General features: G+C 52.0%; 58 protein-coding genes and 1 tRNA gene (2 of these 59 only partly in view). 42 read left to right on the top strand and 17 right to left on the bottom strand.

Annotation, left to right across the window (positions count from 1 at the left end; genetic code table 11):
• The 3 genes from rsgA to mscM form a co-directional block, all read left to right on the top strand.
• Positions 1-564, top strand: the 3' portion of a protein-coding gene (rsgA, locus tag AC07P6_RS27800; protein ID WP_181483932.1) for a small ribosomal subunit biogenesis GTPase RsgA. The gene continues 495 nt to the left of window position 1, outside the view; the window shows 564 of its 1,059 coding nt (coding positions 496-1,059); its start codon lies off the left edge, out of view; its stop codon occupies positions 562-564.
• A 94-nt stretch (positions 565-658) separates the two neighbouring features.
• On the top strand, positions 659-1,621 hold the full coding sequence (gene asd, locus AC07P6_RS27805) for an archaetidylserine decarboxylase (RefSeq protein ID WP_304255314.1): 963 nt from the start codon (positions 659-661) through the stop codon (positions 1,619-1,621).
• Positions 1,622-1,642: 21 nt separating this feature from the next.
• A complete protein-coding gene (mscM, locus tag AC07P6_RS27810; protein WP_182235718.1) occupies positions 1,643-4,969 on the top strand; it encodes a miniconductance mechanosensitive channel MscM in 3,327 nt (1,108 codons plus the stop codon).
• Positions 4,970-5,005: 36 nt separating this feature from the next.
• Here mscM and yjeM read toward each other — a convergent pair whose 3' ends face one another.
• Positions 5,006-6,508: a glutamate/gamma-aminobutyrate family transporter YjeM gene (gene yjeM / locus AC07P6_RS27815; RefSeq protein ID WP_478315154.1), complete on the bottom strand. Its 1,503-nt coding sequence runs from the start codon at positions 6,506-6,508 to the stop codon at positions 5,006-5,008.
• Positions 6,509-6,659: 151 nt separating this feature from the next.
• Positions 6,660-7,637: an elongation factor P--(R)-beta-lysine ligase gene (epmA, locus tag AC07P6_RS27820; RefSeq protein ID WP_142514463.1), complete on the bottom strand. Its 978-nt coding sequence runs from the start codon at positions 7,635-7,637 to the stop codon at positions 6,660-6,662.
• 276 nt (positions 7,638-7,913) lie between these two features.
• Between epmA and frdA the strand changes: the two genes are divergently transcribed.
• The 5 genes from frdA (at position 7,914) to AC07P6_RS27845 (ending at position 11,879) form a co-directional block, all read left to right on the top strand.
• Complete coding sequence (gene frdA / locus AC07P6_RS27825; RefSeq protein WP_478315155.1) at positions 7,914-9,704, top strand: fumarate reductase (quinol) flavoprotein subunit; 1,791 nt, start codon at positions 7,914-7,916, stop codon at positions 9,702-9,704.
• Positions 9,697-10,431, top strand: a complete 735-nt coding sequence (locus tag AC07P6_RS27830) for a succinate dehydrogenase/fumarate reductase iron-sulfur subunit (RefSeq protein WP_181483938.1) — start codon at positions 9,697-9,699, stop codon at positions 10,429-10,431. Before frdA ends, AC07P6_RS27830 begins: the two co-directional genes overlap by 8 nt.
• 10 nt (positions 10,432-10,441) lie before the next feature.
• Entirely contained in the window at positions 10,442-10,837 is a 396-nt protein-coding gene (gene frdC / locus AC07P6_RS27835; protein ID WP_112216222.1) for a fumarate reductase subunit FrdC, read from the top strand.
• A 10-nt stretch (positions 10,838-10,847) separates the two neighbouring features.
• A complete protein-coding gene (frdD, locus tag AC07P6_RS27840) occupies positions 10,848-11,207 on the top strand; it encodes a fumarate reductase subunit FrdD (protein WP_182235716.1) in 360 nt (119 codons plus the stop codon).
• Between the two features lie 141 nt (positions 11,208-11,348).
• Positions 11,349-11,879: a lipocalin family protein gene (locus AC07P6_RS27845; RefSeq protein ID WP_274586802.1), complete on the top strand. Its 531-nt coding sequence runs from the start codon at positions 11,349-11,351 to the stop codon at positions 11,877-11,879.
• Here AC07P6_RS27845 and sugE read toward each other — a convergent pair.
• The 4 genes from sugE to efp all read right to left on the bottom strand — a co-directional run bounded on the left by sugE (position 11,876) and on the right by efp (position 13,410).
• Entirely contained in the window at positions 11,876-12,193 is a 318-nt protein-coding gene (gene sugE / locus AC07P6_RS27850) for a quaternary ammonium compound efflux SMR transporter SugE (RefSeq protein ID WP_434660517.1), read from the bottom strand. The genes AC07P6_RS27845 and sugE overlap by 4 nt on opposite strands.
• A gap of 139 nt (positions 12,194-12,332) precedes the next feature.
• Positions 12,333-12,479, bottom strand: coding sequence for a lipoprotein toxin entericidin B (gene ecnB / locus AC07P6_RS27855; protein WP_004097935.1), 147 nt, complete (start codon positions 12,477-12,479; stop codon positions 12,333-12,335).
• A 162-nt stretch (positions 12,480-12,641) separates the two neighbouring features.
• Complete coding sequence (locus tag AC07P6_RS27860) at positions 12,642-12,773, bottom strand: entericidin A/B family lipoprotein (RefSeq protein WP_434660519.1); 132 nt, start codon at positions 12,771-12,773, stop codon at positions 12,642-12,644.
• A 70-nt stretch (positions 12,774-12,843) separates the two neighbouring features.
• A complete protein-coding gene (gene efp / locus AC07P6_RS27865) occupies positions 12,844-13,410 on the bottom strand; it encodes an elongation factor P (protein ID WP_110274494.1) in 567 nt (188 codons plus the stop codon).
• Positions 13,411-13,452: 42 nt separating this feature from the next.
• Between efp and epmB the strand changes: the two genes are divergently transcribed.
• Positions 13,453-14,481: an EF-P beta-lysylation protein EpmB gene (gene epmB, locus AC07P6_RS27870; RefSeq protein WP_478315156.1), complete on the top strand. Its 1,029-nt coding sequence runs from the start codon at positions 13,453-13,455 to the stop codon at positions 14,479-14,481.
• Positions 14,482-14,648: 167 nt separating this feature from the next.
• Here epmB and AC07P6_RS27875 read toward each other — a convergent pair whose 3' ends face one another.
• Positions 14,649-15,203 carry a winged helix-turn-helix domain-containing protein gene (locus tag AC07P6_RS27875; RefSeq protein ID WP_478315157.1) on the bottom strand — a complete coding sequence of 185 codons (555 nt, stop codon included), beginning with the start codon at positions 15,201-15,203 and terminating at the stop codon, positions 14,649-14,651.
• A gap of 492 nt (positions 15,204-15,695) precedes the next feature.
• Here AC07P6_RS27875 and AC07P6_RS27880 point away from each other — a divergent pair, with 492 nt between their 5' ends.
• From AC07P6_RS27880 to yjeJ, 8 genes are all read left to right on the top strand, one after another.
• Complete coding sequence (locus AC07P6_RS27880; RefSeq protein WP_478315158.1) at positions 15,696-16,256, top strand: fimbrial protein; 561 nt, start codon at positions 15,696-15,698, stop codon at positions 16,254-16,256.
• 53 nt (positions 16,257-16,309) lie between these two features.
• Positions 16,310-17,002 (top strand): fimbrial biogenesis chaperone, encoded by a 693-nt coding sequence (locus AC07P6_RS27885; protein ID WP_478315159.1) that lies wholly within the window; start codon positions 16,310-16,312, stop codon positions 17,000-17,002.
• Positions 17,003-17,037: 35 nt separating this feature from the next.
• Complete coding sequence (locus tag AC07P6_RS27890) at positions 17,038-19,581, top strand: fimbria/pilus outer membrane usher protein (protein WP_478315160.1); 2,544 nt, start codon at positions 17,038-17,040, stop codon at positions 19,579-19,581.
• A 17-nt stretch (positions 19,582-19,598) separates the two neighbouring features.
• Positions 19,599-20,621: a fimbrial protein gene (locus AC07P6_RS27895; protein ID WP_478315161.1), complete on the top strand. Its 1,023-nt coding sequence runs from the start codon at positions 19,599-19,601 to the stop codon at positions 20,619-20,621.
• 337 nt (positions 20,622-20,958) lie between these two features.
• On the top strand, positions 20,959-21,324 hold the full coding sequence (locus tag AC07P6_RS27900; RefSeq protein ID WP_478315162.1) for a hypothetical protein: 366 nt from the start codon (positions 20,959-20,961) through the stop codon (positions 21,322-21,324).
• Positions 21,325-21,457: 133 nt separating this feature from the next.
• On the top strand, positions 21,458-22,744 hold the full coding sequence (locus AC07P6_RS27905; RefSeq protein ID WP_478315163.1) for an HlyD family secretion protein: 1,287 nt from the start codon (positions 21,458-21,460) through the stop codon (positions 22,742-22,744).
• Positions 22,737-24,863, top strand: coding sequence for a peptidase domain-containing ABC transporter (locus AC07P6_RS27910; RefSeq protein WP_478315164.1), 2,127 nt, complete (start codon positions 22,737-22,739; stop codon positions 24,861-24,863). The genes AC07P6_RS27905 and AC07P6_RS27910 overlap by 8 nt, the downstream gene beginning before the upstream one ends.
• Positions 24,864-24,879: 16 nt before the next feature.
• Positions 24,880-25,746 carry a YjeJ family protein gene (gene yjeJ / locus AC07P6_RS27915; RefSeq protein ID WP_478315165.1) on the top strand — a complete coding sequence of 289 codons (867 nt, stop codon included), beginning with the start codon at positions 24,880-24,882 and terminating at the stop codon, positions 25,744-25,746.
• 100 nt (positions 25,747-25,846) lie between these two features.
• On the opposite strand, the gene AC07P6_RS27920 is transcribed toward yjeJ, so the two are convergent.
• The 3 genes from AC07P6_RS27920 to AC07P6_RS27930 all read right to left on the bottom strand — a co-directional run bounded on the left by AC07P6_RS27920 (position 25,847) and on the right by AC07P6_RS27930 (position 28,319).
• Positions 25,847-26,200: a DUF4156 domain-containing protein gene (locus tag AC07P6_RS27920; protein ID WP_139529761.1), complete on the bottom strand. Its 354-nt coding sequence runs from the start codon at positions 26,198-26,200 to the stop codon at positions 25,847-25,849.
• Positions 26,201-26,334: 134 nt separating this feature from the next.
• The gene (groL, locus tag AC07P6_RS27925) at positions 26,335-27,981 is read right to left on the bottom strand and encodes a chaperonin GroEL (RefSeq protein WP_182235703.1); all 1,647 of its coding nucleotides are present in this window, start codon (positions 27,979-27,981) and stop codon (positions 26,335-26,337) included.
• 44 nt (positions 27,982-28,025) lie between these two features.
• Complete coding sequence (locus AC07P6_RS27930) at positions 28,026-28,319, bottom strand: co-chaperone GroES (RefSeq protein ID WP_003855929.1); 294 nt, start codon at positions 28,317-28,319, stop codon at positions 28,026-28,028.
• Between the two features lie 233 nt (positions 28,320-28,552).
• On the opposite strand from AC07P6_RS27930, the gene yjeH reads away from it, so the two are divergent.
• Positions 28,553-29,803: an L-methionine/branched-chain amino acid transporter gene (yjeH, locus tag AC07P6_RS27935; protein ID WP_478315166.1), complete on the top strand. Its 1,251-nt coding sequence runs from the start codon at positions 28,553-28,555 to the stop codon at positions 29,801-29,803.
• Between the two features lie 187 nt (positions 29,804-29,990).
• On the opposite strand, the gene AC07P6_RS27940 is transcribed toward yjeH, so the two are convergent.
• Together AC07P6_RS27940 and AC07P6_RS27945 are read right to left on the bottom strand one after the other, a co-directional pair.
• Positions 29,991-30,461 (bottom strand): hypothetical protein, encoded by a 471-nt coding sequence (locus AC07P6_RS27940; RefSeq protein WP_304255273.1) that lies wholly within the window; start codon positions 30,459-30,461, stop codon positions 29,991-29,993.
• A 38-nt stretch (positions 30,462-30,499) separates the two neighbouring features.
• Positions 30,500-30,970: an FxsA family protein gene (locus AC07P6_RS27945; protein ID WP_304255271.1), complete on the bottom strand. Its 471-nt coding sequence runs from the start codon at positions 30,968-30,970 to the stop codon at positions 30,500-30,502.
• A gap of 338 nt (positions 30,971-31,308) precedes the next feature.
• On the opposite strand from AC07P6_RS27945, the gene aspA reads away from it, so the two are divergent.
• The 7 genes from aspA (at position 31,309) to AC07P6_RS27980 (ending at position 39,279) form a co-directional block, all read left to right on the top strand.
• Positions 31,309-32,745, top strand: coding sequence for an aspartate ammonia-lyase (gene aspA, locus AC07P6_RS27950; RefSeq protein WP_110274510.1), 1,437 nt, complete (start codon positions 31,309-31,311; stop codon positions 32,743-32,745).
• 118 nt (positions 32,746-32,863) lie between these two features.
• Positions 32,864-34,165 carry an anaerobic C4-dicarboxylate transporter gene (locus AC07P6_RS27955; protein WP_110274511.1) on the top strand — a complete coding sequence of 434 codons (1,302 nt, stop codon included), beginning with the start codon at positions 32,864-32,866 and terminating at the stop codon, positions 34,163-34,165.
• 93 nt (positions 34,166-34,258) lie between these two features.
• Positions 34,259-34,582 carry a divalent cation tolerance protein CutA gene (gene cutA, locus AC07P6_RS27960; RefSeq protein WP_112216238.1) on the top strand — a complete coding sequence of 108 codons (324 nt, stop codon included), beginning with the start codon at positions 34,259-34,261 and terminating at the stop codon, positions 34,580-34,582.
• Positions 34,558-36,321 (top strand): protein-disulfide reductase DsbD, encoded by a 1,764-nt coding sequence (locus AC07P6_RS27965; RefSeq protein WP_478315167.1) that lies wholly within the window; start codon positions 34,558-34,560, stop codon positions 36,319-36,321. Before cutA ends, AC07P6_RS27965 begins: the two co-directional genes overlap by 25 nt.
• 35 nt (positions 36,322-36,356) lie before the next feature.
• The gene (locus AC07P6_RS27970; RefSeq protein ID WP_110274600.1) at positions 36,357-36,932 is read left to right on the top strand and encodes a transcriptional regulator; all 576 of its coding nucleotides are present in this window, start codon (positions 36,357-36,359) and stop codon (positions 36,930-36,932) included.
• 68 nt (positions 36,933-37,000) lie between these two features.
• Positions 37,001-39,088, top strand: a complete 2,088-nt coding sequence (locus AC07P6_RS27975; protein WP_478315168.1) for a DUF1176 domain-containing protein — start codon at positions 37,001-37,003, stop codon at positions 39,086-39,088.
• Positions 39,089-39,203: 115 nt separating this feature from the next.
• Positions 39,204-39,279: transfer RNA gene (locus tag AC07P6_RS27980), tRNA-Phe, on the top strand.
• A gap of 46 nt (positions 39,280-39,325) precedes the next feature.
• Here AC07P6_RS27980 and AC07P6_RS27985 read toward each other — a convergent pair.
• Complete coding sequence (locus AC07P6_RS27985; RefSeq protein ID WP_182235697.1) at positions 39,326-39,913, bottom strand: NAD(P)H-dependent oxidoreductase; 588 nt, start codon at positions 39,911-39,913, stop codon at positions 39,326-39,328.
• A 114-nt stretch (positions 39,914-40,027) separates the two neighbouring features.
• Here AC07P6_RS27985 and AC07P6_RS27990 point away from each other — a divergent pair, with 114 nt between their 5' ends.
• On the top strand, positions 40,028-40,624 hold the full coding sequence (locus AC07P6_RS27990) for a TetR/AcrR family transcriptional regulator (RefSeq protein WP_434660541.1): 597 nt from the start codon (positions 40,028-40,030) through the stop codon (positions 40,622-40,624).
• Positions 40,625-40,656: 32 nt separating this feature from the next.
• Here AC07P6_RS27990 and AC07P6_RS27995 read toward each other — a convergent pair whose 3' ends face one another.
• The gene (locus AC07P6_RS27995) at positions 40,657-41,445 is read right to left on the bottom strand and encodes a DsbA family protein (RefSeq protein WP_478315169.1); all 789 of its coding nucleotides are present in this window, start codon (positions 41,443-41,445) and stop codon (positions 40,657-40,659) included.
• Positions 41,446-41,667: 222 nt separating this feature from the next.
• Here AC07P6_RS27995 and AC07P6_RS28000 point away from each other — a divergent pair, with 222 nt between their 5' ends.
• The 3 genes from AC07P6_RS28000 to cbpM all read left to right on the top strand — a co-directional run bounded on the left by AC07P6_RS28000 (position 41,668) and on the right by cbpM (position 43,718).
• On the top strand, positions 41,668-42,348 hold the full coding sequence (locus AC07P6_RS28000) for a TerC family protein (RefSeq protein WP_478315170.1): 681 nt from the start codon (positions 41,668-41,670) through the stop codon (positions 42,346-42,348).
• A 144-nt stretch (positions 42,349-42,492) separates the two neighbouring features.
• Positions 42,493-43,413 carry a curved DNA-binding protein gene (gene cbpA, locus AC07P6_RS28005; RefSeq protein WP_478315171.1) on the top strand — a complete coding sequence of 307 codons (921 nt, stop codon included), beginning with the start codon at positions 42,493-42,495 and terminating at the stop codon, positions 43,411-43,413.
• Positions 43,413-43,718 (top strand): chaperone modulator CbpM, encoded by a 306-nt coding sequence (cbpM, locus tag AC07P6_RS28010; RefSeq protein WP_139540885.1) that lies wholly within the window; start codon positions 43,413-43,415, stop codon positions 43,716-43,718. Before cbpA ends, cbpM begins: the two co-directional genes overlap by 1 nt.
• A gap of 265 nt (positions 43,719-43,983) precedes the next feature.
• On the opposite strand, the gene AC07P6_RS28015 is transcribed toward cbpM, so the two are convergent.
• Together AC07P6_RS28015 and melA are read right to left on the bottom strand one after the other, a co-directional pair.
• A complete protein-coding gene (locus AC07P6_RS28015) occupies positions 43,984-44,178 on the bottom strand; it encodes a hypothetical protein (RefSeq protein WP_478315172.1) in 195 nt (64 codons plus the stop codon).
• Entirely contained in the window at positions 44,171-45,517 is a 1,347-nt protein-coding gene (melA, locus tag AC07P6_RS28020; protein WP_182235692.1) for an alpha-glucosidase/alpha-galactosidase, read from the bottom strand. The genes AC07P6_RS28015 and melA overlap by 8 nt, the downstream gene beginning before the upstream one ends.
• Positions 45,518-45,754: 237 nt before the next feature.
• On the opposite strand from melA, the gene melR reads away from it, so the two are divergent.
• Positions 45,755-46,696 carry a transcriptional regulator MelR gene (melR, locus tag AC07P6_RS28025; protein WP_478315173.1) on the top strand — a complete coding sequence of 314 codons (942 nt, stop codon included), beginning with the start codon at positions 45,755-45,757 and terminating at the stop codon, positions 46,694-46,696.
• Positions 46,697-46,747: 51 nt separating this feature from the next.
• Here the strand turns inward: melR and proP are convergent, their stop codons facing one another.
• A complete protein-coding gene (gene proP / locus AC07P6_RS28030) occupies positions 46,748-48,250 on the bottom strand; it encodes a glycine betaine/L-proline transporter ProP (RefSeq protein ID WP_478315174.1) in 1,503 nt (500 codons plus the stop codon).
• A 539-nt stretch (positions 48,251-48,789) separates the two neighbouring features.
• Between proP and AC07P6_RS28035 the strand changes: the two genes are divergently transcribed.
• The 12 genes from AC07P6_RS28035 to phnP form a co-directional block, all read left to right on the top strand.
• Positions 48,790-49,125, top strand: coding sequence for a zinc ribbon domain-containing protein YjdM (locus AC07P6_RS28035; RefSeq protein ID WP_110274523.1), 336 nt, complete (start codon positions 48,790-48,792; stop codon positions 49,123-49,125).
• A 213-nt stretch (positions 49,126-49,338) separates the two neighbouring features.
• Complete coding sequence (yjdN, locus tag AC07P6_RS28040; RefSeq protein WP_478315175.1) at positions 49,339-49,773, top strand: VOC family metalloprotein YjdN; 435 nt, start codon at positions 49,339-49,341, stop codon at positions 49,771-49,773.
• 313 nt (positions 49,774-50,086) lie between these two features.
• A complete protein-coding gene (gene phnF / locus AC07P6_RS28045) occupies positions 50,087-50,812 on the top strand; it encodes a phosphonate metabolism transcriptional regulator PhnF (protein ID WP_478315176.1) in 726 nt (241 codons plus the stop codon).
• The gene (gene phnG / locus AC07P6_RS28050; RefSeq protein ID WP_110274526.1) at positions 50,813-51,265 is read left to right on the top strand and encodes a phosphonate C-P lyase system protein PhnG; all 453 of its coding nucleotides are present in this window, start codon (positions 50,813-50,815) and stop codon (positions 51,263-51,265) included.
• Entirely contained in the window at positions 51,262-51,846 is a 585-nt protein-coding gene (gene phnH / locus AC07P6_RS28055) for a phosphonate C-P lyase system protein PhnH (protein ID WP_478315177.1), read from the top strand. Before phnG ends, phnH begins: the two co-directional genes overlap by 4 nt.
• Positions 51,846-52,910: a carbon-phosphorus lyase complex subunit gene (locus AC07P6_RS28060; protein ID WP_478315178.1), complete on the top strand. Its 1,065-nt coding sequence runs from the start codon at positions 51,846-51,848 to the stop codon at positions 52,908-52,910. Before phnH ends, AC07P6_RS28060 begins: the two co-directional genes overlap by 1 nt.
• On the top strand, positions 52,903-53,751 hold the full coding sequence (locus AC07P6_RS28065) for an alpha-D-ribose 1-methylphosphonate 5-phosphate C-P-lyase PhnJ (protein WP_478315179.1): 849 nt from the start codon (positions 52,903-52,905) through the stop codon (positions 53,749-53,751). Before AC07P6_RS28060 ends, AC07P6_RS28065 begins: the two co-directional genes overlap by 8 nt.
• Positions 53,748-54,506, top strand: coding sequence for a phosphonate C-P lyase system protein PhnK (gene phnK, locus AC07P6_RS28070; protein ID WP_478315180.1), 759 nt, complete (start codon positions 53,748-53,750; stop codon positions 54,504-54,506). Before AC07P6_RS28065 ends, phnK begins: the two co-directional genes overlap by 4 nt.
• Positions 54,507-54,613: 107 nt before the next feature.
• Positions 54,614-55,294, top strand: a complete 681-nt coding sequence (phnL, locus tag AC07P6_RS28075; RefSeq protein ID WP_478315181.1) for a phosphonate C-P lyase system protein PhnL — start codon at positions 54,614-54,616, stop codon at positions 55,292-55,294.
• Entirely contained in the window at positions 55,291-56,427 is a 1,137-nt protein-coding gene (phnM, locus tag AC07P6_RS28080; protein ID WP_478315182.1) for an alpha-D-ribose 1-methylphosphonate 5-triphosphate diphosphatase, read from the top strand. Before phnL ends, phnM begins: the two co-directional genes overlap by 4 nt.
• The gene (gene phnN / locus AC07P6_RS28085; protein ID WP_478315183.1) at positions 56,427-56,990 is read left to right on the top strand and encodes a ribose 1,5-bisphosphokinase; all 564 of its coding nucleotides are present in this window, start codon (positions 56,427-56,429) and stop codon (positions 56,988-56,990) included. Before phnM ends, phnN begins: the two co-directional genes overlap by 1 nt.
• Before the next feature lie 18 nt (positions 56,991-57,008).
• Positions 57,009-57,241: the start of a phosphonate metabolism protein PhnP gene (gene phnP, locus AC07P6_RS28090; protein ID WP_478315184.1), read on the top strand. 526 nt of this gene lie beyond the right edge of the window; the window shows 233 of its 759 coding nt (coding positions 1-233); it begins with the start codon at positions 57,009-57,011; the stop codon falls past the right edge of the window.

The raw sequence follows: 57,241 nt of genomic DNA on the forward strand, positions 1-57,241 counted from the left end.
GATGAAGACGCCATGGCCTTTGTCAACGAGCAAATGGATGTTTACCGCAAGATAGGTTACCGCGTACTGATGGTCTCCAGCCGTACTCAGGATGGTCTGAAGCCGCTTGAAGAAGCGCTCACTGACCGAATCAGCATCTTTGCCGGGCAGTCCGGGGTGGGTAAATCCAGTTTACTGAATGCTCTCCTGGGCCTGCAGGAAGAAATCCTCACCAATGACGTCTCTGACAACTCAGGGCTGGGCCAGCACACCACCACTGCCGCGCGCCTTTATCACTTCCCGCACGGCGGCGATGTGATTGATTCCCCAGGCGTACGCGAGTTCGGCCTGTGGCATCTCGACGCGGAACAAATTACTCACGGCTTTGTCGAATTCCATGACTATTTAGGCCGCTGCAAATATCGCGACTGCAAACACGATACCGACCCAGGCTGCGCAATTCGCGAAGCGGTAGAGAATGGCGCAATTGCAGAGAGCCGGTTTGAAAACTATCACCGCATTCTGGAAAGCATGGCGCAGGTACAAGTAAAAACGCGTAAAAGCTTTTCATCAACCGATGACTGACATTTAAGCTGAGCATCGTTAGAATCGCCCCCTTTTTTCAGACCCTCGCTAATGCGGGTGGTCAGGAACGACAAATAATGGCCTGGAGGCTACCTTGTTAAACGATCTTAAACTTTCGCTGCAATACATTCTGCCTAAACTGTGGCTCACCCGCCTCGCAGGCTGGGGTGCACGCAAGCGAGCAGGTTGGCTGACAAAACTGGTCATCGATCTGTTCGTGAAATACTACAAGGTCGATATGAAAGAGGCGCAAAAGTCGGATACCGCTAGCTACCGCACCTTTAACGACTTCTTCGTTCGCCCGCTGCGCGATGACGTGCGCCCATTAAACACCGACCCGAGCGTGCTGGTGATGCCTGCTGATGGCGTAATCAGCCAGTTGGGCGCCATTGAAGAAGATAAAATTCTGCAGGCCAAAGGCCACAACTACAGCCTTGAAGCTCTGTTGGCCGGTAACTATCAGATGGCTGCCCTGTTCCGTAACGGGAGCTTTGTCACCACTTATCTTTCACCGCGCGATTACCACCGCGTTCACATGCCGTGTAACGGTATTCTGCGCGAGATGATCTATGTGCCAGGCGATCTGTTCTCAGTAAACCATCTGACCGCGCAAAACGTGCCAAATCTTTTTGCCCGCAACGAGCGCGTCATCTGTCTGTTTGACACTGAGTTTGGGCCAATGGCGCAAATTCTGGTGGGTGCCACTATCGTCGGCAGTATCGAAACCGTCTGGTCCGGGACCGTGACTCCACCCCGCGAAGGTATCATCAAACGCTGGACCTGGCCTGCCGGTGACAACGAAGGATCTGTCGCACTGCTTAAAGGCCAGGAGATGGGTCGCTTCAAGCTTGGCTCCACGGTGATTAACCTGTTTGCCCCAGGCCAGGTGAAGCTGGTTGAGCAATTGCAAAGCCTGTCGGTGACCAAAATTGGCCAACCGCTGGCGATCGCGCCTGAAGCCGTCACTCCCGTTGAGCCTGCACCGCCGTCGGAAGAAGAAGTCCGCGCCGAACACGCAGCCAGCCCGCTGGTTAGCGATAAACAAGACGAAGGTTAATTCCTGAAAAAAGGTTACGCCGTGCGCCTGATATACACTTTCCTGTTGGCCTTGAGCCTCAGTTTTGGGGCGTACGCAGCAACCGCCCCGGATGCAAAACAGATAGCGCAGGAACTGGAGCAGGCGAAGGCGGCAAAACCCGCCCAGCCTGAAACCGTTGAGGTTCTGCAATCTGCCCTGAACGCGCTTGAGGAACGTAATGCCTCCCTTGAGCGCGCTCGTCAGTACCAGGACGTTATCGATAACTTCCCCAAGCTGTCGCAAAACCTGCGCGCGCAGCTCAATAATCTGAGCGATGAGCCGCGCGAGGTTTCAACCACCCTCTCCTCTGATGCCCTGAACCAGGAGATTCTCCAGGTCAGCAGTCAGCTACTGGAAGCCAGTCGTAAGGCGCAGCAGGAGCAGGATCGCGCCAGAGATATCGCCGACTCGCTCAACCAGTTGCCGCAGCAGCAGACCGACGCCCGCCGTCAGTTAAACGATGTTGAACGTCGGGTTGGTGCGCAAAACAGCAATACGCCGCTGGCGCAAGCGCAGAATCTCGGACTACAAGCGGAATCTGCACGTCTGAAAGCGCTGGTTGATGAACTGGACCTGGCGCAGCTTTCCGCAAATAACCGCCAGGAGCTTTCGCGCATGCGCTCCGAGCTGGCGCAGAAACAGAGTGAACAGCTCGACGCCTGGCTACAGGCGCTACGCAACCAGCTTAACAACCAACGGCAGCGCGAAGCGGAAAAAGCGCTGGAAAGCACCGAACTGCTGGCGGAAAACAGTGAAAACCTGCCGCCGGATATCGTGACCCAATTCAAGGTTAACCGCGAGCTTTCGCAGGCGTTGAATCAGCAGGCCCAGCGCATGGATCTGATTGCCTCGCAGCAGCGTCAGGCCACCAATCAAACACTGCAGGTGCGCCAGGCGTTGAACACCCTGCGCGAGCAGTCTCAATGGCTGGGTTCTTCTAATTTGCTCGGTGAAGCTTTGCGTGCCCAGGTCGCACGCCTGCCGGAAATACCGCGCCCGCAACAGTTAGATACGGAAATGGCGCAGCTGCGCGTGCAGCGCTTACGCTATGAAGATCAGCTCGGTAAACAGCCGCAGCTGAAGCAGATTCGTCAGGTGGACGGTGAACCGCTAACCAACGAGCAAAACCGCATTCTGCAAGCCCAGATGCGTACGCAAACTGAGCTGCTTAACTCATTGCTGCGCGGCGGTGATACGCTCATGCTCGAACTGACCAAGCTGAAAGTGGCTAACGGTCAGCTAGAGGATGCGCTTAAAGAGATAAACGAAGCCACCCATCGCTATCTGTTCTGGACCTCCGACGTTAGCCCGATTGGTTTTTCATGGCCGCTGGAGATAGTTCAGGATTTACGCCGCCTGATCTCACTCGACACCATGAGCCAGCTCGGCAAAGCCAGCATGATGATGCTGACCAGCAAAGAGACGATACTGCCGCTGTTCGGCGCGCTCATCCTGGTCGGGTTCAGTATCAGCTCACGCCGTCACTTCACTAGCTTCCTTGAGCGCTCCAGCGCGCGCGTCGGCAAGGTTACACAGGATCACTTCTGGCTCACGCTGCGCACGGTTTTCTGGTCGATACTGGTGGCCTCGCCGCTGCCGGTATTGTGGATGACGCTGGGCTACGGCCTGCAGGCGGCCTGGCCTTTCCCGCTGGCGGTAGCCATTGGCGATAGCGTCACCGCTACGGTACCGTTGCTGTGGGTAGTGATGATTTGCGCCACCTTCGCCCGCCCAAACGGCCTGTTTATCGCCCACTTCGGCTGGCCGCGCAGCCGCGTCAGCAAAGCAATGCGCTACTACCTGATGAGCATCGGATTGATTGTGCCGCTGATTATGGCGCTCATCACCTTTGATAATCTCAACGATCGCGAGTTTTCCGCCTCTCTCGGCCGCCTCTGCTTTATGCTGATTTGCGGCGCACTGGCGATGGTTACCCTGAGCCTGAAACGCGCCGGAATACCGCTGTATCTCGACAAAGAAGGCAGCGGCGACAATATGGTGAACCGGCTGCTATGGAATATGCTGCTCGGCGCGCCGCTAGTGGCAATGCTGGCGGCTGCGGTTGGCTATCTCGCTACCTCACAGGCGCTACTCGCCAGGCTGGAAACTTCGGTCGCCATTTGGTTCCTGTTGTTGGTGGTTTATCACATTATCCGCCGCTGGATGCTGATTCAGCGCCGCCGCCTGGCGTTCGATCGCGCGAAGCATCGACGGGCGGAAATCCTCGCCCAACGTGCCCGTGGCGAAGAAGAAGTGCAGCACACCAGCAGCCCGGAAGGCTCAATGGAAGCCGAGGTCAGCGAAATCGATCTCGACGCCATCAGTACCCAGTCTTTACGCCTGGTACGCTCCCTGCTGATGCTGATCGCACTGGTGTCGGTCATCGTGCTGTGGTCAGAAATCCACTCCGCATTCGGTTTCCTGGAAAACATCTCTCTGTGGGATGTCACCTCTACGGTGCAGGGTGTTGAGAGCCTGGAGCCGATTACCCTCGGTGCGGTGCTTATTGCCATCCTGGTGCTGATTATCACCACGCAGCTGGTGCGTAACCTGCCCGCATTGCTGGAGCTGGCAATTCTTCAGCACCTGGAACTGACGCCGGGCACCGGTTACGCCATCACCACTATTACCAAGTATCTGCTGATGCTGATTGGCGGCCTGGTCGGCTTCTCAATGATTGGGATTGAGTGGTCGAAGCTGCAATGGCTCATCGCCGCCCTCGGTGTCGGCCTCGGTTTTGGCTTACAAGAGATTTTCGCCAACTTTATCTCCGGCCTGATTATCCTGTTCGAAAAACCGATACGTATTGGCGATACGGTGACTATCCGCGATCTCACAGGGAGCGTGACGCGCATTAATACCCGCGCCACCACTATCAGCGACTGGGACCGCAAAGAGATTATTGTGCCGAACAAGGCGTTCATTACCGAACAGTTCATCAACTGGTCGCTGTCGGATTCGGTCACGCGCGTAGTGTTAACCGTTCCCGCTCCGGTGGACGCTAATACTGAAGAGGTCGCGCAGATCCTGTTGACCGCTGCGCACCGCTGCTCGTTAGTCATCGACACCCCAGCACCGGAAGCCTTCCTTGTTGACCTACAGCAGGGGATCCAGATTTTCGAGCTGCGTATTTTCGCCGCCGAAATGGGCCACCGCATGCCGTTGCGCCACGAGATGCACCAGCTGATTCTGGCAGGCTTCCGCGAACATGGTATCGACATGCCGTTCCCACCGTTCCAGATGCGTCTGGAAAGTATCGATGGCAGAAAGAGCAGCAGAGCGCTGACATCAGCAGGGAAATCCAGCCGTGCGCCTGGCGGTCTGTAAGAATGGCCTTGCCCGGCAGCGGGCAAGGCCAGCGCTTTAGCCTTCGGAAACCACAAACGATACCGCCGTACGTCGGCGGTAATTCTCATAAATTCCCAGCGCCAGCAGCGAAAAGAAAATCGGCCCGCCGACCATCCACAGCGCGTTGCTCCAGTCCCCTGCGTCCATCACCGGTTGAATCACGGTAAAGATATTCGCAAAAGCCACCACCAGCACGACAACGGCAGTCGCCAGCAGCGTCGATAGCCGATTTTTGAAAATCACAAAGGGGCGATCGAGATTCTGTTTAGCTTTAAAGAACGGAAACGCCAGCGTTAAAAACAGGTACGGCAGGGTCATTGAGACGTTCGCCATCAGCGTCAGTTTGTTATAAAACGCCGATGCAGTATCACCGCCGAAGGAAACCAGCAGAATAAACACGCTCACCAACAGGCACTGCCACCACATGGCATTAGCAGGCATCCCGTTAGCGTTAATCCGCGTCATCGATGAGGGCCAAAGCGCTTTTGGCGTGCCCTGAATAATCGCTTTCAGCGGTGAGTAGCTCAGGGTAAAGAAAGCGCCGGTATAGGCGAGGAACATCGACAGGCCGGTAATTCTGGCAAACCACAAGCCGGTCGCCGCAGCGATGGCAGGCGGCAAATGCATCGCATTGCCCAGCGTCGCGCCAAGGCTGGTCATCAACACGTAGGTGATATTACCAAGGTTAGTCGAGCGGTTGCTCAGCACCTGCTGCCAGTTGGCGCTTACGCCCCACAGCACAATCGCCAGCGAATAGCCGATAGAAATAACAATCGCGGCAATAATAATCCCTTTGGCGAAATTCTTTTCCGGCTTCTCGGTTTTATCCACCAGACCGCCAACCGCCTCAATACCGCCGTAGGCGAATATGGCAAAAACCACGAACGACAACATCGCCAGTCCAGATTGATATCCCGGATTTGGCGACACCGTAAAATCCAGCGGTTGGGCAAAATGGCCGCCGTTAAGCAGCAAAATAGCCGCACTCACCAGCAACAGCACCAAATTAAGGCCCATCACCGCAATCCCGCCGACGGCGGTAATTTTAGCGATTTTATTAATTCCCTTTACCGCGACAAAAGTCACCAACAGCATCCAGCACGCGGCAAGAATACCGACCGTTTGCGTGGAAGTAAGTCCGGCAATGGTCCAGGACTGCGTTTTATCGGCGCCGAATAAGAAAGTGGAAAACGGCACCCAGATTTTAGCCGCCGTACTAACCATCCAGACCACATAAGAGGAAAACCACATGAAGGTGCCGATAAACGCAAAACGCGGCCCGACGCTATGGTTCATCCATGAATAAATCCCGCCCTCTTCTTTGCGATAGGTCGACCCCATCTCGGCCATCATCAGCGCGAAAGGAATAAAGAAAAATAATGCGGAGAAAAGGTAAAACGGCATCGCGCTATAGCCCATCAGGTAGAACGCGGAAGGACTATTTGCGAAACCGAATACGGAGGTGAAGATCATTAATATCAGCCCGATCAGGCTCATCTTCTTAATTTGCTGGTGCATAAATCTATCCAAATGCGGGCGTCACAGGCAGGAACGCCAGGCCACAAAAAATTGAGCGCGGATAGTAGCAAAAGACCAAATCATTATTGTGGGTATAAGGGCTAAATGCCGGCTTCCCTCTTCATGGCGAAAAGGGAAGCGCAGGGGATAATCAGGCGCGGTCGACAGTAAAGGAGATAACGTCGCCGATGCTTTCAGCACCCAGCGCCAACATCACTACGCGGTCAACACCCAGCGCGACGCCTGAGCAATCTGGCAGTCCTGCCTCCAGGGCAGCCAGCAGGTTGCGATCGATCGGCTGCTGTGGCAAGCCACGAGCCGCACGCTTACGGTTATCCTGCTCAAAACGCTGTTGTTGTTCGCGCGCGTCCGTCAGTTCGTGAAAGCCGTTTGCCAGCTCTATGCCCTTGTAATAGACCTCAAAACGCTCCGCCACACGGTGATCTTCGGTGCTAATTTGCGCCAACGAGGCCTGGCTTGCCGGGAAGTGATAGATAAAGGTCGGACGATCTTTACCAATATGCGGCTCAACGCCCATGACAAAGAGCAACTGGAGCAGCGTGTCTCTGTCTTCTTCGGTATCAGCAATATTGCTCAGATCCAGCTTCGCCGCCACTTCACGCAGTTGCGTTTTATCCGCCGACAGTGGGTCGATTTCCAGGTGACGCTGGAAAGCTTGTTGATAAGAAAGGCTCTCCGCCGGCTGGCAGTCCAGCACCTGCTGCAACAGATCGTCGACTTCGTTAATCAACCGGTACATGTCATAGCATGGACGATACCACTCCAACATCGTAAATTCAGGGTTATGGTGACGCCCCATCTCTTCATTACGAAAGCTACGGCATAACTGAAACACTGGGCCGCAGCCGGCCGCCAGCAGGCGCTTCATGTGGTATTCCGGGCTGGTCATCAGATACAGGTTCAGTCCCTGAGAATGCCCCGGTCCTACGAAACGCGTTTCAAACGGGACCATATGGATATCCGTCACCGTCGCCTGACTCATGCAGGGCGTCTCCACCTCCAACACGCCGCGGTCGGTAAAGAAACGACGAATTGCCGTCATCACCGCTGCACGTTTTAACAGATTTGGAATGGACGCGCTCGGCTGCCAGGTTGCCGTTTCGCTCATGGTACTTTCTCCGATTTGAAACAAGGGCACGAAGTCTACTCGTAACTGGCAGGTGAAACAAATTTTGTGCGAATTCGCGAATCCATTACATATCGTTATATTTGTTGTTAACCGCAACGCATAAAAGAAATGAATAAACCGCCGCACAGATCGATAAAAAAATCGAACACGTCAATTTTCCCTGGTGACCCTACGGCTATACTCCTTAACCATAAAGGAGCAGTGATACATTTTCGCCAGCCCGGCGGCGAAATAAACAAAAACTGGAGGAATGTCGTGCAAACTTTTCAAGCCGATCTTGCCATAATTGGCGCTGGCGGAGCAGGTCTTCGCGCCGCAATTGCCGCCGCGCAAGCTAATCCAAATGCTAAAATCGCTCTAATTTCTAAAGTCTATCCTATGCGCAGCCACACCGTGGCCGCTGAAGGGGGTTCCGCTGCCGTCGCGCAGGATCATGATAGCTTTGAGTACCATTTTCACGACACCGTTGCCGGTGGCGACTGGTTGTGCGAACAGGATGTCGTTGACTACTTCGTCCACCAATGCCCGAAGGAAATGACCCAGCTCGAACAGTGGGGATGCCCCTGGAGCCGTCGCCCGGACGGCAGCGTCAACGTCCGACGCTTCGGCGGCATGAAAATCGAACGCACCTGGTTCGCTGCTGATAAAACCGGTTTCCATATACTGCACACCTTGTTCCAGACTTCCCTTCAGTTCCCGCAAATCCAACGCTTCGATGAACATTTCGTCCTCGATATTCTGGTCGATGATGGTCAGGCGCGTGGTTTGGTCGCGATGAATATGATGGAAGGCTCGCTGGTGCAGATCCGCGCCAACGCAGTCGTGCTGGCGACCGGTGGTGCGGGACGCGTTTATCGCTACAATACCAACGGCGGTATCGTCACTGGCGATGGTATGGGTATGGCGCTGAGCCACGGCGTACCGTTGCGTGACATGGAGTTCGTGCAATATCACCCGACCGGCCTGCCGGGTTCCGGCATCCTGATGACCGAAGGCTGTCGCGGTGAAGGCGGCATTCTGGTCAACAAGGACGGATACCGCTATCTCCAGGATTACGGTATGGGGCCGGAAACGCCGTTGGGCGAACCGAAAAACAAATACATGGAACTTGGCCCACGCGACAAAGTCTCCCAGGCTTTCTGGCACGAATGGCGTAAAGGCAACACCATTCCAACTTCGCGTGGCGATGTGGTTTATCTTGATCTGCGCCATTTGGGTGAGAAAAAGCTGCTTGAACGATTACCGTTCATTTGTGAACTGTCGAAAGCCTACGTCGGCGTCGACCCGGTGAAAGAGCCGATTCCAGTTCGCCCAACTGCACACTACACCATGGGCGGTATCGAAACCGATCAGCAATGTGAGACCCGAATCAAAGGACTGTTCGCCGTCGGCGAGTGTTCTTCTGTGGGCCTGCACGGCGCGAACCGTCTGGGCTCCAACTCGCTGGCAGAGCTGGTGGTCTTTGGCCGTATGGCAGGTGAGCAGGCCATCAAGCGCGCCGCTGAAGCCGGAGAAGCCAATAGCGCGGCGCTGGACGCGCAGGTCGTCGATATCGAAAAACGCCTGAAAGATCTTGTGAATCAGGAAGGTAACGAGAACTGGGCGAAGATCCGTGACGAAATGGGTCTGTCGATGGAGGAAGGCTGCGGCATCTACCGTACGCCAGAGCTAATGCAGAAAACCATCGATAAGCTGGCCGAACTGCAGGAACGCTTCAAGCGTGTACGCGTCACCGACACCTCCAGCGTGTTCAATACCGACCTGCTTTATACCATTGAGTTGGGTCATGGCCTGAACGTCGCTGAATGCATGGCGCACTCAGCCATCGCTCGTAAAGAGTCCCGCGGCGCGCATCAGCGTCTGGATGAAGGCTGCACCGAGCGTGACGATGTCAATTTCCTCAAACACACGCTCGCTTTTCGCGATGCCGATGGCACCACGCGCCTGGAGTATGGTGACGTAAAAATCACCACTCTACCACCAGCAAAACGTGTGTACGGTGCTGAAGCGGAAGCAGCCGAGAAGAAGGAGACGACGAATGGCTGATATGAAAAATATGAAAGTCGAAGTGGTGCGCTACAACCCGGAAGTGGACATTGCACCCCATAGCGCTTTCTATGAAGTTCCCTACGATGAGCAAACCTCGCTACTTGATGCCCTGGGCTACATCAAAGATAACCTTGCGCCTGACCTGAGCTACCGCTGGTCCTGCCGCATGGCGATTTGCGGCTCCTGCGGCATGATGGTGAACAAAGTGCCAAAGCTGGCCTGCAAAACCTTCCTGCGTGAATACACCAAAGGCATTAAGGTTGAGGCGCTGGGCAATTTCCCGGTTGAGCGCGACCTGGTAGTCGATATGACCCACTTTATTGAAAGCCTGGAAGCGATTAAGCCGTACATCATTGGTAACCCGCGCACAACTGACCAGGGGCCCAACAAGCAAACCCCGGCGCAAATGGCGAAGTATCACCAGTTCTCCGGCTGCATCAACTGCGGTCTGTGCTATGCCGCCTGCCCGCAGTTTGGTCTGAATCCAGAGTTTATCGGCCCGGCGGCGATCACCCTCGCCCATCGTTATAACGAAGACAGCCGCGACCACGGTAAAAAGGAACGTATGGCGCAGCTTAACGGCCAAAATGGCGTCTGGACATGCACCTTCGTGGGCTACTGCTCCGAAGTCTGCCCTAAACACGTCGACCCGGCGGCCGCGATACAGCAGGGTAAAGTAGAAAGCTCGAAAGACTTTCTTATCGCCACCCTGAAACCACGCTAAGGAGTGCAGTATGACGACTAAACGCAAACCCTACGTGCGGCCAATGCCGTCCACCTGGTGGAAAAAGCTGCCGTTTTATCGCTTCTATATGCTGCGTGAAGGAACAGCAGTACCCACGGTCTGGTTCAGCATTGTGCTGATTTACGGACTGTTCGCGCTGAAGCATGGCGCGGAGAGCTGGGCGGGCTATATTGGTTTTCTACAAAACCCGATAGTAGTCATCCTGAATTTGATTACGCTGGCGGCCGCATTGCTGCATACCAAAACCTGGTTTGAATTGGCGCCGAAAGCCGCCAATATTATCCTGAAGGGCGAAAAAATGGGGCCAGAGCCGGTTATCAAAGGGCTTTGGGTGGTGACCGCAGTGGTCAGCGTGGTGATTCTGTTTATCGCCCTGTTCTGGTAAGGAGACTGGCATGATTAACCCTAATCCAAAACGTTCCGATGAACCGGTATTCTGGGGACTGTTTGGCGCAGGCGGCATGTGGAGTGCGATTATCGCACCCGTAATGATACTGCTGGTCGGTATTTTACTGCCGTTGGGCCTCGCACCCGGTGACGCCTTCAGTTATGAACGCGTACTGGGCTTTGCCCACAGCTTTATTGGTCGCGCATTCATTTTCTTGATGATTGTTCTGCCGCTGTGGTGCGGACTCCACCGTATTCATCATGCGATGCATGATTTAAAAATTCACGTTCCCAACGGTAAGTGGGTATTTTACGGCCTGGCGGCGATTCTGACCGTCGTGACTCTGGTCGGTATCATATTCATTTAAAACCGAGAGTCGACTCCGCGTTCACCTCGACTCCGGCAAGCCCGGTAGCATTTTGTTACCGGGCTCTCTTCTCAAGAAAATTCTTCCGCACTTTTCCTGCCGAAATCTACACTTAGCTTAAAAGCTGGCAAGGAAAAAATTATGCGTCTGCTTCCCGTCATTGCGGTTGTTGCCGCTTCATTTCTGCTTGTTGCCTGTAGCACGCCCACGCCACCACAAGGCGTGACTGTTGTGAGCCCATTCGCCACACAGCGATATCTGGGGACCTGGTATGAGATTGCCCGCTTTGACCATAATTTTGAGCGTGGTTTAGAGAAAGTCACCGCAACTTACAGCCTGCGCGAAGACGGTGGACTGGATGTGGTTAATAAAGGATACAACCCCGATCGAGGCATATGGCAAAAAACTGATGGCGTGGCCTACTTTACCGGTGAACCCACACGCGCCGCGCTGAAGGTCTCATTTTTTGGCCCCTTCTATGGCGGCTATAACGTGATTGCGCTGGACAAGGATTACCGTTACGCGCTGGTTTGCGGCCCAGACCGCGATTATCTCTGGCTACTGGCACGCACGCCGAAAATCCCACCGGAAGTGAAACAGCAAATGCTGGATATCGCTACCCAGCAGGGCTTCGACGTGAGTAAATTGCTATGGGTCAATCAACACTATTAATGGGCGCTGATTTTCAAGCCAATAATGCCAATCACAATACACGCCAGGCTGGCAATGCGCATCGGGCTGGCGGATTCACCTAATAGCAGAATACCGGTTATCGCCGCACCAACGGCGCCAATTCCCGTCCACACCGCATAGGCTGTCCCTACGGGCAGGCTTTTCATCGCCCATGACAGCAAGGCCATGCTGACGACCATCGCAACAATGGTAATCACGCTTGGTACCAGGCGGCTAAAACCGTGGGTATATTTCAGGCCGACTGCCCACACAACTTCCAGCAGACCAGCAACAAATAACACTATCCAGGACATATGGCTCCTTGATGGGGCCGTCCCCAGATGTGAAACGCTTACGGGTCGTCCCGTAAGGTGGATGATAACTCGCTGAGATTATACACAACGAGGATGAGTCGAGAAAGAACGGTACGACCGCTGGCCGTACCGTCATGGTCTATTGCTGAGCTTTGGTTGCGGCACCTGAAATCGCGCTACCGCCTTCTGAAATGTCCTGACCCACACCGCGCGTAGTGTTGCATGCGGTCAATACAGAAGAGAGAGCCAAAACCGTAAAGAACGCTGCAATCGCTTTTTTCACCATAATGTCATCCTTATTTACCAGTTTTAGTTATCGTGCCCTATAAGCATAGACAACCTGGCCCGGGATAAAGGAAGCTCAACGTTTTTTAAGAGAAAAAGAGATTACAAGTGTGAAGCAAAGAGATTGTGGGGATATGAATAAGAATTGCCTGATGAAATCAAATTAACCAGCAGCGTGAGAAATCGCGTGCCCTAAACTCTGAATATCTTCGCCAACACCGCGAGCCGTATTGCATCCAGCCAACAGCGAGCAACCGAGAGCTAACAGTACCAACAATTTGATCGCACGGTTCATCTACCCTACCAGCTATGTCAATTCGTAGAGGGCGCAGCGTCGCGCTGCGCCAACCATCTCATCGCATGAATTACTTCACACGGGATACGTATTCGCCGGAACGAGTATCCACTTTGATGACTTCGCCAATCTGCACGAACAGCGGAACTTTAACGACTGCGCCAGTGGTCAGGGTCGCTGGTTTACCACCGGTACCTGCGGTGTCACCTTTCAGACCTGGGTCAGTTTCAACGATTTCCAGCTCAACAAAGTTTGGCGGAGTTACGGAAATAGGCTGACCGTTCCACAGGGTCACGATGCACTCGGCCTGATCCAGCAGCCATTTAGCGCTATCACCAACTGCTTTTGAGTCCGCAGCCAGCTGTTCGAAAGTAGAGTTGTTCATGAAATGATAGAACTCACCGTCGTTGTACAGATAAGTCAGGTTCATATCGACAACATCTGCACCTTCAGCAGAGTCAGTTGACTTGAAGGTTTTCTCAACGCGGGTACCAGTCAGCAGGCGGCGCAGCTTAACGCGTGCAAAAGCCTGGCCTTTCCCTGGTTTAACGAATTCACTGGCTTCAACTGCATAAGGTTCGCCGTCCATCATGATTTTAAGACCGGCACGAAAATCGTTGCTATAGTAAGTCGCCATAAGGCCCTCTGAAATTTTGTTAATTGGTAGCTAAGCCACAAAATGGCGCATATTGTAACCCTAAATACCCCATCCAGAGAAGATTGGTTAGCGCAACTTGCAGATGTTGTGACCAGTCCTGATGAACTGCTGCATCTTTTAAATGTAGACGCAGATACGAATCTATTGGCAGGACGCGATGCAAAGCGCCTGTTCGCACTACGTGTTCCACGAGCATTTATCGCCCGCATGGAACCAGGAAACCCTAACGATCCTCTTCTTCGTCAGGTACTTACCTCTCAGGATGAGTTTATTGCTGCCCCCGGATTCTCCACCGACCCGCTGGAAGAACAACACAGCGTGGTGCCTGGTCTGCTGCATAAATACAGTAACCGTGCGCTCCTGCTGGTTAAAGGCGGCTGCGCGGTAAATTGTCGCTATTGTTTCCGTCGTCATTTCCCGTATGCCGAAAATCAAGGCAATAAGCGCAACTGGCAGGCGGCACTGGAGTATATTGCGGCCCATCCAGAGCTTGATGAAATTATTTTTTCCGGCGGCGACCCGCTGATGGCGAAAGATCATGAGCTTGATTGGTTAATGACGCAGTTGGAAGCTATTTCACATATCAAGCGTCTGCGAATTCACAGTCGATTACCCATTGTCATCCCAGCACGTGTTACCGATGCGCTAGTTGCGCGTATTTCTACATCATCGTTACAGGTACTGTTGGTGAACCACATCAACCACGCCAACGAAATAGATGCAGAATTTCACACGGCTATGAAGCGGCTTCGCATAGCGGGTGTTACGTTGTTGAACCAAAGCGTACTTCTACGCGGCGTAAACGATAACGCGCAGACTCTGGCAGACCTGAGTAACGCGTTGTTTGATGTCGGAGTCATGCCTTATTACCTGCACGTTCTGGACAGAGTCCAGGGTGCAGCGCATTTTATGGTTAGCGATGATGAAGCCCGGTCGATTATACGAGAGTTACTCACCCTGGTATCCGGTTATTTGGTGCCAAAGCTAGCGCGGGAAATCGGCGGGGAGCCTAGTAAAACGCCACTAGACTTAGGTTTAAAGCAGTGCTAGTTACATTTTCTGCCGAGCATCGCCCGGCAGACTGTCAATTAATCAGTTCATATTTGATCTGATATACAGATATTTAATAAAGTTTACATAACTACCAGAAAGTGAACCCAGTGGTCTATTAGGCGTAAATATAAAAGGAAGTTATAAGCTTATTCATTAGTTATTACTTACAAAAAGAGAGCAATTATGTCAGCTGCTATCATCACCAATAGCAAAGGTAGGATCCACTTAGGTAACTTAAACGCTGCATCAACACTTTTCATTTTATCCTCCTGAGTAAGCAAATTATTAACTTTATTTCTCTCTAACGGGGGCGAAGAGGCATTATTTATTACTTGAATATTTGAAGTGTTTTCCGAGTTTTCCTCTTCCGTTCTGAAGAACGACGCGATATGCGATCCTGAAGCGAGAACAAAACCACGCTGCCTTACCGTCACTATAATATCTTGCGATAGTCCCGCCTTAAGTAACGATTTTCTTAGTAAGGATATATTTTGATAAAAGGTGTTTTGAGATACAACAACACCTCTGGTTTTCCACACCGTATCCAGAAACTCCTCTCTGGATATAATTTTCCCATTACTTTCCAATAAAAGCTGGAGACAGCGTGCAGTAGGCGCGTTTAAGCTCACACCTTCGCCGTTCTCGCCCAGAGGTTGTAGTTCGTTTACATTTACATTAAAAATAACTTCATTATTAATGATATATTCATTGAATATCATAGTCCCTTTCCGCCCTCATTAACTATGTGAAATAACGATGAATTAAATTCAATTTCATCTTTAGAAATCAGGATACATCCCTATAAACCAACCAGATTAGATAATTTCAAGTATAAATTAACAACTCCAGACCTGGAGCAAAGATAAGGTTATCATGATATTTGAACTGAATGGAAGACCAATTTTACCACTATCCATTTCATCCATAGCTATTATTATCAACGTAATCATCATGTGAATTTACCACCTTCAAAAAACAAACTTTAAATTCAAACAAAATTCACATGCACTTTATCGTTCTTCGACTTAGATTTGTCGTCGCTCCTGCCCATTAGGCTCTATGCATACGGATGCACAACAGCAACGGCAGGGGAAAGAAAACGATAGAGCTCAGGCATAGATAGCGGGATGTTAGTTATTACCAATACCACTAATTAACAACCGAGCCGGGTATCTATTCAGGACTTTAGTATCTATAAATGGATTAAATAAATGAAAAAAACAATCGTAGCTGTAATGGTCGCTGCTTCTGCAGTTCTGAGCGCTCAGGCTTTCGCGGCAGGGAACAGTTCTCAACTAACAATTCTGGGCAACGTCACTGATACCGGTGAATCCTGTAACGTTACTCCATCAGCACTGATCCAAGGTGGTTCTTTAACTCTGGATGATGTTCAAGCCTCTATCCTGGAAGGCCAGGCCGTAAACTCTCCGTATATGGCTCTTGCAAAAGATATTGAGTACAAAATTGAAGACTGCCAGAAAGGCGCGACTGATTACACCGGAAACCTGAACATTACCGTTACTGGTGACTACATCAGCGGCCAGGATAACGTTCTGACTAACACTGCTGTAAACCCGGCAACCAACGCAGCGGTGACCGTTGTTAACACCGATGGTTCACGTGTAAGCTTCACCGGTACCACACCTAAAGTTGTTGCTTATACCGCGGGCACCCCGTCTTATATGCGTTACAAAGCTGCATACGTTAAAACTGCTGCTGGCGTTACCGATGGCGCAGTTAAAGGTGTAGCTACCTTTACCATCAGCTACTAATACTCAATAGGGCTTGCCTCAGGCAAGCCCTATTTTTATTCAGGGAATGAATTATGTTGAAGTCATTATTAAAAATAGTGGCAGTTTTTTCGTTTTCAGTAAGCTTTGCCGCCTATAGCGGTGTGGTTGTTGACTCCACACGACATCTTTATAAAGAGGGAGCGCGTGAAATTAACGCTAACCTGGAAAATAAAGATAATATCCCTTATTTAATCAAATCGTGGGTTGAGCCTCGTGAAGGTAGCCAAACGTCTTTTTTTATGGTGACCCCTCCTCTTTTTCGCCTGGAAGCAAAACAGAAAAATACTGTACGTATATTTCCTAATGCGAACATAACTAGCGCACCCAAAGACAGGGAAACCGTTTATTATTTCAACGTAATGTCGATCCCACCGACCAGTGATGCAGACTCGGATAAAAACAAAATCCAATTGGCTGTACGTCATAGAATGCGCCTTATCTACCGCCCAAAATCCTTACAAGATCTTTCGATCAACCAGGAAGCCAAGAAATTAGAATGGCGTAAAAGCGGTAATAAAATCACGCTAAAAAACACAACACCATTTTTTATCTATTTTAAGTCAATCAAAATCAATAATACAGAAGTGAGTGGTTCCATTAACAATATCGATGCATTCGCCACCAAAGAATTTACATTACCAGCGGGTGTAAATGGCTCAGAAATAGTATGGAAAGTCGCAACTGACAACGGAGGCATGGGTTCTGCCTATTCGTCATCAATATAATTTTTGTTCTTTTTTGACCGACCAGGGTGAAAAGTATGTCTATTTTAATAAAAAAAAGGGATGGTGTTCTTTCTGGTGTGTCCCACCCATTTTTCGTTCTTGTTCCTGCGTTAGCCCTCGGTTTTTGTAACAATGCCCTGGCGCGTGATTTTTTTGATCCTGATTTTATTAAATCAGTCGGTCAAAGCGATCCTTCCTCAATACCGGACTTATCGCTGTACGCAACGAAAGATGCGCAGGCTCCGGGAGAGTATCGCATTGATGTCGTTTTAAATAATAATCTGCAGGAAACAACAGATATTCGGTTTGTCGAAAAAAAAGATCCGACTACAGGCGAGCTGAAACTAGTTCCCTGCCTGAGTATCGCTAAACTAACCAGCTATGGTTTGCGTTCAGAGGCGTTCCCTCACTTAAAAGAAGATGCTAACGGATGTGCTGACACCAGTGGGATACCTAACTTCACGACAGATTTTAACTTCAATACTCAGCAGTTACTGATATCCATACCGCAGGCTGCGCTATCTACTATTGCTCAAGGGTTAGTCCCACCTGAAGAATTTGATGATGGAATTAACGCACTGCTGACTAATTACCAGTTCAGCTCAGGGAAGGATTATGAGGCGAATAATGAATACTATAACCTCAATTTACAATCTGGCCTGAATATTGGGCCATGGCGCCTACGTAATCTAAGTACCTGGAATAAATCGGCTGGTATTCAGAGCGATTGGGATTCTGTGTATCTTTATGCTCAACGGAGCATCATTCCGCTAAAAAGTACCCTGGTAATGGGGGAAAGCAGTTCACTATCAAGTATTTTTGATAGCGTCCCGTTTACCGGTATTCAGCTTGCTACCGATACTGACATGATTCCAGAAAGCCTGCGCGGCTTCGCACCTATCGTTCGTGGTATTGCCCGAACTAACGCCCGCGTTGTTATCAAACAGAACGGTTACCAGATCTATCAAGCCTTTGTCGCTCCTGGTGCCTTTGAGATTACCGATCTCTACTCAACCGGCGGTAACGGTGACCTCTATGTTACTGTGGAAGAAGCCGACGGTTCCCGGCAAAACTTCATTGTACCTTACGCCTCTCTGCCATTAATGCTCAGAGAAGGCCAAATGGAATACGAAATCACCAGCGGTAAATATCGCCCCTATGATGGCGATATTGATGAGAAACCATTTACTCAGGCGACCATAAGCTATGGCGTCTTGAGTAATACTACTATTTACACGGGTATGCAGGCCGCCTCCAACTATCAGGCACTGGCATTCGGCGTTGGGCAAAACCTGGGCGACATCGGTGCGGTTTCAGCCGACGTCACCGAAGCCTGGTCGAAAAAGAAAGACCTGGATAAAACGTCGGGTCAGTCCTGGCGTATCCGCTATGGTAAAAATATTCTTGAAACGGGTACGAATATCACCGTCGCGGGCTATCGCTATTCAACATCTGGCTATAACACGCTTACCGATGTAATGAATACTTATAATAATCGCTACGGCAGTTATACTTCTCGTTCTTTACGTAATAGAACTAATATTACCGTAAATCAAAGCTTGGGTTCAGGGCTCGGAAGTCTGTCCGTCTCCGGTATATTTGAAGACTACTGGGACAGCAATCGCCGTAACAATTCATTAAATATTGGCTATAACGGCGGGTTCCGTCGCTTTAACTATTATGCAGGCTATAGCTACAGTCGCTATTCCTGGGGTAGTAATGGCACAAGCCGCACCGTCGAAGACGACCATGTCGTTTCATTTAACATCACAGTGCCATTAGGCGACTGGATACCGAATACCTACGCAACGTATAACGTCACCAACAGCAGCCCAGGTTCTACCGACCAATATGTCTCTTTAAGCGGTGTAGCGCTGGAAAACCATAATCTGGACTGGAACGTACAGCAGGGTTATAGCAATCGGGAAGATGCCAGCGGTGGTGTATACAGTAACTACCGCGGCTCAATGGGTTCAGTGAATGGTGGCTACAGCTATAGCAAACATAGCCAGCTCATTAACTATGGTATGAGTGGTGGAGTCCTGGTTCACGCTGATGGTATTACACTGGGACAAGAAATGTCTGAAACTGCCGTCCTGGTTAAAGCGCCGGGCCTAAATAACGTTCGCCTCGAAAATGACGCGACGATTGAAACAGATTATCGCGGTTACGCCATTATTCCTTACGTGACGCCATACCATCGTACCAGCGTGGCATTAGATAACACCACTTTGAGCGATAATATGGAACTGCCGAATACCACGCAGAAAGTGGTGCCAACTCGTGCCGCAATCGTACGGGCAAATTTTGAAGGCAATATTGGTCGCCGTGCGTTCCTGATCCTGAAAAGATCATCGGGTGAGAATGTGCCTTATGGTGCGACGGTTACCTTAACCACAGATAAAAATGCTCAGGCCAGCATCGTATCCGACGGCGGCATGGTTTATATGTCCGGCCTGAAAGATAGTGGTGAAGTTTATGCCCAGTGGGGATCAAAAACCGGCCAACAGTGTAAGGCAACTTATAGTTTACCTGCGTCAAATGAAGGCATAGCGCAGGCTAATGCTGTTTGCCGTTAACAGGAATAATACATACTATGAAAAAATTAATTATTTCACTTGGTTTATTATGTATAAGCTTTCAGGCCACAGCGACATGTTCTTATGATGGTACAACAGGTGCCATCACCGTTAGTTTTGGAACCCCCTCCGTCCTGGCTGATTCAACATTACCCGATGGTACGATATTGGCTACCGCAGTTCGTGGCAATGTTAATCCAAAGATTTATTCAAAATGTAGCGTAAGTGATGTCTATGTTATAAGAACAACACCTGCAGTTAATGAATCAAATGTAAAGAAAATTAATGGCCAAACAGTCTATGAAACAGGTATTCCTGGTATCGGCTTCCAGATATCTGATATAACAAAGCCTAAAGGGCGCTTTATCCCATCAGAAATTAATCAGGCGGAACAAGCAACTCAACGATACTTTTCATCATCAGATATATCAAAGCAGGTTATGGTCTGGTTAGTTAAAACAGGACCTATAACGCAACAAAAACTTGACAGCTATATTACTGTTTACTATATGGCAGGTACTCCTGTACAAACAAGTACAGGGAGTAATAATTCGTCCGCATTATATAGGATAAATATTGACCTCACAAATATTAAATTTAAAGAAACAACATGTGAAATTTCCCCAAGGAATGGAAGTACGGTAAGATTACAAAACATCGATTTATCTGAACTCACTTCCATTTCCATCGGCGCTGCAGCCGGAAAACCAAAAAACTTTACACTAGACATAAGCTGTCCAACATCTGAAGTGAATAAGAATTTTATTTACTGGTTCAACCCAATATCAATGAACTCACCTTCAGCAGATGGTGTATTACTAAATGCTCTTCCTGGTGGTGCTACTAATATAGGCTTTATTCTTAAGAAGGATTCTACTGCTATAAAATTTAGTGACCTTAGTTATTCGTTCACCACAGTAAAGAGTCAGAGTTTAACCTTCAATGCTGATTACTACAAAATTGCCAACCCTGTAACATTAGGTACGGCGGGAACAGGGGAAGTAAAAGCAGATTTTGAAATTGTTCTCCAGGAAAAATAAAGGTTAAACATTCTAAAGCTAAAACCTCATCAACTAATCTTTCATGAGGTTTTTATCACGATAGTTACACTGATAGCACGAAATTATATATCTATTTTCAACCACAAATTAAACATGAACTAAACATGAACTAAGTTCGATTACTAACTGAACCACTAAAATTCAACATAAATAAAAACAAAAAGCATTGTATTTTTATTTTTTACGGCCAGAATCTGCTCTAGAAAAATCGCAGATGTTCTCATCTGATGAGCGATTTTTCTGAATACTGGAAGCATCCAAGTTATCACTTTGATGTTAATCAGTAATAATGGATTATTTTAATTAAGGAAAAAAAATGAAAGAATTGACAATCGTAGAAATGAATGATGTATCAGGTGCCGGTATAGAAGCCATGCTTAAGGGCACCCAAGGAATTATTGAAGGTGCTTTTGATGCAGTTGTTGGTGGAGTGTTACTTGCTCTTGGTACGTCTGCAGCGGGTGGTTTGCAAGGGGGAGTCACTGGTAATGGTTCTGGTGGCGGTATACTTGGCTTCGGTGTTATTACTACCGGCATTGGCTCTATTTGGGGAGCAATCCAGGGTGCCGTAACGGGTGCTATCTGGGGAGCATATATTGGTGCTGATAAATCGATGGAACTAATCAATAAAGGTATGGATAGTTGGTTTGCTGGTACAATTGGTGGCTGGACCCCTAACTGATTAATATTTTTTTAATATAAAGATACACTTGCAGGGTTAGATAACGCTGCAAGTGTTATTTATTAAAGTGTAACATCAACCTCATAAATATATTATATTAATTTTTATGAGACATTACTAAAAGTGATTTCTGATGCCAAATAGTCTTTATCGCAAGGAAGCAATTGAACATAAAAAAAATCACTGGAAAGGAAAAGCATTATTGTTAGCAGGAATGCCCGCATGGCTTATTCTTACCATTTCATTAATATTTTTATGTTTACTCATCATTACAATCACGTACTGCAAGTATACACAACGTATTGACGTACGCGGTGAAATTATTACACTGCCCCACTCTATTAATGTCTTTGCACCTCAGCAAGGTTTTGTTGTAAAAAAACACGTGGACATTGGTGATATTGTGGTAAAGGGAACACCACTCTACGAGCTTGATGTATCTCGCTCGACTATCAACGGTAATGTCACCGACACAATGAGTGCCGTTATTACAGAAAAAATCTCCAACGCTGAAGAGATCATAGAAAAAACACGAACAAATAAAGAGGAAACTCTAACCGCCTTGAATATTCAGGTTAATCAATATTCTAACTCATTGAGTGAAACAAATAAAATGTTGATCAATGCTGATACAGGCCTGAAAAAAATGAAAGATAATCTCTCCAGCTATGATCAATACCTCAGGCAAGGTTTAATTACTAAAGATCAGTACAACTATCAACACTCACTCTACTTTCAACAACAAAGTACATATCAGTCACTGATTAGTCAAAGAATGCAACTAGAGTCTCAATTAACACAACTTAAGAGTGATATTGTGACTAAAGCTTCTGATTTTGACAATCAAATTTCAAATCAAAAAAACCAAATTAATGATTATAAAAATCAGCGTGTAGAATCAAACGCCAATGGTAATCTGGTAATTAAAGCCACATCTGATGGTAAAATTGAGTCAGTCGCAGTGACAGCCGGGAAAATGGTGGACAAAGGAAGCAGCCTTGCTCAAATAAAACCAACCGGTAATGTTGAGTACTATTTGATACTGTGGCTTCCCAATAATAGCATTCCCTATATTAACCCTGGTGATACGGTAAACATCCGCTATGACGCATTTCCGTCAGACAAGTTTGGTCAATTTCCTGGTAAAGTATTATCTATCTCTTCAGTGCCTGCTTCACGGCAGGAAATGTCTGAATATACAAATGTCGTTACAAATCCGAATCAACAGGAGCTTGCTCTATATAAGGCCATCGTTAAAATTGAAAACTCTAAATTCTTTTATAAGAATAAAACCCTTGAATTATCTAATGGCCTAAAAGCACAGGCAATTGTTTTTCTCGAGGAACGGCCTCTATACATGTGGATGTTTACACCATTATACAAGATCACCCAGAGCGTAAGTGGGCCAATAAATGACTGAATCATTATTTAAATCCATCATAGAAAAAATTAATTTCTCACTTAGAAAAAAAATCCCTGTCATTCTACAATCAGAAGCTGCTGAATGTGGGATTGCATGTCTGGCGATGATCTCTGGATTTCATGGGCTCAATATCGATCTGTTTAACTTCCGGCAACGCTATGGCAGTCCTGCACAGGGCGTAACGCTGTTGTCGCTAAGTAAAACGGCCGAACGTGCTGGTTTAAAAAGCCGAGCATTATCGTTAGATATTGATGAAATAAACCAGCTTAAACTCCCTTGTATCATTCACTGGGGAATGAATCATTATGTCGTTCTAACCAAAGTTCGCAAATCCAGTTTTATTGTACACGATCCAGCTCTCGGTAAACGCATTATTGGTATGCAGGAGATGTCCAATTACTTTACCGGGATTGCTCTTGAACTTTGGCCAGACCAAAATTTCCAGCAGGAAAAGGCAAAGTCACGTCTACGTTTACTTGATTTAATGCGTAATATTGTAGGCTTGAAAAGCACACTACTAAAAATCTTTGCCTTCTCCGTAGTCATTGAAGCCATTGGTTTATTACTCCCTGTTGGCACACAAATGGTAACAGATCATGTAATCATGGCTCACGATCAAAGTCTACTTGCTGTTATATGTATTGGTTTAGTATCTTTCACCTTATTCCGTACATTTATCAGCATGCTTCGCGCATGGATTTCTTTAACATTAAATACATTAACAAATATACAATGGAAAACGACACTTTTTGATCATTTAGCCAGTCTTCCATTATCATTTTTTGAGAAACGTCATTTAGGTGATATTCAATCCCGTTTTTCTTCTCTGGATGTTATTCGTTCAACTTTCACCAATAGCATTGTTACCGGAATTATCGATACTATAATGACCATCGGTCTTCTAATCATGCTAACCTTATATGGTGGATGGCTTGTCTGGGTCGTTGTCGGCTTTACATTATGTTATGCTATTATGCGTTTAGCCACATATAGATTCTATCGCCGGGTTTCAGAAGAACAGGTTATTAAAGGTGCACGTTCCAGTTCGCATTTTATGGAATCATTATATGGGATTGCAACAATTAAGGCTCTCAATTTAAAAGAGAGACGTTCACAACATTGGTTAAATCTAAATATTGATGCCTGTAATGCAGGAATTAAACAAACACGTTTTGATATGATGTTCAGTGGTATTAATACATTTATTTCTTCAATTGACCAAGTTGTAATTTTGTGGTTAGGGGCATTAGCAGTAATTGATAATAATATGACTCTAGGGATGTTTATGGCATTCAACGCCTACCGAGGACAATTTTCTCAGCGAGCATCCAGCTTGATCGATCTATTTATGCAACTACGTATACTATCTCTACATAATGAAAGACTTTCTGAGATTGTTTTTAGCGAGCCTGAGAGTGAGATGCCTTCTCGTCGCGTATTTGAGGAAGATAAGGGAGTTAAACTAGAAGTTAAGAATTTAAGCTATCAGTATGATCCCTTTACTCAACCTGTATTTTCCAACCTAAGTATTTTTGTTGAACCAGGTGAGTCAGTTGCCCTTGTCGGTCCATCCGGTGTGGGAAAGACTACTTTACTGAAAGTTATGTGTGGCCTGCTTTCACCAACCAGTGGAGATGTCTTTGCTGATAATCTGGATATCAATAAAATTGGATTAAATAACTATCGCCTCAGTACTGCATGTGTTTTACAGGAGGATCGTTTATTCTCTGGCTCTATTTTGGAAAATATTAGTGGATTTGAAGACAATGCAGATGAAGAGTTCATAATTCAATGTGCCAAAAATAGTAATATTCATGACGAGATCATGAAAATGCCTATGGGTTATGAAACGCTGATCGGTGAACTAGGGACAGGAATATCTGGCGGACAAAAACAACGTTTATTAATCGCAAGAGCTCTCTATCGCAAACCAGGGATACTGTTTATGGATGAAGCTACCAGCCACCTTGATTTGAACAATGAGGCGAGCATTAATAATGCAATATCAAACTTAAGTATTACACGCATTATAGTTGCACATAGACCTTCAACGATTGCGTCAGCAGACCGCGTAATTGACTTATCCAGCTATAATTCAATGTCACTACCTTGCTAAAAAAAGAATAATAGGAATGAATCATATGATAATTAAAGGAATAAATACAGCACCTATCAAACAAGGTGACCATCTCTGCCTGATGACGTTCAAGGTGAGAGATACTAGCGACGAACATCGTATTTTTTATATGCAGGTAACCACATTAGTTGATTTCCTCATTATTCTACGAAGCCGTATGATAAAATTCACACAACGTTTAACTGATAAAGATTCTCTTTATCAAGAAAAAGCTCAGGATGATATTAAGCTATTAACAGCTAATATTCCCGAGATTGTTCCAGCAGAGGTTATGCAACCCGACCCTGCAAACCTTATTGCATCTATAACCCCTAAATTCAAAGATGATCAATTTTCTCTCATTATCATATTACAAAACGAGCAAGTTGTTATTCTTGAAATAAATGACACACAGGTTGAATTTATTATTCTGGCTATTCAGAAAGCTATTGAAACTATAGATGATAAAGAAACTATGCAGATTATTGGTTCACTACTTGACTTCTTATTATTTTACTCTGTTGACTTAACTAATCTCGAGTATCTAAATTTCAAGGTGATCAATCACGAACCATGGAAACAGCATCTGTTTTCAGATTATCTGGCAGTACTTTACTGTTTCGAAACGAAACAAGGTAAAGAAATTCTCGCAGGTACAGTTATCAAAGCTAATGTGCAGCCAGATTCTCAGGAAGCGGAAAGCATCATTCAAAGAGTTGCTCGCCTGGTTCCAATGTTAAAAGCGCTCCTGGAAAAATATCCGCTATGCCAGACTTTTTACCAACGTATTCCGTCTCAACCAATGCAGATATTAACTAAAGAGGAGTGCCTTGCTCCGTTACACGCCTTCTGCCTTAAAACTCAGGCAACTCTTAAGCAGTAACACATTTGGGTATCTACATGGATGTAGAAAAAATGGCTCTACCTTTCCAGCCGTTGCACGGGTTCCCCTCTCCATCTGGAGAGGGGAACCCGTGATTAAATCAATTCGGGCACTTATAAACCTGGCCATTCATTTGGCTATCGGTCGGGACAAAGCTCGACAGTAGGTTCTGCGTCGGGCTGCTGACACCGTAAATCACGTTGCCGCCCATTTCTGCCGCCTGGTTACGCAGGGCGTTTGCTGCGCCGCGCATAGAGCCGCCTTCGTCGCCATTCTGCCCGGATAACCAGTTACTTTGCGTACCCGTCGCGGTTCCTAACAGCTGGCATTCCGAACCCGGTTTATCTTCGACGAAGCGGACGTTCTGGCCCCCAGAGCTCAGTTCGTTGCTGGAGCTGCAACCTGCTAACAATAATGCTGCGCCGACAATCCCTGCTAAATATTTTACCTGCATGTTATTCCCCACGATCAATGAGCTGGACGCGCTGGCCCGGATGTACAACCTTATACTAAAAAGACGACAAAAAGAAAAACCCCCGAGCATTTCTGCCCGAGGGTTTCTTGGTATCTAAGGGGTATAGCGCACGATTACATCATGCCGCCCATACCACCCATGCCACCCATGCCGCCAGCGCCACCTAAATCAGGTGCGTCGCTTTTCGGCAGGTCGGTGACCATGCACTCGGTGGTGATCATCAGACCAGCTACAGAGGCCGCGTACTGCAGAGCAGAACGGGTCACTTTAGTTGGGTCCAGGATACCCATGTCGATCATGTTGCCGTATTCTTCAGTTGCAGCATTGTAGCCGTAGTTGCCATCACCCGCTTTCACGGTGTTAGCCACTACAGACGGCTCTTCGCCACAGTTCAGAACGATCTGACGCAGCGGAGCTTCCATTGCGCGCAGCGCAACTTTGATACCCACGTTCTGATCTTCGTTCTGACCGCGCAGGTCGCTCAGTTTGCTTGCCACGCGAATCAGCGCAACACCACCACCGGCAACCACGCCTTCTTCTACTGCAGCACGGGTCGCGTGCAGAGCATCGTCAACGCGTGCTTTTTTCTCTTTCATTTCAACTTCGGTAGCCGCACCGACTTTGATTACCGCAACGCCGCCTGCCAGTTTAGCAACGCGTTCCTGCAGTTTTTCACGGTCGTAGTCAGAAGTCGCTTCTTCGATCTGCTTACGGATCTGAGTCACGCGGCCCTGAATTGCAGCTTCCTCACCCACGCCATCAATGATGGTGGTGGTGTCTTTGTTGATCAGAACACGTTTCGCCTGACCCAGATCTTCCAGAGTCGCTTTTTCCAGCTCCATACCGATCTCTTCAGAGATAACGGTACCGCCGGTCAGAGTTGCGATGTCCTGCAGCATAGCTTTACGACGGTCGCCGAAGCCCGGTGCTTTAACCGCTGCCACTTTCACGATGCCGCGCATGGTGTTAACCACCAGAGTCGCCAGCGCTTCACCTTCAACGTCTTCAGCAATGATAACCAGCGGTTTACCCGCTTTTGCTACTGCTTCCAGAACCGGCAGCATTTCGCGGATGTTGGAGATTTTTTTATCAGCCAGCAGGATGAACGGGCTTTCCAGCTCAACAGCGCCAGTTTCCGGCTTGTTGATGAAGTACGGGGACAGGTAGCCACGGTCAAACTGCATACCTTCAACTACGTCCAGTTCGTCTTCCAGACCGGTACCGTCTTCAACGGTGATCACGCCTTCTTTACCGACTTTATCCATCGCTTCCGCGATCAGTTTACCTACGGTTTCGTCGGAGTTAGCGGAGATGGTACCAACCTGAGCAATAGCTTTAGAGTCGGAGCACGGTACGGACAGCGTTTTCAGTTCTTCAACAGCAGCAACGACAGCTTTGTCGATACCACGTTTCAGATCCATCGGGTTCATGCCCGCAGCAACGGCTTTCAGGCCTTCAGCGATGATAGCCTGCGCCAGTACGGTTGCGGTGGTGGTACCGTCGCCAGCAGCGTCGTTCGCTTTAGAGGCAACTTCTTTCACCATCTGCGCGCCCATGTTTTCGAACTTGTCTTCCAGCTCGATTTCACGTGCTACAGAAACACCATCTTTAGTGATGGTCGGCGCACCGAAGGATTTGTCCAGAACCACGTTACGGCCTTTCGGGCCCAGGGTTACTTTAACTGCGTCTGCCAGTACGTTTACGCCGCGCAGCATTTTCACACGAGCGTCGTTACCGAATTTTACGTCTTTAGCTGCCATTTTAATCTTTCCCTTAAATTCGTATGTTCAGTGTCGTTCGCGGATTACGCTTCAACAATTGCCAGGATGTCGCTTTCGGACATGATCAACACTTCTTCATTGTCGATCTTCTCAGATTTCACGCCGTAGCCATCGTTGAAAATCACGATATCGCCAACTTTAACGTCCAGCGGCTGCACGGTTCCGTTTTCCAGAATGCGGCCCTTACCGACAGCGATGATTTCGCCACGAGTTGATTTGGCTGCCGCAGAACCGGTCAGAACGATGCCGCCAGCAGATTTGGTTTCAACTTCTTTACGTTTGACGATCACACGATCATGTAACGGACGAATACTCATTTGATAGCTCTCCTTTGAGAAAGTCATTATCAGTTATGGATGACGCCGGTCCGCACACTGTTTTCCGGCTAGTGCCCTGAGAGATGGGGATGGGGATTTCCCGCTTCAAGGGGAAAACTAAAAAAAAATTTGCCGTCGTGCTCTTACGCACACAAAAATGCGGCTGCAACCACCCGTCATAAGCAAAAGCGATTGTGATACCATCCATTTTTTGCCGGGCGCAAGGTTGAATCATGAGTGGTTTGAAACAGGAGTTGGGGCTTGCTCAAGGAGTTGGGTTACTTTCCACATCATTACTGGGAACCGGTGTCTTTGCCGTTCCGGCACTGGCTGCACTGGTCGCCGGTGACAATAGCCTGTGGGCCTGGCCGGCGTTGATCCTGCTGGTGTTCCCGATAGCTATCGTCTTTGCCATCCTTGGTCGCCATTTTCCCAGCGCAGGCGGCGTCGCGCATTTTGTTGATATGGCCTTTGGCCCGCGCCTGGCTCGCGTTACCGGCTGGCTATTTTTATCGGTGATCCCGGTAGGACTGCCTGCTGCGCTGCATATTGCCACCGGCTTTGGTCAGGCGCTTTTTGGCTGGCATGATAGCCAGTTGCTGCTGGCCGAGCTGGGAACGCTGGCGATCATCTGGTGGGTCGGCTCACGCGGGGCCAGCTCCAGCGCAAATCTGCAAACGTTGGTTGCGGTCCTCATTGTCGCGTTAATCGTCGCTATCTGGTGGCGTGGTGGAATCAACCCAACGCAGATCCCCTTTCCTGCCGCTACTGATATCGACAGTTCACAGCTTTTCTCTGCGCTCTCGGTGATGTTCTGGTGTTTCGTCGGCCTTGAGGCTTTCGCTCATCTGGCGTCTGAATTTAAGCAACCGGAACGTGATTTTCCCCGTGCGCTGATGATTGGCTTATTGCTCGCAGGTTCCGTCTACTGGGCCTGTACCGTACTGGTTCTGCATTTTCATGCCTTTGGCGAAGAGATGGCCGCCGCTGCGTCATTGCCCAATATCGTCGTGCGTCTGTTCGGCGTTCAGGCACTGTGGATTGCCTGTGTTATTGGCTACCTCGCCTGCTTCGCCAGCCTCAACATTTATATTCAGAGCTTTGCCCGCCTGGTCTGGTCACAAGCGCAATACAAGCCAGATAGCTATCTGGCCCGGCTGTCGCCACGACAAATTCCGCGCAATGCATTGAATGCAGTGCTGGGCTGTTGTGTGATCAGCGCTCTGTGCATTTATGCACTCAATATCAATCTCGATGCCCTGATCGTCTACGCCAACGGCATTTTCATCATGATCTATCTGCTGTGCATGCTGGCGGGTTGTCGGTTACTTCAGGGGCGTTATCGCGTACTGGCGGCGATTGGCAGCGTGCTGTGCCTGCTGCTGCTGGCGATGGTTGGCTGGAAGAGTCTGTACGCATTTATCATGCTGGCGGTGCTGTGGCTGTTTTTACCAAAGCGCAAAATAGAAAAATCTGAAGACTGATGACAAGCCTGTTTTGACCTCTGTGCTCGCATTTTTGCCGGATGGCGGCAGACGCCTTATCCGGCCTACAAATTACACTATCTCATCCGGTTACTCATTTCCCGTAGGCCCGGTAAGGCGTTAGCCGCCACCGGGCAATACCCAAAAAACATACTTTGTCAGCAATCTAAATCTATTAACATTCATTCTATATTTTTCCTTTCAAGCTTTTTGCAATTTTTTTCTCACCGTCAGGAAGATAAAACGTAACACAAGGATAAACCGCTAAAAAAAGTATCGATACAATAAACAAGAACATAGAGCGAGCTATTTGACTGTCATTTAAGAAAAGTAATGCTGTAAATGACAGCGATCCAGAGAAAATTAAGAAAAGCACTGGAACCATAGACTGCAATTCAGATAAGATCTTGAAAATAAATGACTTTTCATTAACGCCATAACAATGAAGGATTATTTTAAAAAAAGTTGAAACAATGAGAGTGATGATACATAAGACATAATAGACATTATCTTTAGGGAATAATGTCTCAATCATCCCTCCAAGTTGACTACTCCCGCCCCAGATCCATGCTATTGCACTAAATCCAAAACCAATGATGCAATAGCTAACAACGAATCTTGGCAATTGATTTTTAAAGTAAAGACCGAATTCATTCATGAGATAATTTCCCAATATAATTCTTCCTCACCATTCCATTAGCGATCGTCTTTATGATCCAGACGGTCGCGCTCGTCGTCTTTACGCTGATACTCACCTTCAAAAGTATCACCGCCGCCCGTTCCGGCGCTAAATCCACCGCCCGGCATCCGGCTAAAGCGCAGATGCGGCATCAGCTTCAACGTCAGGTGTTTCTGTACCGGCGGCAACAGCAACAGCAGACCCAGGAAGTCGGTAAAAAATCCCGGCAACAGCAGCAGCAGACCCGCGATAATCAGCGATACGCTTTTGATCATCTCAGCAGCCGGACTCTCCCCTGCCGCCATTTTCTGCTGCATCAGCATGAGGTTTTTAAAGCCCTGGTTTTTCACCAGCGATATCCCCACTACCGAGCTAAAGATCACCAGAATCAGCGTCAGCAGCACCCCAAGCACATGGGCGACCTGGATAAAGATCGATATCTCAATGTAAACGTATAAAAAAACGGCAATTAACGGAATCCAACGCACCGGCGTCTCCTTCATTAACGGACGCCGATGTCGGCGCCCGTAGTCATAGATGTGCTATTCGCATTAGTAAGATGTTGGGCCAAAGCGCCATTTTTCAATCGTAAAAAAAGCTTATTTTTTTCAAGAATGGAAAAGCGGTGATTCATTTCACAAATTAATAATTCTTATAGAATTCACTACATAATAAGTGATCAGGATGACTGATATTCGCTATCATCAGCATATGATCGTGGGCACCGGGCCGGTTAAAGAAATAATCTGCGGCTAGAAAATGCGCGAGATCTCATAAATTCTGCGTATTGGGTGAATTCATATAGCAGCTTGAAAAGAAGGTTCACATGTTAAACAACATTCGTATCGAAGAAGATCTGTTGGGTACCAGGGAAGTTCCAGCTGACGCCTACTACGGCGTTCATACTCTGAGAGCGATTGAAAACTTCTACATCAGCAACAGCAAAATCAGCGACATCCCTGAATTTGTCCGGGGTATGGTGATGGTGAAGAAGGCCGCAGCGCTGGCTAACAAGGAACTTCAAACTATCCCCAAGAGCGTAGCGAACTCGATTATCGCCGCCTGCGACGAGGTGCTGAACAACGGTAAATGCATGGACCAGTTCCCGGTTGACGTATTCCAGGGCGGCGCAGGTACCTCCGTTAACATGAACACCAACGAAGTGCTGGCGAACATCGGCCTTGAGCTGATGGGTCACCAGAAAGGTGAATACCAGTACCTCAACCCTAACGACCATGTTAACAAATGCCAGTCCACCAACGATGCCTACCCGACCGGTTTTCGCATCGCGGTCTACGCCTCAATCCTCAAGCTGATCGATGCTATCAACCAGCTTGGCGAAGGCTTCCAGCATAAAGCCGTTGAATTTCAGGACATTCTGAAAATGGGCCGTACCCAACTGCAGGATGCGGTACCGATGACCCTCGGCCAGGAATTTCATGCATTTAGCGTTCTACTGAACGAAGAAACCAAATGCATTCTGCGTACTGCTGAACTGCTACTGGAAGTGAACCTCGGCGCAACCGCCATCGGTACCCGCCTGAACACCCCGGATGGCTATCAACAGTTGGCGGTACAAAAGCTGGCAGAAGTCAGCGGCCTACCGGTTGTACCTGCAGAAGATCTGATTGAAGCCACTTCAGACTGCGGTGCCTACGTAATGGTACACAGCTCCCTGAAGCGTCTGGCGGTCAAAATGTCCAAAATCTGTAACGACCTGCGCCTGCTCTCTTCTGGCCCGCGCGCTGGACTAAACGAAATCAACCTGCCGGAACTGCAGGCGGGTTCTTCCATCATGCCAGCCAAGGTTAACCCGGTGGTGCCGGAAGTTGTGAACCAGGTCTGTTTCAAAGTTATCGGCAACGACACTACCGTCACCATGGCTTCCGAAGCCGGTCAGCTACAGCTGAACGTCATGGAACCGGTGATTGGCCAGGCGATGTTTGAATCTATCCATATCCTGACCAACGCCTGCTACAACCTGCTGGAAAAATGCGTGAGCGGCATCACCGCCAACAAAGCGGTATGTGAAAGCTACGTCTATAACTCGATTGGCATCGTCACCTATCTCAACCCGTATATCGGCCACCACAATGGCGATATCGTCGGCAAAATTTGCGCCGAAACGGGTAAGAGCGTCAGGGACGTAGTGCTTGAGCGCGGACTGCTGACCGCAGCCGAGCTGGATGACATCTTCTCTGCGCAGAACCTGATGCATCCGGCCTATAAAGCGAAGCGATACACCGATGAAAGCGAACAGTAAGCTTTCAGATTAAACTAACCACAGGCATGTCAGCGATGACATGCCTTTTTTGTTCTTATAGTTCCACCAAATTACAACAATCCAATATCAACTTGTTAATAAAACAAGGAAGGCATATATGTTTAGTGCAGAACTCGTTATTGTCCTGCTGGCTATTTATCTGGGAGCCAGACTCGGAGGCATCGGCATTGGTTTTGCCGGTGGCCTGGGCGTCCTCGTCCTGACCCTCGTCTTTCAAATTCAACCCGGCGCGATCCCCTTCGACGTCATCGAAATCATTATGGCGGTCATCGCCGCTATCGCTGCCATGCAGGTCGCCGGGGGGATGGACTATCTGGTCAGCCTCGCCGAACGAATGCTCCGGCGTCATCCTAAATACATCACCTTTCTCGCCCCGCTGGTCACCTGGTTTATGACCGTGCTGGCGGGAACAGGCCATACCGCGTTCTCCACTCTGCCGGTTATCACCGAAGTGGCGAAAGAACAGGGTATTCGCCCCTCACGCCCGCTCTCTATCGCCGTGGTGGCCTCGCAGATTGCGATTACCGCCTCGCCGATTTCCGCAGCAGTGGTGTTCTTTGCCGGGATCCTCGAACCGCTGGGTGTGAGCTACCTGACCCTGCTGGCGATCTGTATTCCGGTAACCCTGGTTGCCGTCATGCTCACCGCCATCGTATGTAACTTCCTCGGCTGTGAGCTCAAAGATGACCCTGTCTACCAGGAGCGTCTGGCAAAAGGGGAAGTCAAACTGCGCGGTAGCCAGGTGTTTGAGCTTAAGCCACACGCCAGACGCTCCGTATTGCTGTTCCTGGTCGGTATCGTGGCGGTAATGTTCTACGCCACCGCCATCAGTGACACCGTTGGCCTGATTCAAAACCCGGTCCTGCCGCGTAATGAAGCGATTGTGGTGTTTATGCTGACCATCGCCACGCTGATTAGCATCACCTGCAAAATCGATACTGGTGAAGTGCTCAACGCCAGCACGTTTAAATCCGGCATGAGCGCCTGCGTCTGCGTGCTCGGCGTCGCCTGGCTGGGGGATACCTTCGTCAAAGCGCACATTAGCGATATCCAGACCGTCGCGGGCGACCTGCTGCACAACTATCCGTGGCTGCTGGCGGTGGTGTTATTCTTCGCCGCGACGCTGCTTTACTCCCAGGCCGCCACCACCAAGGCGCTGATGCCCGCTGCGCTGATGCTGGGCGTGACGCCGCTGACCGCCATCGCCTCGTTTGCCGCCGTCTCCGCGCTGTTCGTCCTGCCAACCTATCCAACTCTGTTGGCAGCAGTCGAAATGGATGACACCGGCTCGACCCGCATTGGCAAATACGTCTTTAACCATGCCTTCCTGATCCCCGGCGTGATCGCCATTACGCTGTGCGTGATCCTCGGGTTTATTTTTGGCGGCATTCTGCTGTAAATCTCTTCAAATTCGGGCCAGATCCTGGCCCGTTTCGTTAATCCCTTTACCTTGCGTGCTATAGTGCCTCTTTTCGCTGATACGAGGTTCACGATGACTACGCCTGATGCTGTTGTTGTACTCTGTACCGCGCCGGATGAAGCAACCGCCCAGGATCTGGCGGCCAAAGTGCTGGCGGAAAAACTCGCCGCCTGCGCCACTCTCCTGCCGGGAGCGACTTCGCTCTACTATTGGGAAGGGAAGCTGGAGCAGGAGTATGAAGTGCAAATGCTGCTGAAAACCGATCTCGCCCACCAGCAGGCGTTGCTGGACTGCCTGAAGTCCCATCACCCGTATCAAACCCCTGAACTTCTGGTTCTGCCCGTCATTCACGGAGACAACGATTACCTCTCATGGCTCAACGCATCATTACGCTGATCCTGCTGCTTTGCAGCACATCAGCCATTGCCGGACTGTTCGACGCACCTGGCCGTTCGAACTTTGTTTCTGCTGATCAGGCTTTCGCCTTTGATTTTCAGCAGAACCAACACGACTTAAATCTGACCTGGCAAATCAAGGATGGTTACTATCTCTATCGCAAACAGATCAAACTGACGTCCGCCGATGCGACGTTTACCGAACCCTCCCTGCCGTCAGGCGAATGGCATGAAGATGAGTTCTACGGCAAAAGTGAAATTTACCGCCAGCGCCTGAGCGTACCGGTAACCCTGACTCAGGCAGCCGCAGGCGCGACGCTTACCGTGACTTATCAGGGCTGTGCGGATGCCGGTTTTTGCTATCCGCCAGAAACTAAAATCGTGCCGCTCGGCAAGGCGCTCGCACTCTCCAGCAGCGACGCTGTAGCCCCCAAACTAAACCCACCTCTACCACTGGAAACGCGCCCGACGCTACCGGTAGAGTCGCCGTCTGATCTTTCTCCCCCGGCCCCAGATAACAAAGGTTCTGACCTGCCCTTTACCGCGCTATGGGCGCTGTTAATTGGTATTGGCATCGCGTTTACCCCCTGCGTGCTGCCGATGTACCCGCTGATTTCCGGCATCGTGCTGGGCGGTAAGCAGCGGCTTTCCACCGCCCGCGCTCTGCTACTGGCGTTTATTTACGTTCAGGGGATGGCGTTAACCTATACTGCGCTGGGACTGGTGGTCGCCGCTGCAGGTTTACAGTTCCAGGCGGCGCTACAACATCCTTATGTGCTAATCGGTCTATCGGTGGTATTTATCCTGCTGGCGCTGTCGATGTTTGGTCTGTTTACGCTGCAACTGCCTTCGTCGCTGCAAACGCGTCTGACGCTGATGAGCAACAAACGTCAGGGCGGTTCGCCGGGTGGCGTATTTGCGATGGGGGCGATTGCCGGACTCATCTGCTCGCCTTGCACGACCGCACCGCTGAGCGCCATTTTGCTGTATATCGCCCAGAGCGGTAATCTGTGGCTGGGCGGAGGGACGCTGTATCTCTATGCGCTCGGTATGGGACTACCGCTGATCCTGGTGACCGTATTCGGCAACCGCCTGCTGCCCAAAAGCGGCCCGTGGATGGCTCACGTCAAGACCGCCTTTGGTTTTGTGATCCTCGCCCTGCCGGTATTTTTACTGGAACGTATCATCGGCGATCTCTGGGGCCTGCGGCTTTGGTCTCTGCTTGGTGTCGCCTTCTTTAGCTGGGCGTTTATTACCTCGCTTGGTGCCACCCGTTCATGGCTGCGCATTGTGCAGATTGTGATGCTTGGAGCCGCGCTGGTCAGCGCTCGTCCTTTACAGGACTGGGCTTTCGGCACAGCGGTCGCCCAACAGCAGGCGCATCTGGAATTTACCCGCATCAATAATATCGCCGAGCTCAACCAGGCGCTGACTCAGGCTAAAGGCAAACCGGTGATGCTCGATCTGTATGCCGACTGGTGCGTGGCCTGTAAAGAGTTCGAGAAATACACCTTTAGTTCGCCTGACGTACAGCAGGCCCTAAAAGATACCGTTCTGTTGCAAGTGGATGTCACAAAGAACAGCGCTGAAGACGCGGCTCTGCTGAAGCACCTGCAGGTGCTCGGCCTACCCACGATTCTGTTCTTCAACGAACAGGGAGAGGAACAGCCCGCACAGCGCGTCACGGGTTTTATGGATGCTGCGGCATTCAGCGCCCATTTGCGCGATCGACAACCGTGAGCGACACTTTAGGAGGAAAAATGGAGGAGAAGACCGTGCAACGTGAAGATGTCCTGGGTGAAGCCATCCAAATCCTCGAAATCGAGGGTATCGCGAACACCACGCTGGAAATGGTCGCCGAGCGCGTGGCTTACCCGCTCGATGACCTCAAACGTTTCTGGCCCGACCGCGAAGCCCTGCTGTATGACGCGCTACGCTATCTCAGCCATCAGGTCGACGTCTGGCGTCGTCAGCTATTGCTGGACGAGTCGCTAAGCGCGGAGCAGAAGCTGCTGGCGCGTTACGCTGCGCTGACCACATGCGTGAGCAATCATCGCTATCCAGGCTGCCTGTTTATTGCTGCCTGCACGTTCTATCCGGACGCCCAGCATCCGATCCATCAACTGGCAGAGCAGCAAAAGCAGGCTTCGCTGGCCTACACTCATGAGCTGCTTAGCCAGCTCGAAGTTGACGATCCGGCGATGGTCGCGAAGCAGATGGAACTTATCATCGAAGGCTGCCTGAGTCGCCTGTTGATCAAACGCAGTCAGGCCGATGTCGATACCGCACGTCGCCTGGCGGAAGACATTTTGCGTTTTGCTCAGTGTCGAATGGGCGGGGCTCTAACCTGATTCCGATATCTTAACCGATACATCACGCATATAATTTCCCCCTCACGGATATGCTGACAGGGTTTTATATGCGTTCTCTTCTTTGGGTTGCCATCATGGGGCTGTGTTCGACACCGCTTCTGGCAGCTTCCCCGCAAGGTTTTTCTTTCGCGCACAAAGACTGGGAACTTGCCTGTGACAACACCGGCACCTGTCGGGCTGCGGGCTATGGCGCGACAATGGGTGAAGTCAGCGTCTTGCTGACACGCAACGCGGGCGAGGCACAGCACGTCATCGCCCTCGCCACCTTCGCCCAGACCGAGCACGATATTCCGCCCGATGCGACGGTGAATTTATTCATCGACGGTCAGGATAACGGCGCGCTTGATGCCAACGACGAGAGCCATTTTCGCTTTGACGATACCCAGACCGCCGCGCTAATTCAGGCTCTGGAGCACAGCGGCAAAATTGAGCTGGCGCTTAACGACGAGCGCAAGCAGCTCTCCAGCACAGGCAGCAGCGCAGTATTTCTGAAAATGGATGAGTTTCAGCAACGTCTGGGCACCGCCGATGCGCTAGTGCGTAAAGGCGATGCCGGAGATGACAACATCCTGGCGGCAACGCCTGCGCCGGAAATTATCGCCGCGCCGGTCATTCACAATGCAGCCTCCACGACGCTCACGACAAAGCTACGGGAGAAACTCCTGCCACAGCTGACGCCAGCGCTTAACAGCCATTGTGATGACTGGCAAAACGCAGATATCCCGGCGTCGGAACGACAACTCACCTCAACTCCGCTGGATAAAAATCATATGCTGATTGAGGCGCTGTGCTGGCGCGCGGCCTATAACGACGGCTACGCCATGTGGGTCGTGGATAAAACGCTGCTGACCCAGCCTCAATTGGTGACCACCGATGCCTCCAGCTATGCCGATGGCGTTATCACCTTTTTCCACAAAGGCCGCGGTATCGCCGACTGTATTAGCGGAGAAGAGCGCGTCTGGGATGGCAAAACGTTTGTCCAGAGCCTGAAATACACCACCGGCGACTGCCGTGAAATCGCCCCCGGCGGTGCATGGATGCTGCCAACGTTCGTTAGCCAGGTGATCCCAAAGCAGCAGAAAGATGCCGATAACAGCGCACTGAAGGCGTTGTACAGCGCCGTGTTAAAAGAGCAAAAGGCCAACCCGGAACTGGATCTCAATAAAATCGCCGAACAGTTCCCGCTAAGCGGTCATGTCAGCCATTTTACGCTGAGCTATGCGGACGACTCTCTGGTAACGACGACGAAGCCTTCCGCCGATATTAGCGATGATGAGTGGCAGGCGTTTCTCCAGTCCGATATCAGCGCCGACTCCGAAAACGGCAAAGTCAGCTTTACGCTAGTGGACCTCGACGGCGACGGCAGACGCGATTTAATCATCGACAGCTACGTCGGCGGCACGGGCCTCTTTAGCTACACCGGCGTATTAAAACGCGGGGATGATGCTTTTGATGCGGTCAATAACGACGACAGCGGCAACGGCGATGACTTTGACGCAGGCGTTCCTGGCGCGCTCTATTCCCTTAACGGTCGCGGCGCTAACCAATGGAGCCATTGGGTGCGAATTAACGGCCAGGTGTATGCCCTCTGGTACAACGGCCAGTTTGGCGAAGATAATCTCTATCTATTGCGCCCGTTTAGCCCCTCCAGCAGCACCCCGGCGGTGACAATTCGCTATCGCTACACCCTCGACGGCATCAGCTCGCCGGAAAAAGACCAGCCGCTGACGCCTGCACTGAGCGACCGGGAAAAGTCAGATCTGCTGAAATCGCTGGAAGTGATGCAGAGCAGCCTGCTGAAGGATAAGCCACAGAGCGACAGCGACGCGCCGATTTGCCCTATTCCCCCAGGTACGTCAGCCGACGATGCGGATAGCTACTACAGCGGCGTGGCGTCTAATTATATTTATGAAACCGTGGCTTACATTCCGGTTTGGCTGAACGAAAAATGTTTTATCGGTACCATCTTTAGCCACCACGGTGCATACCGTCACGGCGTTGATGCGGAAATCACCATCAGCTCTCCGCGCGATGATGAAGAGGTCATCGGCGACTACACGATATCCGGATTACGCCACGCCATCTCGGTGACCAGCGGCTGGAAAACCCGCGAAGGCGATAACGGCATGATGTGATTTTAAGCAAAAAAGCGCCTCCGGGCGCAGAATTGCCGCAAAGTTAAGCAACCGGTAGATAAATCGAGAAATTTGATTGACGGAGCGTACGGATTACGGTTTAATGCGCCCCGTTGCCCGGATAGCTCAGTCGGTAGAGCAGGGGATTGAAAATCCCCGTGTCCTTGGTTCGATTCCGAGTCCGGGCACCACTATTTAAAGAACCCAGCCTATGGCTGGGTTTTTGCTTTTCTGCTTTCAGCTAAACATCGTCCTTCCAAGCTGATGCCCCGCTTCCAGATGAGCTTCCGCCGTTTCCAGTTCCGGCAACAACATCATCTGAGAACTCACCACCGTAGCTCCGCAATAGTCAAAAATTCCATGGGAGATTTGTGCATTAAACGCATCCGTAAACCCATGCTTATCATACGTTTTCTGATTCGCTGCGCCTAAGGCAACCAGATGCACCCGCAGGTGGCCCAGCTTCTTCACTACGTTACCATCGGCGGTCTCCTCATAAGCCCAGCCATTTGAGAACACGCGATCGATCCATCCTTTTAGCAGCCCTGGCATCGACCACCAATAAATAGGGAAAACCAGCACCAGCGCGTCGGCGTTGTCGATCCGGGCCTGTTCAGCAATCACATCTGCCGGCGTGGCGTCGGTTTGCAGGAAAGCTGCGATATCCGGCGCAGCAAAAACGGGGTTAAAACCTTCCTGAGTTAAATCAGCGAGTTCAGCAGTATTGTGCGGGTTAGATTCAGCGACCCCTTGGGCAATCGCCGTGGCGACGCTATGCGTCAAAGAAGTGTTGAGGGGGTGAGAAACCACGATTAATGCATGCATGACGGAGACTCCAGTTGCCATATGACGATATCGGACGTAGTCTTATATACTAACAGTAACCTACTAATGGTAAGTTACCTTTGGTATATAAGCTTGTCAACGGGAGAATGCTCTATGTCTGAACCACTCGTACGGCAGCGTTTATCGCGAGAAGAGCGGCACAAGCAACTGGTTGATGTCGCCTGGCATATTATTCGTGAAGAAGGGACCGAAGCCCTGACGCTAGGCTACCTGGCGACACAGGCGGGCGTCACCAAACCGGTGGTTTACGATCATTTTGACAGCCGTTCGGGACTTTTCGCCACACTTTATACCGAGTACGACCAACGCCAGACGGTGAAGATGGATGAGATATTGCGCAACACCGAGCCTGATGCGGAAAAACTGGCCTCGGCGATAGCCAACGCTTACATCGAGTGCGTGTTACATCAGGGACGGGAAATGCCGAGCGTGATGGCCGCGCTGGCCGGGACGCCTGAGCTGGAGAAGATCAAACAAGAGTGCATCGCCGCATTTACCGCAAAATGCCGGCAATACTTTTCACCGCTTTGTGGGAGCGATAATCTCAGCAAGGCCGCCATTCTTGCCATGCTCGGCTCCGCTGACGGGCTAGCGGCCGCGGTAGTGAACGGCGTCATCACAGAACAACAGGCTAAAGATGAGCTATTTCAGGTGATTATGTCGATGTTGCAGCGCTGCTGCCGTGGTTAAGAAGCGTCCGCTGGCGGCGGACGCTTTGCTTATCAGCCGCCTGCTTTCTTAATCGCCGCATCCAGCGAGGCTTTATCCGCCAGCCCAGGGAACACGGTAATTGTTGCTTCCGTGGCACCCGTTGTCGGCATCACGATAACCCCGGGCGTGCCGCTCAGGCCGATTTCCTGCGCCAGTTGATTCGTGCCATCCAGCACCGCTCCAACATCCGTCGCTTTTTTCGCGTCGAAATTCACTTTCTTCGCCTGCTGCTGGATGTCGGCAGCCGTCAGCTTGCCTTCGTTATGCCCGGTGGAATAGATCCCGTTGTGGTAGGTCAGATAGGCCTCTGCGCCCTTCTGCTGGTAAATCTGCAGGCCGGTTTTCGCCGCTTCCAGAGAGGTTTCCCAACGGCTGCCGAAAATAGGCCACTCTTTGAAAGCGAAGCGGGTTTGCGGGTTCTCTTTGATCACCTGCTCCATAACCGGCGCCAGACGACTGCAGTAAACGCATTGATAATCAAAGAACTCAATGACCGTCACTTTGCCCTCTTTAGGGCCGTAAGTTGGCGTATTTTTATCCTGAGTCAGCGCGGCGGCGTTCTTCAGTACTGCCTGAGTTGCGGCGCTGGCCTGCTGCTGCTCCTGAATCTGTTGCAGCTTCTGGCTGGCCTGCAATAGCACTTCAGGATGCGCAACTAAATAATCCGCGGCAATTTTGCCAATACGGGCTTCCTGTTCGGGCGTAAACGTCGGCGCAGGCGCCTCAGCGGCGGTCGCCATCACCGGAAGCAGAGCGGCGCCAATAAAGGCGAGAGTCAGTAAATTCTTATGGCCGGGCATGTGGGTAGTCCTTGCGATAGGTAAACGGCAGGTGAGTCTTATGCACAAAATATCATCCTTTGCCGGCGAATCATCACCAGACAGGGCAATGATTGGTAACTATATTTTTCAATAACCAGATACGTTACGGCTTTCCGCCCGGTGGTCAACGCGACCGAACGGGAGTACGCTTCGCCCCCTGCTTTTCCCTGTGGGATCCTTTTTTAGTTAGATGAGTTAGGTATGAACGAGTTTTTCAGTCAGTGGGACGTGGCGGTTATTCTGCTGCAAATTATTGCTATCGACCTGTTATTAGGCGGCGACAACGCGGTGGTGATCGCGATGGCCTGCCGTAAACTGCCGCCACATCAGCGAACCAAAGCCATTATCATCGGCACCTTCGGCGCGATAGTGGCGCGCGTGCTGCTGCTGGCAGTGGCTATCTATTTGCTCTCACTACCGTGGTTAAAAGTGGTCGGTGCGCTGATGCTGCTGTGGATTGGCATCAAGCTGGTCACCAATCAGGAAGAAGAGAGCGAAGTCAGCAGCTCCAGCAGCCTGTGGCGCACCGCAGTCACCATTACCGTCGCCGATGTGATTATGTCGCTGGATAACGTACTGGCGGTTGCCGCTGCCGGGAAAGGCCACCTGGTGTTGGTCGCGTTGGGTGTACTGATCAGCATCCCGATTATCGTCGCAGGCAGTAAACTGGTGCTGGCAATCCTTAACCGCTTCCCGTACGTGGTGATGCTGGGCGGCGCGCTGATTGGCTGGATTGCCGGTTCGATGATGGTGACCGACGTGACCATCGTGCATCTGTTCCCCAACGCGCCTGCGGCTCTCCCTTTGATTGGCGGTGCCATCGGCGCAGCCCTGGTGCTACTGGAAGGGCTACGCAGAAACCGCAGGCCCTCCGCCGAATAGCGCCCACTCTGGCGCCGTCAATCCCGACGGCGTCAAGTTTGCGCCACTTTTCCCCCACACCTGCTCTCATTTGCCCTACGCTTATTAAAGACACCTGATCCAGGGATCTGTAACCGTAATATTGCGCATAAATGAGATAACATCATGGAATTAAAGGATTATTATGCCATTTTAGGGGTTCAGCCAACGGACGATCTGAAAACCATCAAGACCGCCTATCGCCGTCTGGCACGCAAATATCACCCCGATGTCAGCAAAGAAACCGAGGCCGAAGCCAAATTCAAAGATCTCGCCGAAGCCTGGGAAGTGCTCAAAGACGACCAGCGCCGCGCCGAATATGACCAGCTCTGGCAGCACCGCAACGATCCGCAGTTTGGTCGTCAGCAGCAACACTCCCACGAGCAGAGCTACAGCCAGCAGGATTTCGACGATATTTTCTCAACCATGTTTGGCCAGCAGGCACACCACAGCCGCCGCCAGCACGGCGTCCGGGGGCACGATTTAGAGATAGAGGTCGCGGTATTCCTCGAAGAGACTCTGGCCGAGCAGATGCGCACCATCAGCTATAAGCTGCCGGTTTATAACGTCTTTGGCATGGTTGAAAGCGAAACGCCGAAAACGCTGAACGTGAAAATTCCTGCGGGCGTGGTTGACGGTCAACGCATCCGCCTCAAAGGCCAGGGCACCCCCGGCGAAAATGGCGGCCCGAACGGCGACCTGTGGCTGGTGATTCATATCGCTCCGCATCCACTGTTTGATGTCGTCGGCCATAATCTTGAAATCGTCCTGCCGCTGTCGCCGTGGGAAGCTGCGTTAGGTACCAAAGTCACCATTCCAACGCTGAAAGAGAGCATTCTGCTGACAATCCCACCGGGCAGCCAGGCCGGGCAGCGCCTGCGCGTGAAAGGTAAAGGGCTGGTCAGTAAAACCACCACCGGCGATCTGTATGCGGTAATTAAAATCGTTATGCCGCCAAAACCAGATGAGAAGAGCCGCGCGCTCTGGCAACAGCTGGCCGATGCGCAAGCCAGCTTCGAGCCGCGTAAGACATGGGGGAAAGCCTGATGGCTAAGATAACAGTGACGTTCACGATTACCGAGTTTTGTCTCCACACCGGCGTTTCCGAGGAGGAGCTGAACGAAATCGTCGGCCTCGGCATGATTGAACCACGCCAGCCGCAGCGGGAAAACTGGCTGTTTGATGATAGCGCGGTGACGCTCGTTCACCGCGCCCTACGCCTGCGACAGGAGCTGGAACTGGACTGGCCGGGTATCGCCGTGGCGCTGACGCTGCTGGATGAGAACGCGCGCCTGAGCCGCGAAAATCAAATCCTGCAGCATCGGCTGGCGCGCTTTCTGACGCATAGTTAAACCCGTCCGCAGACGGCGATGAACCCGTAGCGCCAGCAGGAAGATAATCTGAAGCTCCATTGCACGTTGTTCCCCCGGAGGCGGCGCTTGACGCGCCTTGTCCGGGCTACCCATCCACAGACGGCGGTGAACCCGTAGCCCGGTCAGCGCAGCGCCACCGGGAAGATAATATGAAGCGCCATTGCGCGTTGTTCCCCCGGACAAGGCGCTTAACGCGCCTTGTCCGGGCTACCCGTCCACAGACGGCGGTGAACCCGTAGCCCGGTCAGCGCAGCGCCACCGGGAAGATAACCTGAAGCAACATTGCACGCTGTTTCCCCGGAGGCGGCGCTTGACGCGCCTTGTCCGGGCTACCCATCCGCAGATAACAGTGAACCAGTAGCCCGGCTAAGCGCAGCGCGAGCCGGGAGAAAAACGCAAAGCCGCCATCCGGCACAAATACCGCACAATAATTAACCATGCACCCACGCCGGCAGCCAGTCGCCGTGGCTGTCGATCAGGTCATCCACCAGCGCATAGATCTCTTCAATACCCAGCACCGCCGCCGTATGCGGGTCCATCATGGTCGCGTAATAGACGTAGTCACGGTTTTCGGTGAGGATCGCCTCGGTCAGCAGAGTCTGCACGTTGATGTTGGTTTGCATCATCGCCGCCAGATGAGCTGGCAGCTTGCCCACTTTGGTCGGCTGAATGCCGTTAGCATCCACCAGACAGGCCACTTCCACGCAGCACCCCTGCGGCAGGTTGTCGATAAGATTATCGTTGCGCACGTTGCCGTACACCACGCTCGGTTCACCGGTCCAGATGGCGTTCATAATGGTGCTGGCGTATTCGCGCGACGGTTTCACCTCAATACGCTCGCTGGTTTTATACAGCTCCAGCTCCTTGTGCCAGTTTGCCACCTGCTCCACGCAGCGTTTCGGGTATTCGTCCAGCGGTATCTGATAACGCTCGATAAGGTCCTCACGCCCCGGCTTGATAAACCACGGCGTGTATTCGGCGAAGTGCTCGGAGGATTCGGTGACAAAGTAGCCGAGCTTTTTGAACATCTCATAGCGGACGATGTTCTGGCAGCGCGAATCCTCGCGGTGCTTCGGCGCGCGACCTTCGGCAAATGCCTGCAACATCTCCGGATAAATACTGACGTAGCTGCCGTCACCAAGCTTTTTCTCCAGCGACAGGTAAAAAGCCATATGGTTGATACCGGCGCAGCGGTAGCGTAAATCCGCCGGGTCGAGGTCCAGATCGTGAGCCAACTCCTCCGCCGTCCCCTGCACCGAATGGCACAACCCAACCTGCTTAATATGCGGGTAGCGAGCGTACATCGCCCAGGTGTTCATCGCCATCGGGTTGACGTAGTTAAGCATCGTGGCATTCGGGCAGACCTCGGTCATGTCGTCGCAAATACGCCACAGATGCGGAATAGTACGCAGCGCGCGCATGATCCCACCCGGGCCAAGGGTATCGGCAATGGTTTGCTCCAGGCCATGCAGCTTACAGACTTCAAAATCGGTCACCGTGCAGGGCTGATAGCCGCCGATCTGGAAGGCCACCACCACGAAATCCGCATCCTGTAGCGCCGCTTTCTGGTCGCGATAGCAGCTGATTTCTCCATCAGCGCCGAGTGAATCCATCAGTTTACGCACCACAGTATGTGACTCTTCCAGACGGGTCGCATCCCGATCCATCAGGGCAATATGCGCCGATTTCAGCGCCGGGCGTTGAAAAACATCACCGAGAATATTTTTGACGAACACCGTCGAACCGGCACCGATAAAGGTAATTTTTGGGGCAGACATAGGGCTCTCTCCATAAGGTCATTGAACGGTGACAGAGTGGCACGCCGGGCCTTTGCCGCGCTGCCCTGTTCCCCCTGGAGCATTCCCGGAAGCTCAGATCGACAATCTGCAAGCATAAAATATGAGGTTCTGGGAATAAATAGACGGAAAAGAAGAGAAAACGGGCCGTTATTTCGACTAAGATGAGGGCTCACTGGCGCAAAAATCGGCAAGTATGATGATTCAGGAATCCACATCATGATCGATAAATCTCACGCGGCGCAGCCTGCCGACTCCTATATGAGCAGTAGCGATGAGCATCAACCCCGCAGCCCGCTGGCGCTCTACTCTGAATATCAGCGGATGGATATCGAACTGCGCACGCCTTATGCGATGACCGCCAGCCACTGGCACGGTCAGGTGGAGGTAAACGTTCCCTTCGATGGCGATGTGGAATATCTGATCAACGATGAAGTAGTACGCATTAAGCAGGGCTATATCACGTTGTTCTGGGCCTGCACGCCTCATCGGCTGACTCGTCCCGGCGACTGCAAGCAGATGGCTATCTTTAACCTGCCGATGCATCTGTTTTTGTCCTGGCCGCTGGACCGGGAGCTTATCAACCACGTCACTCACGGGATGGTGGTGAAATCGCTGGCCGCCCAGCAGTTGAGCGTGTTTGAAATCCAGCGCTGGCAGCATGAGCTGAACAGCGAAAACGAGCAGATTCGCCAGCTAGCTATCGATGAAATTGCCCTGATGCTCAAACGCCTAAGCCTCTCCGGTTGGCAGCCGATTCTGGTGAACAAAACCTCACGTACGCACAAGAACAGCGTGTCGCGCCACGCTCAGTTTTACGTCAGCCAGATGCTGGAATATATCGCCGCCCATTACGATCAGGCGCTCACCGTCGACGACGTCGCCGAACATGTGAAGCTGAATGCCAACTACGCGATGGGGATTTTTCAGCGGGTGATGCAGCAGACCATGAAGCAGTACATTACGACGATGCGCATTAATCACGTTCGCGCTCTGCTCAGCGACACCGATAAAACCATTCTTGATATTGCCCTGGCCGCCGGTTTTCGCTCCAGCAGCCGCTTCTACAGCACCTTTAACAAGTATGTCGGCATGCCGCCGCAGCAGTATCGCAAGCTGAGCCAGCAGCGTCGCCACAGCCTGCCACCCGCGGAAGCATAAAAAATGCCGCCGGGGGAAGCCCGCGGCGGCATGATTCACAACGCTAACAGATTAGTCGTTAATACGCGGATGCTGATCCACCAGACGAGAACGTTTTTCCTGTAGGTCGGCGATTTCCTGATCGATATCTTCGATTTTATGCTCGATGTTATCGTAGTGCTCACCGAGGATTTCCTTCGCTTCCTGAATATCGGATGCCGCAGGCGTCGCCCCTTTCAACGGACGATTGGCGGTCTCTTTCATCGACAGGCCAGTAACCAGACCGATAACCGCAATCACCATCAGATAGTAAGCTGGCATCATCAGGTTCTGCGTGGTTTCCACCAGCCAGGCGGCCAGGGTTGGCGTCAGACCCGCAATCAGCACCGAGATGTTGAAGGCGCTGGCCAGGGCGCTAAAGCGAATATGGGTCGGGAACATCGCCGGCAGCGACGAAGCCATCACCCCGATAAAGCAGTTCAGAATCACCGCCAGCAACAGCAGGCCGGCAAAAATCAGGCCGAGAACGTTACTGTTGATCATGATAAAGGCCGGAATCGACAGCGCAAATAGCGCAACGCTACCAATAAGAATAAACGGACGACGGCCAAAGCGGTCGCTGAGCATACCGATAACCGGCTGCACAAACAGCATCCCGACCATAATCGCGATAATAATCAGCACCCCGTGGTCTTCCGAATAGTGCAGGTTATGCGACAGGTAGCTCGGCATGTAGGTCAGCAGCATGTAGTAGGTAACGTTAGTGGAGATCACCAGACCGATACAGGTCAGCAGGCTGCGCCAGTGTTTGGTGGCGATTTCTTTAAACGAGACTTTTGGTCCTTCCTGCAGGCCTTCACGATCGCCCTGCTCCATGCTATCAACATGCTGCTGGAACGCCGGGGTCTCTTCCAGCGCGTGACGCAGATAAAGGCCAATAAGCCCTAACGGCAGCGCCAGGAAGAACGGGATACGCCAGCCCCAGTCGAGGAAGTTCTCTTCGCCCACCACGCTGGAAATCAGCACCACCACGCCTGCACCCATGACAAAACCGGCAATCGAACCAAAGTCCAGCCAGCTGCCCATAAAGCCACGCTTGCGGTCAGGCGAGTATTCAGCGACGAAGATGGATGCACCGGTATATTCCCCGCCTACCGAGAAGCCCTGCGCCATTTTACATAGCAGCAGCAGGATCGGTGCCCAGATACCAATGGTGGCATACGACGGAATAAGACCGATACAGAATGTACTTATCGACATAATGACGATAGTTATCGCCAGAATCTTTTGTCGACCATATTTATCGCCCAGCATCCCGAAGAACAGGCCGCCTAGCGGACGAATTAAGAAGGGAACCGAGAATGTACCGAGTGCGGCAATCATCTGCACGCTGGGGTCTGCACCGGGGAAGAAGACTTTACCTAAGGCATACGCAACAAAACCATAAACCCCAAAATCGAACCATTCCATCGCGTTACCCAGCGAGGCTGCGGTAATCGCTTTCTTCAGTTTGCTGTCATCAATGATGGTCACATCCCGAAGCGTGATGGGCTTTACTTTTTTCCTTTTAAGCATAATTTTCCTCTTTTGCTCTCGCCTTGAGCGCACGAATCTCCGCCGAATGACAAGGTCATTCGCGTCATGCGTTGGGAGCAATTCATTGCTGTGCTCCACCTTTCAAGCGTAGCAGGTTTGCCTGCACTGTCTGCTGACAGTCTGTACAACCGAACCTGTTGACGCCTGCTCTGGCCATAAATGAATAAACGGAGTCGCTATAAGTATGGTGAATTTACGATCTCGCCTTTTTACCCTAACAGCGTTTAATTATGGGATCAACTTCACAAAAATTTACCTACCCTTAAACAGAGTCACCCAAAACCAATAAGTTCAATGAATATTGGAAGTTAACGATACATTTCCGGAAATATCTGGCCGATTTTATGGAAATAACCTGGCGGTTTTTCGCGATATATATTTGCTTTCTTCCTCGAGAACGCCCGTAAAAAAGGCCCGACAAAAGTGCGGGATTGCGTTATAATCAGCGTTACTTTCGGCTATCAGCCGCCATTTAATGGACCAACGTCCTGTTTTACCCAGTAATCGCGAGGAACGTCATGTCACTGCCACACTGCCCAAAATGCCATTCTGAATACACTTATGAAGACAACAGCATGTTTATCTGCCCAGAATGCGCCCATGAATGGAACAATGCCGAGCCTGCGGACGATAACGATGCGCTGGTCGTCAAAGATGCCAACGGTAATTTACTGGCCGACGGCGATAGCGTTACCGTAGTGAAAGATCTGAAGGTTAAAGGTAGCTCTTCTATGCTGAAAATCGGCACAAAAGTGAAGAATATCCGCCTCGTTGAAGGCGATCATAATATTGACTGCAAAATCGATGGTTTTGGCCCGATGAAGTTAAAATCTGAATTTGTTAAAAAGAACTGATTTATTTCCTGCCCGGCGTCGCTATTATTCCCCAGCGCACGCCGTCGGGCGGGAATATATTTCTCGATAGAAAAATCTGAAAAGTGGTCATTATTCCCCGGTCACCCTACGCTGACCTGCTGGCCGTATCGGGTATTCCGCCGCTGCCGCCTGGCTTAATTTTGCAATCCCCTTCTACGCTTAATGAGATATTCGTTACCTGAGGTAATGGTTATGCCCTTAAGTCCCTACATCGCTTTTAGCGGCAACTGCGCCGCAGCCATCGCGTTCTACCAGAAGGCATTGGGTGCTGAGCTCATTCACCAAATCACTTACGGCGAAATGCCGCAGGATATACAGGATGCCGAAGACGGTTGCCCTTCGGGCCAGCATCTCGCCGCCGACGGGATCGCCCACGCCAGCCTGCGCGTGGCGGACGGCATCCTGATGCTCAGCGACAGCCCCTCCAGCAAAACGGAGCGCTACGCCGGGTTTACACTCGTGCTGGATCCAAAAGATATTGAGGAAGGTAAACGCTGGTTTGACGGCCTCGCCGACGGCGGGCAGATAGAGATGGTCTGGCAGGAAACCTTCTGGGCCCACGGTTTCGGTAAGGTGACCGACCGCTTCGGTGTCCCGTGGATGGTCAACGTGGTGAAAGAGCCTTGAAGCCTATATTTCCCCCCTCACCCTAACCCTCTCCCCAAAAGGGAGAGGGGATAGGACGGTACTATCTTCAGCTACTGAGCCGTTCTGTTAGCCCCGCAGGCAGACCACTCCGAACCCGCTTTTCTCCCTCTCCCTCCGGGAGAGGGCCGGGGTGAGGGTCAGCGCGCAGATATCCCCTCGCCTTGTCATCTCACTGGCACCCACTCTTCATCCTCCGGTCATCATGTTTTAACCGAAATGTAACAATAATCCGTCAGGATCGGCCCACGCTCAGAGGGAAAAACCTTCTTGTCCTTAGTGAGGCTCGATTGACATGTACTTATCCAGACATCCGACCAGTTACCCGACACGATATCAGGAAATTGCCGCCAAACTTGAGCAAGAGCTTCGCCACCACTACCGCTGCGGCGACTACCTTCCCGCTGAGCAGCAGCTGGCGACCCGCTTCGAAGTCAACCGCCACACCCTGCGCCGGGCTATCGATCAGCTCGTTGATCGCGGCTGGGTCCAGCGCCGTCAAGGCGTCGGCGTACTGGTGCTGATGCGCCCGATTGATTATCCGCTCAATGCCCAGGCACGCTTTAGCCAGAATCTTCTCGAACAGGGCAGCCATCCGACCAGCGAGAAGCTGCTGTCGGTCCTGCGCCCGGCCAGCAGTCACGTGGCCGAAGCCTTTGCCATTAACGAAGGCGATAACGTTATTCACCTGCGCACCCTGCGCCGCGTTAACGGCGTCGCCCTGTGCCTGATTGACCACTACTTTACCGACCTGCGCCTGTGGCCGGTGCTGCAAACCTTTACCCACGGCTCTCTCCATGACCTGCTGCGCGACCAGCTTGATATCGAGCTGACCCGCGTACGCACCAAAATCAGCGCCCGCCGCGCGCAGGCCAAAGAGAGCAAGATCCTCAACATTCCCAATATGGCGCCGCTGTTGTGCGTGCGCACGCTGAATCATCGTCAGAACGAACAGAGCGCGACGGAGTACTCCGTCAGCCTGACCCGCGCCGACATGATTGAATTCACGATGGAGCACTGAATGCACTTTGATACCGCCACCCGCCAGCGCTGGATGTCCGTGCTGGCCCACAGTGAACCACAAGAACTTGCTGCGCGGATGCAAACGCTAAACCTCGCGCCGCAGTATGAGCTGATTCGCACCCCGGAAACCGGCCTGGTGCAGCTACAGGCGCGCATGGGCGGCATCGGCGATCGTTTCTTTGCTGGTGATACCACATTAACTCGCGCCGCGATTCGCCTGGCCGACGGCACGCTCGGCTATAGCTGGATCCTGGGCCGCGACCGTCCGCACGCCGAACGCTGTGCGGCTATCGATGCCCTGATGCAGTCGCCACACCATTTTCACACCCTGATGGAAACCCTGATAACCCCGCTGGAAGAACAACGTAGCGCGCGCATTGAAGCCCGACGCGCCGAAGTCAACGCCAGCCGGGTCGACTTCTTTACTCTGGTTCGCGGAGATAACGCATGACATTACAACCCGCTTTTACCCTGGCTGTGCAGGACGCCCAACACAGTTTCCGCCGTCTGCTGAAAGCGATGAGCGAGCCGGGGGTGATAGTCTCCCTGCAACAGCTCCAGCATGGCTGGCAGCCGCTAAACGTTGCCTCCACCAGCCTGTTGCTGACGCTGGTCGATCACGACACGCCGGTCTGGCTGGCTCCAGCGCTGCATAACGACCTTGTCGGGCAGAATCTGCGATTTCATACCGGCGCGCCGCTGGTTGAACAGCCGCAGCAGGCGACCTTCGCCATCGCCAACGACAGCATCAGCGCCGAACAGTTGAACGTACTTTCCTCCGGAACCGTCGTCGCCCCTGAAACTGGTGTGACGCTGATTGTCCAGCTTGCCAGCCTTAGCGGCGGACGCATGCTGCGTCTGACCGGCGCGGGTATCGCTGAAGAGCGCATGATCGCCCCGCAGCTGCCGGAATGCATTATTGAAGAGTTGACCGAGCGCCCGCACCCGTTCCCGCTGGGCATCGACCTGATCCTGACCTGCGGCGAACGGCTGCTGGCCATCCCACGCACCACCCATGTAGAGGTCTGCTAATGTACGTAGCCGTCAAAGGCGGTGAGAAGGCGATCGTCGCCGCTCACGCCCTACAGGAACATAAACGCCGGGGCGATGGACGGCTTGCGGAAATCAGCGTTGAACAGATTACCCAGCAGCTCAACCTGGCGGTGGACCGGGTAATGACCGAAGGCGGCATCGCCGACCGGGAGCTGGCGGCGCTGGCGCTAAAGCAGGCCAGCGGCGATAACGTTGAAGCCATCTTTCTGCTACGCGCTTACCGCACCACGCTGCAAAGGCTGGCGGTCAGCGAGCCCGTCGATACCGCCAATATGCGCCTTGAGCGCCGAATTTCGGCGGTCTATAAAGATATCCCCGGCGGCCAGATGCTCGGCCCGACCTACGATTACACCCATCGCCTGCTCGATTTTACCCTGCTGGCTAACGGCGAAACACCGCCGCTGGCAGCCAATAGCGCACCACAGGAACCGACGCCGCACGTCTTTAATCTGCTGGTCCAGCAAAAACTGGCAAAAGCCGAGCAAGATAGCAACGCGCAGCCCGATGACATCACCCGTAATCCGCCGGTTTATCCCTGTTCGCGCTCGTCGCGCCTACAACAGCTGGTGCGCGGCGACGAAGGCTATCTGCTGGCGCTGGCCTACTCCACCCAGCGCGGCTACGGGCGCAATCACCCGTTTGCTGGCGAAATCCGTAGCGGCTACGTTGCGGTGGAAATTACCCCTGAAGAGCTGGGATTCACTGTCAATATCGGCGAACTGCTGATGACCGAATGTGAAATGGTTAACGGCTTTGTCGACCCGCAGGATGAGCCGCCGCACTTTACCCGCGGCTACGGCCTGACGTTTGGCATGAGCGAGCGCAAAGCGATGGCGATGGCGCTGGTGGACCGTGCGCTTCAGGCGCCGGAGTACGGCGAAGAGGTGGGGGGCCCGGCCCAGGACGAGGAGTTTGTGCTGGCTCATGCCGATAACGTCGAGGCCGCCGGTTTCGTTTCGCACCTCAAACTTCCCCACTATGTCGATTTCCAGGCCGAACTGGCGCTACTCAAACGCCTGCAACGGGAGAATCCACGTGGCTAACGCGCTGACCGGTTACAACTTTGCTTATCTCGACGAACAGACCAAACGCATGATCCGCCGCGCTATCCTCAAAGCGGTGGCGATCCCCGGTTACCAGGTGCCGTTCGGCGGACGCGAAATGCCAATGCCCTACGGTTGGGGAACCGGCGGTATTCAGCTTACCGCCAGCGTCATTGGTGAAAACGACGTGCTGAAGGTCATCGATCAGGGTGCCGACGACACCACCAACGCGGTGTCGATTCGCCAGTTTTTCCAGCGCGTCACCGGCGTCACCACCACTGAATGCACCGAAGACGCCACGCTGATCCAGACTCGTCACCGGATCCCGGAAACGCCGCTGGCTGAAGATCAGATCCTGATCTTCCAGGTGCCGATCCCGGAGCCGCTGCGTTTTATCGAGCCACGCGAAACTGAGACTCGCACCATGCACGCGCTGGAGGAGTACGGCGTGATGCAGGTGAAGCTGTACGAGGACATCGCCCGTTTCGGCCATATCGCCACCACCTACGCCTATCCGGTAAAGGTCAATGGCCGTTACGTGATGGACCCGTCGCCGATTCCTAAATTCGATAATCCGAAGATGCATATGATGCCTGCGCTACAGCTGTTTGGTGCCGGGCGCGAAAAACGCATCTACGCGGTGCCGCCCTATACCCCGGTGGAAAGCCTCGATTTCGACGATCATCCGTTTACCGTCCAGGAGTGGGACGAGCCGTGCGCCATCTGCGGGTCGCGCCATAGCTACCTTGATGAAGTGGTGCTCGACGACAGCGGCAAGCGAATGTTTGTCTGCTCCGATACCGACTATTGCCGCCAACAGAGCGAGGCGCAGAAAAAATGAGTCATCCGTTACTGGCGGTCAATAACCTGACCCACCTTTATGCGCCGGGCAAAGGCTTCAGCGATGTGTCGTTTGAACTGTGGCCGGGCGAAGTGCTGGGTATCGTCGGCGAATCAGGTTCGGGGAAAACCACTCTGCTGCAGGCGATTTCCGCCCGCTTGAGGCCGCAGCAGGGCGAAGTGCTGTATCAGAGTCGTTCGCTGTACGCGATGAGCGAAGCGGATCGCCGTCGCCTGCTGCGCACCGAATGGGGCGTAGTGCATCAGCATCCGATGGATGGCCTGCGCCGCCAGGTGTCGGCGGGAGGCAATATCGGCGAGCGCCTGATGGCGACCGGCGCGCGGCACTACGGTGATATTCGCGCCACCGCCGAGCAGTGGTTGCAGGAGGTAGAGATCCCGCCTTCACGCATTGACGACCTGCCCACCACCTTTTCCGGCGGCATGCAGCAGCGTTTGCAGATCGCTCGTAATCTGGTGACCCAGCCGAAGCTGGTGTTTATGGATGAGCCTACTGGCGGGCTGGATGTTTCGGTACAGGCGCGCCTGCTCGACCTGCTGCGTGGTCTGGTGGTAGAGCTGAACCTGGCGGTGGTGATTGTGACCCATGACCTCGGCGTCGCCCGCCTGCTGGCTAACCGCCTGCTGGTGATGAAGCAGGGTCAGGTGGTGGAAAGCGGCTTAACCGACCGGGTGCTCGACGATCCGCACCACCCCTATACCCAGCTGCTGGTGTCGTCGGTATTGCAGAACTGATGTTGCTGTTGCCCGGCGGCGCTTCGCTTGCACGGGCCTACGAACAGCGCACCTGTAGGCCGGGTAAGGCGCAGCCGCCACCCGGCAATCAACCCCCAGAGGCCAACATGATCCGCGTTGAAAACATCTATAAAACCTTTGTTCTGCACCAGCAGCACGGCGCTCGTCTGCCGGTTCTCGCCGACGCCTCGCTGACCGTCAATACCGGTGAATGCGTGGTGCTGCACGGCCACTCCGGCAGCGGAAAATCAACCCTGCTGCGCTCGCTGTACGCCAACTACCTGCCCGATAGCGGCCACATCCATATTCGCCACGGTGACGAATGGGTCGATCTGGTCAGCGCCTCGGCGCGTAAAGTGCTGGAAGTACGTAAAACCACCATCGGCTGGGTCAGCCAGTTTTTGCGGGTGATCCCGCGCATCTCGGCTCTCGACGTAGTGATGCAGCCGCTGCTCGAACTGGGTATTCCACACGAAGAGAGCGCCGCAAGGGCCGCCCGCTTGCTGACGCGCCTGAACGTCCCTGAACGCCTGTGGCACCTGGCTCCTTCCACCTTTTCCGGCGGCGAACAGCAGCGCGTCAACATCGCCCGCGGCTTCGCGGTCGATTACCCGATTTTGCTCCTCGACGAACCTACTGCCTCGCTGGACACGAAAAACAGCGCTGCGGTAGTGGAACTGATTAACGAAGCTAAAGCGCGCGGCGCGGCCATCGTCGGCATTTTTCACGATGAGGCAACGCGTAATCAGGTCGCCGACCGCCTGCACCCTATGGGGATTTCAGCATGATTATCAATAATGTAAAGCTGGTCCTCGAAGATGAGGTGATCAACGGTTCGCTGGAAGTGCAGGATGGCAGAATTTCTGCCTTTGCCGAAAGCCAGAGTCGCCTGGCAGAAGCGATTGACGGCGAAGGCGGCTGGCTGCTGCCGGGGCTGATTGAACTGCATACCGACAATCTGGACAAGTTTTTCACCCCGCGTCCCAAGGTGGACTGGCCCGCCCACTCGGCGATGAGCAGCCACGACGCGCTGATGATCGCCAGCGGCATCACCACCGTGCTGGATGCCGTCGCCATTGGTGACGTGCGCGATGGTGGCGACCGTCTGGAGAATCTGGAAAAGATGATCAATGCCGTGGAAGAGACGCAAAAATACGGCCTCAACCGCGCCGAGCACCGGCTGCATCTGCGCTGCGAGCTGCCGCATCACACCACTCTGCCGCTGTTTGAGAAGCTGGTTAGCCGCGAGCCGGTAAGCATGGTCTCCCTGATGGATCACTCACCGGGCCAGCGCCAGTACGCCGACCGCAGCAAATATCGCGACTACTACCAGGGGAAATATCATCTGACCAACGAAGAGATGGATAAATTCGAAGAGGAGCAGATGGCGCTGGCGGCGGCCTGGTCACAGCCCAACCGGCAAACCATCGCCGCCATGTGCCGCGAGCGCAATATCGCGCTGGCCAGCCACGACGACGCCACCCATGAACATGTGGTCGAATCGCACCAGCTTGGCAGCGTGATCGCCGAATTTCCTACCACATTAGCCGCAGCGCAGGCATCGCGTCAGCACGGGATGAACGTCCTGATGGGCGCGCCGAACATCGTGCGTGGCGGCTCGCATTCAGGCAATGTCGCCGCTCATCACCTGGCGAGCAACGGCCTGCTGGATATTCTCTCTTCCGACTATTATCCCGCCAGCCTGCTGGATGCCGCTTTCCGCATCGCCGATGACGACGGCAACGCGTTTACCCTCGCCCAGGCTATTCGTCTGGTGAGCAAAAACCCCGCGCAGGCGCTGGGGCTACACGATCGCGGCGCGATTGCCGAAGGTAAGCGCGCGGATCTGGTGCTGGCACACCGTCGCGGCGAGCATGTCCATATCGATAACGTCTGGCGTCAAGGTAAGAGGGTCTTTTAATGGCAGGGAAACTGATTTGGCTGGTCGGCCCATCCGGCTCCGGCAAAGATAGCCTGCTGGCGGCGCTGCGCCAGCGCGAACACCCGCAGCTACTGGTGGCGCACCGTTACATTACTCGCCCGCACAATGCGGGCTGTGAGAACCATATTGCCCTCAGCGAGCATGAGTTTTTCACCCGCGCCGAGCAGCATCTGTTTGCGCTTAGCTGGCGCGCCAATAACAATTACTACGGCATTGGCATCGAGATTGACCTGTGGCTGCACGCCGGGTTTGACGTCGTCGCTAACGGTTCCCGCGCTCATCTGGCTCAGGCAAAAACGCGCTATGCTGACGCCCTGCTGCCCATCTGTTTGCAGGTTTCGCCAGAAGTACTGCGTCAACGTCTAGAGCAGCGCGGGCGAGAGAACGAAACGGAGATCGCTCAGCGGCTGGAGCGCGCGGCACGTTATACGCCAAGTGCGTGCCTGACCCTCAACAACGATGGTCGCCTGAGCCAGTCAGTGGATGCCCTGGTGTCGCTGATCCGTGTTCACGGCAACCGACGCGAACAGCAGCTTGCCTGAATGACGCGAGGTGAAAACATGAGCCTGACTATCCGCTTAACCGGCACCGGCAGCGCGCAGCTGGTGCCGGTTTTCGGCTGCGATTGCCCCGCCTGCCGCCGCGCCCGCAGCGACGAGACTCACCGTCGTCGCCCCTGTAGCGCGGTGGTCAAATTCAACAGCGCGGTAACGCTGCTCGATGCCGGGCTGCCGGATCTGATGGAGCAATGGCCCGCCGGTAGCTTTCAGCAGTTTTTGCTCACCCATTATCA

The organism is Klebsiella sp. GFKo11 (genome assembly GCF_056490265.1).

Excerpts from the sequence above, each read along its gene's own strand:
- cbpA (WP_478315171.1), top strand. The coding sequence starts at position 42,493 with ATGGAATTAAAGGATTATTATGCCATTTTAGGGGTTCAGCCAACGGAC.
- AC07P6_RS27830 (WP_181483938.1), top strand. The coding sequence starts at position 9,697 with ATGGCTGATATGAAAAATATGAAAGTCGAAGTGGTGCGCTACAACCCG.
- AC07P6_RS27895 (WP_478315161.1), top strand. The coding sequence starts at position 19,599 with ATGAAAAAATTAATTATTTCACTTGGTTTATTATGTATAAGCTTTCAG.
- cutA (WP_112216238.1), top strand. The coding sequence starts at position 34,259 with ATGACTACGCCTGATGCTGTTGTTGTACTCTGTACCGCGCCGGATGAA.
- phnN (WP_478315183.1), top strand. The coding sequence starts at position 56,427 with ATGGCAGGGAAACTGATTTGGCTGGTCGGCCCATCCGGCTCCGGCAAA.
- AC07P6_RS28015 (WP_478315172.1), bottom strand. The coding sequence starts at position 44,178 with ATGGTTAATTATTGTGCGGTATTTGTGCCGGATGGCGGCTTTGCGTTT.
- AC07P6_RS27885 (WP_478315159.1), top strand. The coding sequence starts at position 16,310 with ATGTTGAAGTCATTATTAAAAATAGTGGCAGTTTTTTCGTTTTCAGTA.
- yjeJ (WP_478315165.1), top strand. The coding sequence starts at position 24,880 with ATGAATCATATGATAATTAAAGGAATAAATACAGCACCTATCAAACAA.
- yjdN (WP_478315175.1), top strand. The coding sequence starts at position 49,339 with ATGCCCTTAAGTCCCTACATCGCTTTTAGCGGCAACTGCGCCGCAGCC.
- AC07P6_RS27975 (WP_478315168.1), top strand. The coding sequence starts at position 37,001 with ATGCGTTCTCTTCTTTGGGTTGCCATCATGGGGCTGTGTTCGACACCG.
- AC07P6_RS27930 (WP_003855929.1), bottom strand. The coding sequence starts at position 28,319 with ATGAGTATTCGTCCGTTACATGATCGTGTGATCGTCAAACGTAAAGAA.
- AC07P6_RS27845 (WP_274586802.1), top strand. The coding sequence starts at position 11,349 with ATGCGTCTGCTTCCCGTCATTGCGGTTGTTGCCGCTTCATTTCTGCTT.
- ecnB (WP_004097935.1), bottom strand. The coding sequence starts at position 12,479 with ATGGTGAAAAAAGCGATTGCAGCGTTCTTTACGGTTTTGGCTCTCTCT.
- groL (WP_182235703.1), bottom strand. The coding sequence starts at position 27,981 with ATGGCAGCTAAAGACGTAAAATTCGGTAACGACGCTCGTGTGAAAATG.
- frdD (WP_182235716.1), top strand. The coding sequence starts at position 10,848 with ATGATTAACCCTAATCCAAAACGTTCCGATGAACCGGTATTCTGGGGA.
- proP (WP_478315174.1), bottom strand. The coding sequence starts at position 48,250 with ATGCTTAAAAGGAAAAAAGTAAAGCCCATCACGCTTCGGGATGTGACC.
- AC07P6_RS27920 (WP_139529761.1), bottom strand. The coding sequence starts at position 26,200 with ATGCAGGTAAAATATTTAGCAGGGATTGTCGGCGCAGCATTATTGTTA.
- epmB (WP_478315156.1), top strand. The coding sequence starts at position 13,453 with ATGGCGCATATTGTAACCCTAAATACCCCATCCAGAGAAGATTGGTTA.
- melR (WP_478315173.1), top strand. The coding sequence starts at position 45,755 with ATGATCGATAAATCTCACGCGGCGCAGCCTGCCGACTCCTATATGAGC.
- yjeH (WP_478315166.1), top strand. The coding sequence starts at position 28,553 with ATGAGTGGTTTGAAACAGGAGTTGGGGCTTGCTCAAGGAGTTGGGTTA.
- phnL (WP_478315181.1), top strand. The coding sequence starts at position 54,614 with ATGATCCGCGTTGAAAACATCTATAAAACCTTTGTTCTGCACCAGCAG.
- AC07P6_RS28035 (WP_110274523.1), top strand. The coding sequence starts at position 48,790 with ATGTCACTGCCACACTGCCCAAAATGCCATTCTGAATACACTTATGAA.
- phnH (WP_478315177.1), top strand. The coding sequence starts at position 51,262 with ATGACATTACAACCCGCTTTTACCCTGGCTGTGCAGGACGCCCAACAC.
- melA (WP_182235692.1), bottom strand. The coding sequence starts at position 45,517 with ATGTCTGCCCCAAAAATTACCTTTATCGGTGCCGGTTCGACGGTGTTC.
- sugE (WP_434660517.1), bottom strand. The coding sequence starts at position 12,193 with ATGTCCTGGATAGTGTTATTTGTTGCTGGTCTGCTGGAAGTTGTGTGG.
- AC07P6_RS27890 (WP_478315160.1), top strand. The coding sequence starts at position 17,038 with ATGTCTATTTTAATAAAAAAAAGGGATGGTGTTCTTTCTGGTGTGTCC.
- AC07P6_RS27955 (WP_110274511.1), top strand. The coding sequence starts at position 32,864 with ATGTTTAGTGCAGAACTCGTTATTGTCCTGCTGGCTATTTATCTGGGA.
- AC07P6_RS28060 (WP_478315178.1), top strand. The coding sequence starts at position 51,846 with ATGTACGTAGCCGTCAAAGGCGGTGAGAAGGCGATCGTCGCCGCTCAC.
- AC07P6_RS27860 (WP_434660519.1), bottom strand. The coding sequence starts at position 12,773 with ATGAACCGTGCGATCAAATTGTTGGTACTGTTAGCTCTCGGTTGCTCG.
- AC07P6_RS27880 (WP_478315158.1), top strand. The coding sequence starts at position 15,696 with ATGAAAAAAACAATCGTAGCTGTAATGGTCGCTGCTTCTGCAGTTCTG.
- cbpM (WP_139540885.1), top strand. The coding sequence starts at position 43,413 with ATGGCTAAGATAACAGTGACGTTCACGATTACCGAGTTTTGTCTCCAC.
- phnM (WP_478315182.1), top strand. The coding sequence starts at position 55,291 with ATGATTATCAATAATGTAAAGCTGGTCCTCGAAGATGAGGTGATCAAC.
- AC07P6_RS27905 (WP_478315163.1), top strand. The coding sequence starts at position 21,458 with ATGCCAAATAGTCTTTATCGCAAGGAAGCAATTGAACATAAAAAAAAT.
- AC07P6_RS27900 (WP_478315162.1), top strand. The coding sequence starts at position 20,959 with ATGAAAGAATTGACAATCGTAGAAATGAATGATGTATCAGGTGCCGGT.
- phnK (WP_478315180.1), top strand. The coding sequence starts at position 53,748 with ATGAGTCATCCGTTACTGGCGGTCAATAACCTGACCCACCTTTATGCG.
- AC07P6_RS27965 (WP_478315167.1), top strand. The coding sequence starts at position 34,558 with ATGGCTCAACGCATCATTACGCTGATCCTGCTGCTTTGCAGCACATCA.
- phnG (WP_110274526.1), top strand. The coding sequence starts at position 50,813 with ATGCACTTTGATACCGCCACCCGCCAGCGCTGGATGTCCGTGCTGGCC.
- AC07P6_RS27875 (WP_478315157.1), bottom strand. The coding sequence starts at position 15,203 with ATGATATTCAATGAATATATCATTAATAATGAAGTTATTTTTAATGTA.
- phnF (WP_478315176.1), top strand. The coding sequence starts at position 50,087 with ATGTACTTATCCAGACATCCGACCAGTTACCCGACACGATATCAGGAA.
- AC07P6_RS28000 (WP_478315170.1), top strand. The coding sequence starts at position 41,668 with ATGAACGAGTTTTTCAGTCAGTGGGACGTGGCGGTTATTCTGCTGCAA.
- frdC (WP_112216222.1), top strand. The coding sequence starts at position 10,442 with ATGACGACTAAACGCAAACCCTACGTGCGGCCAATGCCGTCCACCTGG.
- epmA (WP_142514463.1), bottom strand. The coding sequence starts at position 7,637 with ATGAGCGAAACGGCAACCTGGCAGCCGAGCGCGTCCATTCCAAATCTG.
- AC07P6_RS27995 (WP_478315169.1), bottom strand. The coding sequence starts at position 41,445 with ATGCCCGGCCATAAGAATTTACTGACTCTCGCCTTTATTGGCGCCGCT.
- AC07P6_RS27985 (WP_182235697.1), bottom strand. The coding sequence starts at position 39,913 with ATGCATGCATTAATCGTGGTTTCTCACCCCCTCAACACTTCTTTGACG.
- AC07P6_RS27910 (WP_478315164.1), top strand. The coding sequence starts at position 22,737 with ATGACTGAATCATTATTTAAATCCATCATAGAAAAAATTAATTTCTCA.
- AC07P6_RS27990 (WP_434660541.1), top strand. The coding sequence starts at position 40,028 with ATGTCTGAACCACTCGTACGGCAGCGTTTATCGCGAGAAGAGCGGCAC.
- aspA (WP_110274510.1), top strand. The coding sequence starts at position 31,309 with ATGTTAAACAACATTCGTATCGAAGAAGATCTGTTGGGTACCAGGGAA.
- AC07P6_RS27940 (WP_304255273.1), bottom strand. The coding sequence starts at position 30,461 with ATGAATGAATTCGGTCTTTACTTTAAAAATCAATTGCCAAGATTCGTT.
- efp (WP_110274494.1), bottom strand. The coding sequence starts at position 13,410 with ATGGCGACTTACTATAGCAACGATTTTCGTGCCGGTCTTAAAATCATG.
- yjeM (WP_478315154.1), bottom strand. The coding sequence starts at position 6,508 with ATGCACCAGCAAATTAAGAAGATGAGCCTGATCGGGCTGATATTAATG.